The sequence below is a fragment of the Dactylosporangium sp. NPDC051541 genome, assembly GCF_044454505.1.
Classification (GTDB): domain Bacteria; phylum Actinomycetota; class Actinomycetes; order Mycobacteriales; family Micromonosporaceae; genus Dactylosporangium.
The window spans coordinates 56017-113172 of the sequence record NZ_JBITDU010000025.1 but is presented as its reverse complement, the minus strand read 5'-3'; the positions used below and the strand labels follow the sequence as shown (position 1 = coordinate 113172).

The window sequence follows — 57156 nt, the reverse complement described above, 5'->3', positions numbered from 1 at the left end:
GACGTCAAGCGGGCCGGCGGCACGATGACGATCAAGAACGAGTCCCCGGCCGAGTCGCGGACCTTCGCGAAGGGCACCGTGCTGGTCGCCGCCGACGGCCACAAGTACACCCTCGGCGACGACGTCACCGTCCCCGCCGCGACGAAGATCGTCTACCCGCCGCACAAGGTCGGCGACCAGCCCAAGACCGTGATCACCGCGGGTGAGGTCAAGGCCTGGGTCGACGCCGCCGCGGAGGGCCCGGACTACGTGGTCGACCACAAGGCGCAGTACGAGTTCGAGGGTCTGGACGGCACCGACCACCACAACTTCTACGCGCTGGCCGACAAGATCACGATGGACAAGCAGGACTACCAGGGCCGCAAGGAGACCTACGAGTTCAACCCGGCGACCGAGCAGTACGAGCGGGTCGCCGACATGCACGAGAAGCGCTGGTACCCGACCCTGACCGGGCTCTCCGACGGCTCGGTGCTCGCGGTCTCCGGCCTCGACGGCAGCGGCCTGGTCGTCGACGGGTCGAAGAACGAGGTCTACGACCCGAAGACCAAGCAGTGGACGGTCCGCAGCGACCTCAACCACTACTTCCCGACCTACCCGGCCCTGTTCCAGACCGCCCGCGACAACGTCCTGTTCTTCTCCGGCTCCAACTCCGGCTACGGCCCGGCCGACAAGGGCCGCGCCCCCGGCTTCTGGGACCTGACGAACAACAACTTCACGACGGTCCAGGGCCTGCGCGACCCGGACATGCTGGAGACGAGCATGTCGGCGTGGGTCGGCCCGGTGCAGAACCAGACCGTCATGGTCGTCGGCGGTGGCGGGGTCGGCGAGTCGACCAAGGCGACGAGCCGGATCGACATCATCAAGCTGGACGGCGACAACCCGCACTTCGTGCCCGGCCCGAGCCTGCCCGACAAGACGCGGTACCCCAGTCTGGTCCAGCTCCCGGACGACACCGTCCTGATCACGAACGGCGCCGCGGACTACCGGGGCCGCTTCGCCTCCGACAACCACACGGCCCGCATCTACCACCCCGACACCAACACGCTGACCTACGCCGCCGACCCGCACGTGGGCCGCAACTACCACAGCGCGGCGGTCCTCCTGCCCGACGGTCGCGTGCTGACCGTGGGCTCGGACCCGCTGTACCGCGACAAGAAGAACTCCATCACCGGCCAGTTCGAGCAGCGCATGGAGATCTACACCCCGCCGTACCTGTACCACGACGGCGGCCGCCCCTCGGTCGGCAACGGCCCGACCGACCTCAAGCCGGGCCAGTCGGCGACCTACACCACCGCGTCCCGCGACATCACCTCCGCCCGCCTGATCCGCCCGAGCGCCGCCACGCACATGCTCAACACGGAGCAGCGCTCGCTGGCCCTGGACATCACCCAGGCCCAGGGCGCGATCACGGTCACCCTGCCGACGTCGGCCAGCCTGATGCCGCCGGGCCCCTACATGCTCTTCTTCATCAACAAGGACGGCGTCCCGTCCGAGGCGAAGTGGGTCTCGGTAGCGGCGCCCTGACCCAGTCGGACCAGGCCGATCGCGGTGGCTCGCAGCAGCAGGCGCAGGTGGGGTTCGAAGTCGAGGGCGGCGTGGGCCCAGGTCGGCTCCTGCGCGTAGAGCGCGGCCAGGAGTGCGGCCACCACATCGGCCGCGGCGGTGGGGCGGTGACCGCTCAGCCCGAGCGTTTGGCGAGGTCCAGGGCGTAGTCGGGCCACCACTGGCCGGCCTCCGGCTCGCCGGGGCGGCAGGCGCCGTCCGACTCGCCGGGGCGTTTGATCCACAGCAGCGCGTCCGCGCGGGGGTCGCCGGTGTTCTTCGTCGGGGGCGCGCCCAGGAGCCGGCCCGGCGGGTTGCACCAGCGCGGGCCGCCGTTGACGTCGCCGGCGCCGTCCAGCGGGCCGGCGCCGTTGCGGCTGGTGTCGATGACGAAGTGCGGTTTGTTCGGCACGGCGTCGGAGACCTGGCGGCCGTACGCAATGTTGTCCGCGGTCGTCACGAAGTTGGCGACGTTGAGGGAGAATCCGTCGGCCTTCGCGATGCCCGAGCGCTGCAGGGCGTCGGCCAGCTTCCGCACGTCGGTGATCCAGCGGGGGTTGCCGGCGTCCACGTAGACCTTGGCCGTGCCGGTGGCCTTCAGGACGGTCACCGCATCGGCCAGCAGCGTGTAGCGCTCCTCGCTCTCGCAGCCCTCGACCGCGTGGGCCACCGCGTCCGGCTCCAGGATGACGGTGACGGGGCGTTTGCGGATGCCCGCGGCGAAGTTGCGGATCCACGTCTTGTACTCGTCCGGCGACGCGGCACCGCCCGAGGAGAAGTTGCCGCAGTCGCGGTGCGGGATGTTGTACGCCACCAGGACCGGCTCCTGGCCCTGCGTCGCCGCGCAGCCCAGGACCCCGTCCACATAGGCACCCACCGTGTTCGGTCCGTCACTCGTCCAGGTCGCCACGGGGCGGTCGGCGATCTTCCGGAGAGCGGTGGCATCGTCGGCGCGCTGCTGGCCCTCCCAGCGCTGGACCTGCAGGACGGCGGCGCTGTTGGGGTCGACGAAGAAGCCGGGGGATGCCGGCTTGCAGTTCTGGTAGGCCGCGGCCGCCGAGGTCGCCGGGGCGGGCGGCACCTCCGTGGACGAGCAGCCGGCGAGCACGGCAAGGGCCAGGGCCAAGGTCACCGCGCGAGCCGCCACCACGGGAGGGTAACGCAGTGCATCACCCGGCATGGGTTACCGACATCACGGCGGATGTCGGCAACCGGGAGGTGACCTATGCTCTGGGGCGGTCGGGTAGCCCCCAAATCGAGAAGCAGCACACCCGAGACGCAGCGAGAGGGTCCAGTGGCGGACGAGTTCGAGATTCCGGTCTTCGGGCGGTCCTGGGCGCGGCTGGAGACCTTCAGCCGGCTCGCCGGACCCCTGACGCCGCCGCCCGTCGGCGAGCCGTACCGGGTCAAGTACCGGCCGCAGCAGCGCACGATCAGCCGCTCGGTGCTCATCGCGCTGCTCAACATCTGCTTCGAGGTGATCTTCTGCGTCTGGCTGCTGCAGCCGGCGCACTTCGCGCAGACCAACCCGGGGCCCACGGCCCAGGCGGCCGGGATCGCGAACGTGTTCGTCATCGTGACGATCGCGCTCGTCGAGCTGCTGCGGCTGATCAACGTGCTGTCGCTGTCGCTGGCCTCGATCATCGCGCGGGACCCGATCCCGGTGACCCCCGATCCGCGGCTGCGGCTGGCGTTCCTGACCACGATCGTGCCGAGCAAGGAGCCGATCGCGGTCGTGCGCGAGACGATGCGGGCGGCCAAGCGGATCCGGCACCGGGGCGTGTTCGACATCTGGCTGCTCGACGAGGGCGACGACGACGCCGTCAAGGCGATGTGCGACGAGCTCGGCATCCGGCACTTCACCCGGAAGAACAGCCGGCGGTACAACCGGCCCAAAGGGCCCTTCAAGGCCAAGACCAAGCACGGCAACTACAACGCCTGGGTCGACTCGCACGGCGACGACTACGACATCCTGCTAGCCGTGGACCCCGACCACGTGCCGCTGGCCAACTTCGCCGAGCGGATCGTCGGATACTTCCGCGACCCCGACGTGGCCTACGCGATCGGGCCGCAGTGCTACAAGAACGGCGAGGCGTTCGTCACCCGGGCCGCGGAGTCGCAGCAGTTCCCGTTCCACAGCGTGATCCAGCGGGCGGCCAACCGATACGGCACCTCGATGCTGGTCGGGACGAACAACGCGATCCGCATCTCGGCACTGCGGAGCATCGGCGGGCTGTCCGACTCGATCACCGAGGACATGGCGACCGGGCTGATGATGCACACGACCCGCAACCCGGAGACGGGCAAGCGCTGGAAGTCGGTGTACACCCCGGACGTCCTCTCGGCCGGCGAGGGCCCGTCGAGCTGGAGCGACTACTTCAGCCAGCAGCGCCGGTGGTCCCGCGGGACGTTCGAGATCCTGCTCAAGACCTACTGGCGGCGGTTCTGGCGGCTCTCCCCCGGGGGGATGCTGCATTACACGCTCATCACCACGTTCTACCCGTCGATGGCGCTCGGCTGGCTGCTCGGCATCCTCAACGCGGCCCTGTTCCTGGGGCTCGGCGTGAGCGGCATGACCATCTCGCCGCAGCTGTGGTTCGCGCTCTACGTCGATGCCACCGCGTTCTCCTTCTGGCTGTACATCAACAACCGGCAGTACAACGTCAGCCCCTACGAACCGGCCGACTCGCGCGGGATCAAAGGCATGCTGATGTCGATCATCGCGGCGCCGATCTACGCCGTACAGCTGCTGAGCACGATGTTCCGGCGGCCGGCCCGGTTCGTGGTGACGCCGAAGGGCGAGAGCAGCTCCCGTGACGGGCTGCGCACGTTCCGCAACCATCTCGGCTGGCTGGTGCTGATCATCGCGCTGGTCGTGGTGTCGTTCGTGCGGGACTACGCGGCCCCGGCCTCGCTGCTGTGGCCGGTCGTGGCGTTGATCGTCTGCCTGCTGCCGCTGGTGCTGTGGCGGCTGGACGCGCGGCTGGAGCGCAGCCAGGCCAAGGCGATGAGCCTCGAGCAGGAGGCGGTGGCGAAGCGCAAGCAGCCGCTGCCCCAGGCGGTCACGCCGCACTACTCCGGCGACATCACCATGGAGATTCCGCGGGCGCTGCTCAAGGAGCACCTCGCGGCCCGCGGCTCCGGCCAGCACGAGGACGTGGGCGCGACGATCATCATGCCGAAGATCCCGAACGAGCCGGAGACCAGAGGGGACGCCAGCTCCACCGCGATCATCCCGCGGTTCACCGACATCCCCCGGCAGCGCAGAAAAACGGAATAAACCGAAAAAACAAAGGAAGTCTGGATTCCGGAGCCGCTTCGCTCCCGCCCCGGGCAAGGGGCTCCGCCCCCTGCACCCCCCGGGCCGCGGTCAACGGCACGGACAAGCCGAGCCGCGGACAAGCCGACACGGACAAGCCGGGCCGCGGACAGAGCCGAGCCGCGGACAAGCCGGGCTCAGGGCAGGGCCGGCAGCACGCGGGAGTTGTCGTACTCGAGAACCTGCGCGATGCGGCGGGCGTGGCGCGGGTTCTCGGAGAACTTCGTCGACAGGAACGTGGTCACCAGCGTGGTCGCCTCGTCCAGCGTGTGCTGGCGGGCGCCGATCGCCACGATGTTGGCGTCGTTGTGCTCGCGGGCGAGCTGGGCGGTCTCGACGTTCCAGGCCAGGGCGGCCCGCACGCCGGGGACCTTGTTGGCGGCGATCTGCTCGCCGTTGCCGGAGCCGCCGATCACCACGCCGAGCGTGCCGGGGTCGGCGACCACCCGGGCCCCCGTGTGGAAGCAGAAGACCGGGTAGTCGTCGTCGGGGTCATACTTCGCCGGTCCGACGTCCACGACCTCGTAGCCCTGCAGCCCCAGAGCGCTGACCAGGTGCACTTTCAGCTCATAGCCGGCGTGGTCCGAACCAAGGTAGACGCGCATACCCGGCAGTCTGTCAGAGCCTGATCAGTCCCAGGCACGAACCCGCCAGCAACCCACCGCCCAGCAGGACGAGGCCGAACACCCAGCCGGCCGTCACGCCCGTCTTGAGCCGCAGGATTCTCCGGCGGTCCCAGACGAGCGCGGCGGCGGCGAAGGCGCCGATGCCGAACGCGGCGATCATTGCCGCGATGAAGATCTGCATCTGCATGTACACACACCCCAGGCCCGTTGGTACAGCGGCCTAGTGTGTATCACGATCGGGTGACGAGAACGAATCGAGCTGAGCCGAGCCGACCTAAAGCTCGTCGAGCTGAGCCACCACGAGGCCGGCCCGGGCCTTCGGGGTGAACCAGGTGCTCTTGCGCGGCATCTTCTGCCGGGCCAGGTTGACCGCCACGAAGTCGTCGACGGTCACCGGGGCGATGAGCACGGCCAGCTCGGCCCGGCCGGCGTCGACCTCGCCACGCAGCCACTCGGCCGGGTAGTCGCCGCCGACGTACGTGATCCGCTTGTCGCCCGGCTCCAGGCCCAGCGTCTCCCCGAACAGGCGGCGCTCGACGAGGGCGTGGTCGAGGTTGTCGACGACACTGGCGCCGTCGGCCTTCGGCAGCGTCGCCGCCCACGAACCCTCGCGGGTGTAGAGGTGCACGCGCCCGCCGACGGCCGGCACATCGGCCGGGCCCGGGAGCGGCTCGATGGTGAGCCCCTCGAAGAACGGAAGTTCCGAGACGAGCCGGTTGTACGGCTGGATCGCCACCGATTCCGGGGTGGTGACGACGGCCAGGAATCGCTCGTAGCCGGCGGTCTGGGCGGCGAGGGAGCGGTGGTTGCCGTCGGCGACGACGAGCTCACCGCCGCCCGCGAGGGCCAGGAGCCGGTCGCGGGTCGTGCCGGCGGCGACGGCCCAGATCTCGTGGGCGCGCCCGGACGGGTCGACGTCGGTCACGGCGGGCCGGCCGGCGTCGGCCACGGCCTGGGCGAGAGCGGCGTGCAGCGCCTCACCGTGGGCCGTCTGCAGCAGCAGGACCGGCGACAGCAGGTGCTTGGTGGCCTCGGCCAGCGCCACCCGCTCGCGGACCTTCTCGATGAAGACGTCCTCGTTGCGGATCACGGCGCCGGGCTCGTCGGCGCTGGTCGAGATCTGGTCGGTGGCGATCATGCACCACAGGCCGTAGGCGCGGGCGCCGTCCGGGGCGGTGATCCGGTAGAGCACCACGACGTCGGTGGCGGGTGCGTAGTGGCCGTCGTCCTTCGCCGCCCGCAAGCGCTCGACGGCGTCGGGCAGGCAGTCGAGGAACGGGCGGCCGACGCTCTGCGGGGCCCGGTGCGGCATCTCCACCGCGAGGGCGCTGGCGGGGTTGGCGGCGATGATCGCGGTGATCTCCGCGTCGTCGGCGAACTCGTCGTAGTTCTGCGCGCCGGTCCCTCCGGTGGAGAGCCAGGCGTGGGCGATCGGGTACGCAACCGTCATACGCAAGACGCTATAGGTCAGGACATACGGGCCACGGCACGGGGGTTTGCCCGTCCCGCAGTGCGGCGGCGGCCGCCACGCACGATCGCGCCGGCGCACACGACGACGGGCGGCGCGAGGAGCGCGCTCACGTCCTCGGGGAGCTCGGGCAGCTCGTCCTTCCAGGTCGAGTCCTGGACGGTCCAGCGGGTGTCAGACATGATCTCGGCTCTCTCCAGAATGTGTCGTCACGAGATGCAACGGCACTCATTCCTGCGGGTGACGCACCAGTGGTGCGATTCCAGAGAACAACACGGATTCGACCGGGCGAGAGTTCAGTCGGCGACCCGGCACGAACTCGGTACTTTCCTACGAGAAGGCGGGGGTCGTCCGGGTGAGCAGCTTGACGATTCGCAGGGCCATGCCCCGCGGCTGGCGGCGGCGAAACTCCACGATGTCGGCCAGCGCGTGAATGATCTTGAGGCCGCGGCCGCTCTCCGCGTCCGGATCGACGTCTTGCTGTACCGCCAAAGCCTCGACGCCAACGCCGTCGTCGACCACATCGATGATGCAGCGGTCTTCCTGAATGGTGACCGTCACCTCGTAGTCGGCTCCGCGCTCGGCGTGCTGGACCGCGTTGGCGCACGCCTCGCCCACCGCCAGCCCGATGTCCTCCCGGCAGTCCTTGGTGACCGAGAAGACCGCGAGCGCGGCGTCGAGGACCCGGCGGGTCAGCGGTACCGTCGTGGAGTCCCGCGGCAGGGAAAGCGAAAGCCGGACTTCCATCCCCACGGTGGGCTCCCTTCGCGCGAATCGCTTGCACACAAGGAATGCCCCGCACGCGCCGACAGGAAACTTGCGGCGAATACTCAGACCGTGGTGCGCACCGGCTCCGCCGCGGCCGCCCGGACCCGGTGCGTGACAACGCGTTCGGCCACGAAAGACAGGAACGGCACCGTTCCCGCCAGCAGCACCAGGACCGTGAACCCGAGCTTCCAGCGGGCCCGGCGGGCGAGGTCGGCCGCGAGCACGAGATACACCATGTAGAGGAAGCCGTGCGCGGGCCCGACGAGCGCCACGATCGTCTCGTTGTCGGTCGTGTACTTCAGCACGGTGCCGACGGTGAGGACGATCAGCAGCACGCCGACGATCCAGGCCACGATCCGGTAGCGGGTGAGCGCGGGGCGCAGGTTCATGGATTCATCCCGGGAAGTCCTTGGGGCGGCGGTCGGGGTTGGCGGCGAGCCAGGCCAGCATCCGGTTGTACTGCGACAGCTCCGGATCTTCCACATCGTCCACCGGCGCCGGGCGCTGGATCGGCCGCAGCGGCGCCGGCCCCGGTTTGGGCGTCCGGACCCCGCGGGCATCGCGGACGGCGCGCACCCAGAGGAAGACCACGAAGACCGCGAACAGCGGCCACTGCACCGTATAGGCCCAGCTGAGCATGTTGCCCGCGGTGGCCCGCCGGTATTGCCACGCCATGGCGGCCAGACACACGGCGACCCCGGCGAGCGTCAGGGCATGCCCGAGCACCCACCGGGGGGTAAGAAACTGCCGCACAGGTAGGCAGGCTACTCCTGCCGCCGTCAGTCGAAGACCGGGCCCACGTCGCGGGTGCGCTTGATCTCGAAGAACCCGGGGGTGCCGGCGACCAGCAGCGTGCCGTCCCACAGCCGGCCGGCGGCCTCGCCCTTCGGGCGCGGGGTGACGACGGGGCCGAAGAACGCGATGATCTTGCCCTCGGGGCCGGGCACGTGGATGACCGGGGTGCCGACGTCCATGCCGACCGGGTTCATGCCGCCGAAGTGGCTCTCCCGCAGCTGCGCGTCGAACTCGGTCGAGTCGGCGTACTGCGCGAGGTCGACCGGCAGGCCGGCCTCCTGGAGCGCGGCGCGGTAGAGCTCGTCGCCGAGTTCCTGCTTGTCGTGGTGGATCCGGTTCCCGAGAGCGGTATAAAGGGGACGAAGCACATCATTACCGAACTTCTGCTCGGCGGCGATGGCGACGCGGACGGGGCCCCAACCCTTTGCCAGACCCTCCTTGTATTGCTCGGGAAGGTCGTCGCGGCCCTCGTTGAGGATCGAGAGGCTCATCACGTGGAAACGGATGTCGACGGGGCGGACCTGCTCGACCTCCAGCAGCCAGCGGGAGGTGATCCAGGCCCACGGGCAGCGCGGGTCGAACCACATGTCGGCGGTGACGCGGTCTTCGGCCACGACGGTGACCACCTCTCTAGTGAAAGAGCCGGGAATGCGGTTCGATCCTTACTCAACGACGCCGACACGGACCACTTCGGGCATTGGTGACCTGAGCCACTCCCCCAGTGTCCTCCTTGAGCATGGAACACTCGGGTTGACGCCGTCGACGGGGACGGCCACAGCGAACGACAGGAGACGACACGTGGCCGGTGTACGCAACCTACGCCAGGTCGAAGCGGTCGAGCGGGCCCGCCTGCTCGGCGTGACGGCGTATGACATCAGCCTCGACCTGACCGACGGCGCCGGAAATCCCGGGGAAGGCACGTTCCGGTCGACCAGTGAGGTTCGGTTCTCCTGCCAGGAGCCGGGCGCCGAGACCTTCATCGAGGTCGCCGCGGCGGCGGTGCACAGCGCGACGCTCAACGGCGAGCCGGTGGACGTCAGCGGCTGGGCCACCGACCGCGGCCTGCCCCTGCCCGGGCTCCAGGCCGACAACGTGCTGGTCGTGGAGGCGGAGTTCGCCTACTCGACGACCGGACAGGGCCTGCACCGCAGCGTCGACCCGGTGGACAAGGAGGTGTATCTCTACAGCCAGTTCGAGACGGCCGACGCCCAGCGCGCCTTCGCGTGCTTCGACCAGCCCGACCTCAAGGCGGAGTTCACCTTCCGGGTCACCGCGCCGAAGCACTGGAAGGTCATCTCCAACATGCCGCTGGAGCGGCAGGAGGGGCTGGTCCGGCACTTCCAGCCGACGCCGCGGATGAGCACCTACATCACCGCCGTCTGCGCCGGGCCCTACCACGAGGTCCGCGACACGCACGACGGCATCGACCTGGGCGTGTTCTGCCGGCAGTCGATGCGGCAGTATCTCGACGCCGATGAGATCAACCTGGTCACCAAGCAGGGCTTCGACTTCTTCCACGAAGAGTTCGGGATCCGCTATCCGCTGCCGAAGTACGACCAGGTGTACTCCCCGGAGTTCAACGCCGGCGCGATGGAGAACTTCGGCTGCGTGGTCCACGCCGAGCAGCACTACATCTTCCGCTCGCCGGTCACCGACTTCGAATACGAGCAGCGGGCCAACACGATCCTGCACGAGCTCGCACACATGTGGTTCGGCGACCTCGTCACCATGCGCTGGTGGGACGACCTCTGGCTCAACGAGTCGTTCGCGGAGTGGGCCAGCCACTGGTGCAACGCCAACGCGACCCGGTTCACCGACGCCTGGACGACGTTCCTGTCGGTCCGCAAGAACTGGGGCTATCGCCAGGACCAGCTGTCCTCGACCCACCCGGTCTACACCGAGATGCCCGACGTCGAGGCGGTCGAGGTCAACTTCGACGGCATCACCTACGCCAAGGGCGCCAGCGTCATCAAGCAGCTCGTCGCCTACGTGGGCATCGACCCGTTCCGCCGCGGCCTGCGCGCCTACTTCCAGCAGAACCAGTGGGGCAACGCCACCTTCGACGACCTCCTCACCGCCCTGGAGACGGCCAGCGGCAAGGAGCTGCGCAAGTTCGCCGCCCAGTGGCTGGAGACGGCCCAGGTCAACACGCTGCGGCCGGAGATCACCACGGCCGCCGACGGCACCTACGAGCGGGTCGTGGTGCACCAGGAGGCCCCGGCCGCCTACCCGACGCTGCGCACCCACCGGATCGGCATCGGCCTCTACGACCTGGTCGACGGCGCGCTCGTGCGCCGCTCCCCGATGGAGGCCGATATAGATGGAGAGCAGACCGAGATCGCCGCGCTGGCCGGCGTCCGGGCGGCCGACGTGCTGCTGCTCAACGACGACGACCTGACCTACGCCAAACTGCGCCTCGACCCGGCGTCCATGGCCGTCGTCGTCGACCACATCGACGGGCTGGACAACTCCCTGGCCCGGGCCCTGGTCTGGTCGGCCTCGTGGGACATGGTCCGCGACGCCGAGCTCGCCGCCCGCGACTACGTCAAGCTGGTCGCGACCGGCCTGCCCCGCGAGCGCGACATCAATCTGGTGACCGCGACCATCCGCCAGGCCCAGTCGGCGCTGGTCTTCTACGCCGACCCGGCCTGGACCCCGCAGGGCTGGACCCAGCTGGCCGAGACCGCCCGCTCGGCGCTGCGCACGGCCGAGTCGGGCAGCGGCTTCCAGCTGGCCTGGGCCCGCTCGTTCGCGGCCGCGGCCCGCAGCGAGGCCGACCTGGCGGTGCTCGCCGGCTGGCTGCGCGGCGAGGACGTGCCGGACGGCCTGACCATCCAGGCCGACCTGCGCTGGGGCATCCTGCACGCGCTGATCGCCAACGGCGCCGCCGACCCGGCCGACATCGAGGCCGAGCTCGACCGCGACCGCACGGCCTCCGGCGAGCGCCAGGCCGCGCTGGCCCGGGCCCTGGTCCCGACGGCCGAGTCGAAGGCCGAGACCTGGCGTCGGCTCACCGAGGACCACTCGCTGCCCAACTGGCTGCAGCGCTCGCTGCTGCAGGGCTTCCAGCACTCGGCCCAGACGAAGCTGACGGCGCCGTTCGTGCCGTCCTACTTCGACGCGCTGCTGCCGGTGTGGGAGTCGCGGGACAGCGAGCCGGCGGCCGAGTTCGTCGAGATCGCCTACCCGGCCTACCAGGTGAGCGAAGAGACGGTGGCCCGCACCGAGGCCTGGCTGGCCACCCCGGACAAGCCGGCCCCGCTGCGCCGGCTGGTGGGCGAGGGCCGCGACGGCATCGTCCGCGCCCTCAAGGCCCGCGCCAAGGACGCCGAGGCTTCCTGACGCACGCGAGTTACGAAGAAGCGCCGCACTCAGATCTCCGAGTGCGGCGCTTTCGTATGTCCGGTGCGGTGCTGGGGCTGCAGCCGCTTTCGTTTGGCTCGTGCGGTGCTTTGACTGCGGCCGCTTTCGTTGGCTGGTGCGGTGCTGGGGCTGCGGCCGCTTTCGTTTGGTCCGTTCGGTGCTTTGACTGCGGCCGCTTTCGTTGGCTGGTGCGGTGCTGGGGCTGCGGCCACTTTCGTTTGGTCCGTTCGGTGCTGTGGCTGCGGCCGCCTCGACCAAGGCGGCGCGGTGGCCGGACCGGCGCCGGCGCGGCCTAGTTGTGCTTGCCGGCGCGGACGCGGCCTGGTGCTTGCCGGCGCGGTCCGCGAGCTGAGCCACCGTCGGCACCACCGAGACCGTGGTCACGGCGCCCACCCAGACCGGCGCGGGCGCGACCCAGTGCTTGCCGGCGTGGTCCGCGAGCTGAGCCAGACCGGCGCGGGCGCGACCCAGTGCTTGCCGGCGTGGTCCGCGAGCTGAGCCACCGTCGGCACCACCGAGACCGTGGTCACGGCGCCCACCCAGACCGGCGCGGGCGCGACTCAATGCTTGCCGGCGTCGGCCGCGAGCTGAGCCAGATCGGCGCGGGCGCGGCCTAGTGCTTGCCGGCGTGGTCCGCGAGCTGGGCCAGGCCGGACACGAGGCCGCCCGCGAGGTCGCCGCCGCCGAAGGCCGCGGCCATCGACAGGGCGGCCAGCTTCGCGGCGCGGTCCGGGAGGCGGCGGCGGGCGTCGGTGCCGGTCACGATCTCCAGGAGGCGCTGGTTGGGCGACAGCGCGATGAGGACCGACAGCGCCGGGTCGGCGAGCTGGCCGTGCAGCTTCTCGGCGTAGGCCCGGGCCGGCTCCTCGAGGTCGCCGACGTAGATGCTGAACGTCAGCCCGGTCGACGCGTCGGCCAGGCGCAGCGCCTCGTCCAGGCGGAGCAGCTGGCGCGTCGTGAACGGGCCGTTGAGGACTTCGGGCCGGCCGGACAGGCCGGCCGAGTTACCACCGGTCACTTGCGCCTCCGATGACTTGCGGCTGGGACTTGTCGCCCGACCACTCGGTGGTGGCGTCGTCGCCGCCGGCGGTCAGCTCGGCCCGCCGGACACCGGTGAGCTCGCGGGCGTGCGCCACCGCGGCCTGCTGCTCGGGCGCGGCCAGGAACCAGACGGGCGTGAACTCGAACGCACGCCCGGGCCGGTAGCGCCGGCTGGGCCGGGCACCCCCCGCGAGGACGGCGCCCGAAATGAGCAGGATGATCGCGACCGGAATCCCGGCGAAGATCAGCGTCGTCTCGATGATGGACAAGCTCAACGCCCCCAGGCGTCGAAGGGACTAAAAGACCGGCTTCACGTTAGCGGGCGGCGATGACCAGCCGGTTGCCGGGGGCCTACCGTCGCAGACATGGACCACTCGCGCCAGTATGCCGAATCACTCGACACCGAGGACCCGATCGGACATTATCGGTCGAGATTCCATATAACGGACAGCGATCTGGTGTACTTCGACGGCAACTCCCTGGGTCGCCTACCCCTGGCCACTCGCGAGCGGCTCCGCGACGCCGTCGACCGCGAATGGGGTCACGACCTGATCCGCGGCTGGGACACGTGGATCGACCTGGCCCGCTCAGTCGGAGATCTTCTGGCTTCGGGGGTACTGCACGTGCGTCCGGGCGAGGTCGTGCTCTCGGACTCGACCAGCGTGAACGTGTACAAGCTGGCCGCCGCCGCCCTCGACGCCCGGCCCGGCCGCCGCGTGATCGTCACCGACGACGACAACTTCCCCACCGACCGCTACGTGCTGGAAGGTCTGGCCGCGGCCCGCGGGCTGGAGCTGCGGCTGGTCGAGACCGACATCGACGCGGGCGTGGACCCGGCCCGGGTGGCCGCGGCGCTGGACGACGACGTGGCCCTGGTCTGCCTGTCGCACGTCGCCTACCGCTCGGGCGCGATCGCCGACATGGTGGCGATCACCACGGCCGCGCACCGGGTGGGCGCCCTCACACTGTGGGATCTGTGCCACTCCGCGGGGGCGGTCCGGGTGCCCCTGCACGAGTCGGGGGCGGATCTGGCGGTGGGGTGCACGTACAAGTACCTCAACGCCGGCCCGGGCGCCCCGGCGTTCCTGTACGTCCGTCAGGAGCTGCAGGCCGCGCTGCGGCAGCCGATCTGGGGCTGGTTCGGCCGCCGGGACCAGTTCGCGATGGCGCCCGGCTACGATCCGGCAACTTCCATAGACCGATTCCTGGTGGGTACTCCACCCGTGCTCGGCGGCTACGCGGCGCTGGAGGGCGCGCGCATCACGGCCGAGGCCGGGATCGACGCCGTGGCGTTGAAGGGTGCCCAGCTCACCGACTACGCGATCGACCTGGCTTCAGCGTGGTTGGGTGATCGTCTGGCGCTCGCGAGTCCCCGGGATTCGGCGGTCCGCGGCAGCCATGTGACGTTCCACTCGCCCGAGGCCTGGCAGATGTGCCAGGCGCTCAAGGCCGCGAAGGTGATCCCGGACTTCCGCACGCCGGACCGGCTCCGGATCGGCCTGGCGCCCCTCTACACCCGGTTCGTCGACGTGCATGAGGGCATGACCCGGCTCCGGTCCATCGTCGAGTCGGGCACGCATCTGTCGTTCGACGCCACGCTGAGCCGCGTGACGTGAGGCGCTTCGGTCTTTGGTTTTCGGCCGCGTTTACCGCGGACGCCGAAGGGAGGCGCCCTGGCGCCGACCGGTGTCTGGCGGGAGCAACGGTCGCGCCCACCGCGGACCCGAGTCCGCGTTTTTCGCCCCTGCCTTTATGCCGCTTGCGGCACGCCGTGCACGCCGTCTATGCCGCTTGCGGCACGCCGTCTACGCCGCTTGCGGCACGCCGTGCACGCCGTCTATGCCGCTTGCGCACGCCGTCTATGCCGCTTGCGGCACGCCGTCCACCGGTAAGTCGAGCCAGTCCGCCCAGCGCGGGTCCGGGGTGCGGTGGCCGAGGACCCGCCACGCGACGCCCTTGGGCGCTATGGGGCTGGCATGCAAACGCCAGCCGAGTTCGGCTGGCGTTTTGTCACCTTTTGTGTGGTTGCAGCGGGCGCAGGCCGCTACGACGTTTTCCCAAGCGTGGCGGCCGCCCCGGCTGCGTGGCATCACGTGGTCGATGGTCTCGGCCGGGCCGCGGCAGTAGGCGCAACGCCATCCGTCCCGCGCGAATATTCCGCGGCGGGAGAGGCCTATGTGCGTGCGGTAGGGCACCCGGACGTAGCGGGTGAGCCGGACCACGGACGGCACCGGCAGCTCGTTCATCGCACTGTGGAGGATCCCGTCACCGTCGGCGACGCACACGGCCTTCGACGTCAGGACCAAGATGGTGGCACGTCTGACAGACACGACACACAGCGGCTCGTAGGTGGCATTCAGCACCAGCGCACCCGATACTCGTGCGGGTCGTATGTCAGGCATCGCGCCGTCCCCCTAGTACGTGAAGGAAGTCTCCCTGGAAATGGCCGTGTGAGGCTAGGTTGCGGCCCCACCGGCGGTGGTCCGTGGGCTAATCGTCCCTGATAGATCCTCGGATTGCACGTACTATTTGCGGCCGGCAAGTGAACCTTCCCCGGTTCCCCCTGTTGTTTGCGCGGACTTACCCCGGTTCGCCCTGGTTTGCCACAAGGAGCCATGTGATCAGCCCCATCGCAATGCCCTTCGAGGAGACGCCCGGCTCCAAGCCGAGCTGTGCTGCCGAATCGGGCCTCTGCGACTTCGTCTACGACCAGACCAAGAACAAATGGCTGGCCGAGAGCAGCTACTGGGTGCTGGTCAAACCGCTGACGATCATCGCGATCATCATCGTGGCACTGATCATCCGGGCGCTCATCCACCGGGCCATCGACCGCCTGATCAAGCACACGGTGGCCGACAACGACAACGGCGGCTCGATCCTGCGGCCCCTGCGCCGGCGGCTGCCCACCCTCACCGCCCCCTCGGAGCGGCGCAACCAGCGCGCCCGGGCCCTCGGTTCGGTGCTGCGCAGCATCGCCTCGGCCGTCGTGTTCTCGATCGCCACGATGCTGGTCCTCGGCGAGATCGGCATCAACCTCGGCCCGCTGCTGGCCAGCGCCGGCATCGCGGGCCTGGCCATCGGCTTCGGCGCGCAGAACCTGGTGAAAGACTTCATCGCTGGGCTGTTCATGCTGCTGGAGGACCAGTACGGCGTCGGTGACGTGGTCGACGTCGGCGAGGTCACCGGCACCGTGGAGGCCGTCGGCCTGCGCATCACGACCGTCCGCGACGGCACCGGCATCGTCTGGTACGTCCGCAACGGCGAAATCGTCCGCGTCGGCAACAAGAGCCAGGGCTGGGCCGTCGTCAACATCGACGTACCGGTCGGCTTCGTCTCCGTCGACCAGGCCACCGCCGTCCTGCAGGAGACCGTCGACCAGTTCGCGGCCGACACCGACTTCGCCGACGACTTCATGGACCCGCCGAAGGTCCTGGGCGTCGAGCAACTGACCGCCGAGGGCGCCGTCCTGCGCGTGACGGTGAAGACGTCGAACGAGGCCCAGTGGCGCATCGGCCGCGAACTACGCCGCCGCACGACCGAATCCTTGGAGCGGGCCGGCATCACAGCCCAACTGACCGCCGCCCGCATGTACATCCGCCCCGCGAATGGCGACGGCGCCGAAACCGGCCAGGCCGGCCCCACCTGACCTGAACCCAGCGCCAACCCCAGCCTCGGCCGACCCGCTCGCTCGGCCGAGGCTGAGGCCGCCGGTCCGGCCGCTCACCGCCCCAGCCCTGTTGCTTGCCGCCCGCTGCCGCCTGCCGCTGTTGCTCACTGCCCGCCGCCGCTGTCCGACGCCCCTTCGCTTGCCGCTCGCCGCCGTTGCCCGACGCCGCCACGTGCCACTGCTGCTCGGACGCTCGACGCGGGCGCTCGACACAGGCGCTCGACACAGGCGCTCGACACAGGCGCTCGACACAGGCGCTCGACACAGGCGCTCGACACGGGCGCTCGAAAAGTCCGACACTCCGTGATTGGACTTTTCGGATTTATACCCCGACGCCCGACAAGTCAGATCCCAAGCGCATGTTGCAACACTGCAAACGTTTTCCATGTGGCCATACAGCGACCTCTGTACCGATCGGTGGTATTTGCCCGATCTCGCGGTCATCTGTGATCAACCCGGAGGGTAGGGTCGCGCGTCGGGTGGTCAGTCGGTTATCGTCCGTTCGTTCAGGTGCATCGCTGCACAGTGTCCCGGTCCGCCGCCGTTGACCCCTCTCGGGCGGCAATGTCCGGTTCGGCCGCGCCCGCGAACGTTCAGCTGTCGCGACCGAGGGAAGGGGGCTCTGCCGGTGTCGACTCCCGACGAGTCCGCTAAACGCCCGGCGACGGTCCGCGAGACGCTGGCCAACCGGGAGTTCGCCGCGTTGTTCGCGGCGCAGGCGCAGTCCAGCCTGGGCGACAACGTGGCCCGCGCGGCTGTGGTCGCGCTCGTCTACCGGCAGACCAACTCGCCGGTCTGGTCGGCGGCCGCGTTCGCGGTCAGCTACCTGCCGTGGCTCGGGGTCGGGGCGCTGCTGTCGGCCTGGGCCGAGCGCCACCCCTATCGGCGGACGATGATCGGCTGCGACCTGATCCGGGCCGTGCTCATGGTCATCCTGGCCGCGCTCCCCGGCCTGCACATCAGTCTGATCATCCTGCTGCTGTTCGCCAACGCGCTGCTGAGCCCGCCGTTCGACGCCTCCCGCTCGGCGCTCACACCGCAGCTGCTGCAGGGAGAGCAGTACGTCACCGCGGTCACCCTGAGCCGCACCACCGGCCAGATCTCACTCATCGCCGGCTACGCGGTCGGCGCCACCCTGGCCGCCTACAACGGCTCCCTCGCGCTGCTGCTCAACGGTGCGACCTTCGCCATCTCCGCCGGGCTGCTCGCCCTGGCCGTCAAGGAGCGCCAGCCGGCGCTGAAGGTTCACGAGCGCACCCACCTGCTGCGCGAGGCGGCCGACGGCTACCGGGTCGTCTTCCGGTCCCCGGTCATGCGCTCCATCGCGCTGGTGGTCTTCGCCGGCGTCTGCTTCGGCGTCGTCCCCGAGGGCCTGGCCGCGGCCTGGGCCGCCCACCTGGCGCACAAGCCCGACGCGTTCGGGTTCGGCGCCATCATGACCGCGGCCGCCGCCGGGTTCGTGATCGGCAGCGCCCTGGTGACCTGGTTCCTGCCACCGCAGCGCCGGGTCGCGCTGATCCGGCCGATGGCCCTGATCACCCCGCTCGCGCTGGTCCCGGCCCTGCTCAACCCCGGCCTGCCGACGATCGTCCTGATGACGCTCGTCGCCGGCGCCTCGCTCGCCATCACCTTCCCGGCCGGCAACGGACTGTTCGTCCAGGTGCTCCCGCCGTCGTATCGGGCCCGCGCCTTCGGGGTCATGCAGGGCGGCGTGCACCTGCTGCAGGGCGGCTCGATCATGCTCACCGGCTGGCTGGCGACCCACTACCCGCTGCCGGACGTCGTCGGCTACTTCGGGATCTTCGGGCTCGGCCTCACCGTCCTGATCATCGCCTCCTGGCCCGCGAAGGCGACCATCGCCGACGCGATCGCGGCCAACAAGGTGCGGGTCGCGGCCGAGCAATACGCCGCCGCCGATCACAAGAACATCGAGGACCTCGGCGAGGTCACGATCGACCTGGCCCGGGTACCGCTGCCGCCCCGCCGCCGCCCGTCCCCCGGTCCGTCGGCGCGCCGCGAGCCCCCGATGGCCGACCCGGCCGAGCGCACGGTCGACCTCAGCGAGCGGACCACGGACCTCGGCGGCCTCCCGCCCGCACCGCCCTCACAGGCGGCGCGGCATAGTTGATGGCGTGACGTCCCCCAACTTCTACGAGCTCGTCGGCGGCGAGCCGACCTTCCGCAAACTGGTCGACGAGTTCTACGCCGGCGTGGCTGAGGACCCCATCCTGCGGCCGTTGTACCCGGAAGAGGACCTCGGCCCGGCCAACGAGCGGTTTCGCCTGTTCCTGATCCAATACTGGGGCGGCCCGACGACGTATTCGGAGAACCGCGGCCACCCGCGGCTGCGGATGCGCCACGCGCCGTTCCGGATCGCCTCGGCCGAGCGGGACGCCTGGCTGCGGCAGATGCGCCGGGCCGTCGAGGCGATCCAGCTCCCGCCCGAGCAGGAGGCCGTCCTGTGGGACTACCTGGAGCGGGCCGCGCACTTCATGGTCAACGCCGAGGACCCGAACGAATCGGACAATCAGACCATTCAGGTGCTTTAGCGTAGTTTGCGTCTCCTTTCACCACGTCTTGCGTTGTCCTGACTATGTGCCGCCGTGTCCGGCGGCACGGTCTGGCATACGAAAACGACCGAGGAGACGCCTGCATGCGCCGACGCCTGATCGCCGCTGCCGCCACAGCACTGGCCGCTTTCGCGGTCGCCATTCCCGCCTCCGCCGCGCTGAACCAGCAAGCCCAGGTGTCGATCAACCCGGTCGACTACACCCCGAACGTGCTCGACGGCGAGGTCCGTTCGTTCGCGCTGGTCGGTGACACCGTGGTGGTCGGCGGGGATTTCAATACCGTCACCGATGCCGCGCGCAAGGTGAAGTACAACCGGAAAAATCTCTTCGCTTATCGCGCTTCGACCGGTGAAGTCCTGCCGTTCGCGCCGCAGCCCGACGCGCCGGTGTTCACGCTGGCCACCGGCCCCAACAACACCGTCTACGCGGGTGGGCAGTTCAAGCGCATCGCCGGCGTCGACCACCGCGGCCTGGCCCAGCTCAACCTGGCCGATGGCAGCCAGGTCCCGGCCTTCACCGCCACGATCAACTGGGGCGACAGCCGCAGCATCATCGCGCAGGGCCCGTGGCTGTACGTCGCCGGCTCGTTCAGCGCCATCGGTGCGACGACCCGGATCGGCCTGGCCCGGCTCAACGCCACGACCGGCGCCGTCGACCCGGCCTTCGACCTGAAGCTGGCCGCGCCGCATCTGAGCCGGGTCAAGCTCGAGGACCTGGCCCTCACCCCGGACGGCACCCGGCTGGCCGCGGTCGGCGCGGTGGAGCAGGCGGCCGGCCAGTGGCGGGCCCAGGTCGTGATGGTCGACATGCCCAGCGGGGGCGCGGTGCGCCTGGCCGACTGGTACACCGACGCGTACGCCCACGAGTGCCGAGCCGGCTTCGAGACCTACCTGCGCGGCATCGACTTCGACCCGACGGGGACGTTCGCGACGATCGTGTCGACCGGCCGCAAGTGGGGCGACCACCTGATGTGCGACACGGCGGCCCGCTTCGACCTGCGCGGCAACGGCCTGCACAAGCCGCTCTGGGTCAACTGGACGGGCGGGGATTCGCTGTACTCCGTCGCTGACACCGGTGCCGCGGTGTACGTCGGTGGCCACCAGCGCTGGATGGACAACCCGGAGGGCAAGGAGACGGCCGGCCCCGGTGCGGTCTCGCGGCCCGGTATCGCCGCCATCAACCCGCAGACGGGCAAGGCGACGGACTGGAACCCGAAGCGCAACCCGCGCGGCATCGGCGCCCGTGCCCTGCTGGCGACGCCGCAGGGGCTGCTGGTGGGTTCGGACACGGAGCGGATCGGCAACGAGTACCACGGCCGCCTGGCGCTGCTGCCGATCGGATAAACGGCTCCAGCGCTTCCGCACGGCCCGACCGGCCCTCGTCCACGGACGGGGGCCGGTTTCGTTGGCTCGTTCGCGCACCGGCCGCGGCACGCGATTTCCCAGCGACGCCGCAGACGAAGCACGGAACCCGATTTCCACCGACGCCGCAGACGAAGCGCGGAACACGGAACGCGACTTCCCTACGACGCCACGGACGAAGCACGGAGCACGGAACACGGCTTCCCTACGACGCCACGGACGAAGCACGGACCGCGGTTGCCCAGCGAAGCCCCGAAACGACAGCGGCCCCGGTCCGAAGACCGGGGCCGAACTGCGGAAACGTCGACCGCTTCCATGGGGTGACTGATGGGATTTGAACCCACGACACCCGGGACCACAACCCGGTGCTCTGCCAACTGAGCTACAGCCACCATGAACTCGCCCGCTAATAGTAGGGCATGGGGAGCGGGGTTCGTCGACAGGGTTATGACGCGTTCGTGTCGCTTTCCCGGCTCAACTCGGCCGCGATCCCCTTGGCGGTTTCGACGTCCGGGCCGGGGAGCGGCACGAAGAGCGTGCGGCGGTAGTACTCCAGCTCGCGGATGCTCTCGCGGATGTCGGCGAGGGCGCGGTGGGCGAGGCCTTTGGGCGGCTGGCCGAAGTAGACCCGCGGATACCAGCGGCGGCACAGCTCCTTGATCGAGGAGACGTCGATCATCCGGTAGTGCAGGTGGTGATCGAGGCGCGGCATGTCCCGGGCCAGGAAGCCACGGTCGGTGGCGATCGAGTTGCCGCACAGCGGTGCGGTGCGCGGATCGCGGACGTGCTCTGTGATGTAGGACATGATGAGGTCCTCGGCCTCGGCCACCGTGACGGCGGAGGCGCGCACGGCTTCGGTGAGGCCCGACTTGCCGTGCATGTCCCGCACGACCTCGAGCATCCCGTCCAGTGCCGCGTCGTCGGCGTGGATCACCACGTCGACGCCTTCGCCGAGCACGTTGAGATCCGGGTCGGTCACCAGCGCTGCGACTTCGATCAGCGCGTCCTTCCCCAGATCGAGCCCTGTCATCTCACAGTCGATCCAGACCAAAAGATCACCCACACCGGACAGCCTAGTGTTCATCTGACCGACTTCTCACTCCTCGGCCCTGCGGACCACCCAGACTGCGCCTTCTCGTTACCAAATCTCGGCTCCGATGTGGCGTGCGTCACTCAGCGCGCGGCGGATCCGGACTCAGCGGTGTCCTCGGCCGCGGCGAGCGGGGCCCAGGTGAAGTGCAGCTCGATGTTGGGCATCGCCGGCAGCGGCGGCAGGTCGATCGGGCCGTGGTCGTCGAAGTCGGCGTCCTGGAGAGCCGGCCGGTCCAGTTCGCACTCGGCGAACAGCGGGTCCTCGGCCTTCTTCTCGACCTTCTCCTCGGCCTTGGCCGCCGGCCCCGGCTCCTTCTCGGCGTCCGCCGCCGCCAGCACGTCGGCCAGTGTGGCCATGACCCGCTCGTTGGCCACGATCGGGGCCGCGGCTTCCGACTCCTCCGGCGTGGCCTCGTCCTCTTCGGAGGTGGGCTGGGCCGGGAGGACGGGCAGCGGGATCGCCTCGCGCCCGCCCGCGGTCGCCGGGGCCGGGCGGCCCTGCGGCCACGCGAGGGTGACCAGCGCCAGGAAGAACAGCGCGGAGCCGAGCATGAGCAAACCGCCGGTGGTGGGCCCGAGCCAAGCCGGCGCCAGGCGCGCGGTGATAAGAGCATCGATTCCGGGGGTACCGTCGGCACGCATCACGACGAGCGCCAAGTGCTTGCCCCGCAGGGCCGAGGGCGACCACGTGAGCCGGGCCACACCGGCCTTCAGCTCGCTGCGCGCGATCCAGAACTTCGCGGCCGCCGGGCTCTTGGCCTCGGCCCCGGCCGGGGTCGCGGTCGCAGCGGCAGCGGCGGGGTCGACGGGCGGGGCCGGGTTCGCAGCGGCGGCCGGGTCGACGGGCGGGGCCGGGTCGGCCGGCGGGGCCGGGTTCGCGGCCGCCGGGTCGATCGGGGCGTCCGGGGTTACCGGGGCCGGGGCGCCGTCGCCGGTGACGGCGGTCTGGCTGGCGGTGCGGGCGGCAGCCTCGGGGGCCAGCTCGACCGGGAGCGGGCCGCGGGCGAGGCGGACCCGGCTGATGCGGGAGTAGGGCTGCCCGTCGAGGTACTCGCGGACGGCCGTCTCGGGGCCGAGCCCGATGAAGAGCGGGCCGCCGGACCCGACGGCCGACAGGCTGAGCGTTGTCTGCCCACCCCGCGCGAACGGCGCGTCGGTCCGCAACAGCGCGTCGACGTCGGGCACCACCACGGCGGCGCCGTCGGCGCGAACCCGCTCGAGGTGCGCCGTGAACGTGTCATCGTCCGCGCGGTGCTCCATGGCCATCAGGAGTCCGCCACCGGCAAGAGCCAGCGGCACCGCGATGAGCAGCAGCAGCGCGCCGACACCCGCCCGAACCAGACGCACGACCATGGCAGCGGCCCCTCTTCCCCCCGGCGTTACCAGTCCGACATTACTGGCAATTCGGGCGGATACTGCGCGTATCCGTCGGAAACACAGAACGTGGCGGCATTTGTACTACTTCACGGGCACCTGCACTGTGACGGTGGTCTGGTTCAGGTCGTCGACCCGCGCCGTGAACTTGAACTCCCAGGTGCCCGCGGACACCAGCGACACCTGGCCGATCGCGTGGTCATCGCTGATCCCGAGCATCGGCACGGTCAGCGGCTCGATCCCCTTCGCGGGCAGGGCGGCGGTCGCCTTCCACTCGACCACCGCCTGCGGCCCGGAACCGTCGGACTTGACCGCGTACACGTGGATGGAGTTCTGACCGACAGTGGCCGGCGAGATGTCGACCTGCAGCTTCAGCAGGCTGGTGGAGACCACGGTGTCGAACGGTCCGGGTGGCCCGTCGCCCTGACCCGCCCGCGCCGGGCTGGTCTGGACCAGGACCGAGGTCATGAGCAGCACGACGACCGCGATCCCGACCTCGATGATCACCGCGGTCCGCAGGCGGCGGCGGTCGCGGTCCTCGATCTTCGGCGGCTCGACCGCCTGCTCGCGCGCCTCCGCGTAATCGTCCTCGCCGTCCGCGTAATCGTCCTCGCCGTCCGCGTCCGCGTCCCCATCCTCACTCTGGTCGTCGTCGTCGGCGGCGGTGGCCACCGGCTGCGGGACGAAGCGACGGTTGGTGATGCTGCGGGAATACGCCGCGACGGCCACCACGAGTGCCAGGAGCACGACCTTGATCATGACGATCTGGCCGTACAACGTGCCGGTCAGCGCGTCCAGGGTGCCGATCTCCACGAGCGCCTGTGCGGTGCCGGCCAGCACCAGGACGGTGATCGCGAACAGCGCCCAGCCCGACCACACCGGCACGATCGCGGCCAGCTCCCGGGTGTTGGCCCGGCGCAGCAGGAAGCCGAACAGCATCACCAGGCCGCCGAGCCAGATCGACATCGAGGCGAGGTGGGCCGCGTCGGCGACCACGGTGAGGGTCGGCACCGGCGAGGCGCTGGGGTGCCCGGAGATCGGCCAGGTGGCCAGGCCCACGACCCCGAGGATGATCAGCAGCGTCTGGTCGATCTTGCTCGCCCGGCCCGAGATGACCGGCCGGAGCAGGATGACGGCGGCGAGCACGACCCCCAGGCGGACCAGGTGCGCGGCCCCGAACGGCGTGCCGAGAACCTCCTCGGCCGCGGCGCCGCTCACGTCGAACAAGGACGTCCCGGCGGTGTAGGGGATCTGGATGTACAGCTCCAGGATCGTGCTCGCGGCGAGCACCCCGGCCCCGATCAGCGCCAGGCGGCCGGGGTCGCGGGTGGACAGCCGCCGCGGCCAGAGGGCGAACAGGATCAGGGTGGGCCCGATCAGCAGGACGAGGCCGGCGAACCCGAGGAAGCGGGCGGCCGACATCGCGTTCTTGACCAGCTGGTCGGTGACGGCGTCGGAGTTGGCGCCGCTGTTCGCGTTGGGAGTGGCCGAGGGCTGGCCGAACGAGAAGCTGTAGCCGCCCGCGACCGGGTGGCTGTCGGCCGAGATGACGCGGTAGCTGACCAGGTAGGTGCCCTTGGGGCCGCCGGACTTCAGCGGGATCACGAGCTCCTGGTCGCGCACGACGGGCTTGCCGGTGTCGGCCCGGCTGCCGTCCGGGGCGGTGACCTTGATCTTGTCGGCGACCAGGCGGACCTGCTCGCTGAAGCTGAGGGTCACCTCGCCCGGCAGTTGGTCGAGGACGGTCCCGGCGACCGGCGCGGTCTTTTCGAGCTCCGCGTGCGCGCTGGCGGGCGCGGCGGGCAGCACGAGGATGGCCAGGGCGCCGAGGAGCATCGCCAGGGGTACGGACCATCTGCGGTGGTTCATGAGGTCATGATTTCGCGCCGGTCATCTTGAGGTGGTCGCGGGTCACCCCTGGAAAGTTCCCGGCATCTTGGTTTGTCGCTTTGCGTAGCCGGAGATGGACGGTCCGCGATTTGTCATACCCTCGCGGTAGAGTCTGGGCCATGACGACGACGCGCTTAGAACCGGGCGACGTGGCCCCTGAGTTCACGCTGCAGACGGACCAGGACGAGCCCCTGTCGCTCGCTGACCTGCGCGGGCGGAAGGTCGTCCTCTATGCATACCCGGCCGCGATGACTCCCGGCTGCACCAAGCAGGCGTGCGACTTCCGCGACAGCCTGGCGTCACTGCAGGCGGCCGGCTACGAGGTTGTCGGGATCTCGCCGGACGCCCCCGCGAAGCTGGCCAAGTTCCGGGAGCGGGACGCGATCACGTTCCCGCTCGTTTCCGACCCGGATCGGGCGGTGCTGCGGGCCTACGGTGCTTATGGCGAGAAGCAGAACTACGGGCGGACGATCCTGGGTGTCATTCGCTCGACGTTCGTGATCGACGAGAAGGGCAACATCGAGCGGGCCCTGTACAACGTCCGGGCCACGGGTCACGTTGCCAAGTTGCGCAAGGACCTCGGACTGGACAGCTGACGTCGCAGGGGGTGTGGGGGGCGCGGAGCCCCCTGCCCGGGGCGGGAGCGAAGCGGCCCCGGAATCCGGATCCGGCTTTTCGTTTGAAGCTTTTGGTTTGTGAAGCTTGTCCGCTTCTTGGTTGGTGAAGCTTTGCCGCTTGTGAGTTGGTGAAGCCCGGTGGAGTATCCATCCACCGGGCCTCGGCTTGCCGCCCAATTGCTCACGCCGGCGACGTTTGAAGAACGTAGATCAGATTCTGACGTCGCGCTCTGCGATTGAGCTATCGGCCCATGGAGAGGACCGAGCGGGAGTTGAACCCGCAACCTCGACGACTGGCGTCCCGTTCGATTGATCCGGCGTTCGGCGGCGAATGCTCAGACTGGAGCGAGAAGTTGAGTTTGTGTTTCGGCTCCCGCGGCCGCCTCTGCCATTGGGCTACACCGCCACGTTGATGGCGGCGGAAGGAATCGAACCTCCACATTGACACCGCGCGCACCTGTCAAACTGAGCCTCAGGTTCAGTCTGCGCTCCTTGCGCACTGCCGATTCTAGATCCAATCCCGGCCGCCGCCAAGCGAGTTATCCAGCTTGCCGTCAGGCGCCGAAGAGGTAGCGGAACACCTTCTCGCCGGTCTCCTGCTCGACCACGGCGACCCCGTTGGCCTCCTCGCGCGCGAACTTCACGGCCGCCTGCAGCTTCTCGACGCGCTCCACGAGCTCGTTGACGCGCTTGGCCGGCATGGCGCCGGAGAACTTCACCGTCTTCCAGTAGCCGATCACCACGTCCTCGTAGTACACCTCGACCTGGGCCGGGTGCTTCTCGGTGGCCTCGGCCTTGACGTGGTTGCGGGGGATCTTCTTCGTGCGGGTCGTCTGGGTCGGCTCGGTGGCGTACGTGTCCGCCGAGGCGTCATAGACCCAGGTCTCGGCCGCGTCGAGGATCGGGAGCTTCCGCACGAAGGTGAGCATGTCGGCCAGCTGCTTCTCGAGGAAGAGCAAGTAGGACACCGGCACCTCGCGCAGGAGGACCTCGCCGTCGACCGTGACGTCCGCGCGGGCCACGCAGTTCGTCCAGTCCTTCGTGGCGGTCACGTCGAACAGGCGGGTGAGGATGGTCGCCGTCTGGCGGAGGACCTCCTCGGCCTTCACCTGGACGCGGGTCGACTCCGGCGGGAGCTGCTCGCCCTCTTCGTCCTTCGGGCGGTAGGTGCGGGAGATGCCGGCCAGCAGCGGCTGCTTCTGCAGTGCGTGGTGAGCCTCGGTGAGCTCCTGGAACGAGCGCGACTTCACGCCCTTCTCGACTGCGATGATCTGATTCAGCTTCGTCATAATGCGCCGAGTGTACGAGGTGGATCACAGCCCTATTTCACTTTTTTCCCCGCGCCGACGCTGGGACACTGCGCGCACTTGACCGCAGGGTTTCCGGGGGCTCGGCTCCGGAGCCGACATGCCACACGACCCGGTCCGCGCTCTCCGCGGACAGCATTCGCCTGAGTCAGAACTGGGACACTGCACGTGGGGTTTCCGGGGCTCGGCTCCGGAGCCGACATGCCACACGACCCGGTCCGCGCTCTCCGCGGACAGCATTCGCCTGAGTGTGGGGCCGGTGAGAGTCGAACTCACACTGGCATGGACCTAAACCATGTGCCTCTGCCATTGGGCTACGGCCCCGCTGCAACCGAGAGACACAATACTCAGGCGAGCCGCGTTATCTCCACCGTGACTCCCAGATGCTTGCTGGGCGCACCGTGATACACACCGCGTAGTGGCGGTACGTCATCGTAGTCACGACCCCGGGCCACCACGACGTGCCGCGGGCCGACCGCCACCCCGTTGGTCGGGTCGAAGCCGGTCCACTCCCCCGCCCACCACTCGACCCAGGCGTGGCTCTGGCCGGCGACCGTCTCCCCCACCTCGGCCTCGACCTTCGGATGCAGGTAGCCGGACACGTACCGCGCCGGAATCCCCCGGGCCCGCAGCAGGCCGACGGTCAGGTGCGCGATGTCCTGGCAGACGCCCTTGCGCAGGTCCCAGGCCTCTTGGGCGCTGGTCTGCACCCCGGTGGAGCCGGGCACGTACGCGACCTGCTCCCGCACCCAGTGCGAGACGGCCTCGGCCGACTCCGTCGGGTCGCTGGAGCCGGCCGCCGACCACACCTGCTCGACCAGCTCGGGCGCGACGGCGGTGAGACGCGACGAGGCCAGGAACTCGGCGTGCGCGTCCACGACGGCATCGGTGTCGAGGTTGGCCCAGCCGAGGAAGAACGCGGGGGCCGGGGGCGGCGTCACCTCGACCAGGCTGCTGGAGACCACGCGCAGCTGCTGGTGCGGGCGGTGCAGGTCGAACGCGGTGACCTGGGTGGCCCAGTAGTCGTGGTAGCGGTACGTCGTCGCGCCCGGCGTCACCTCGACCTGGCTGAAGAGCGTCGTCTGCCACGGCAGGGTCAGCGGCGTGAGCCGGGCCTCGTTGTAGGAGGCGGAGACCGGGCCCGCGTACTTGTAGCCGGTGACGTGGCGGATCTTCAGGCGCCAGTTCATGAACCACCCCATGCGACGGTGCCCCAGGTGACGGGCGTGGACTGCGGGAAGTATCGGGCGGTGATCGCGGCGCTGGCCGTGGCACAGGTCTGCTGGAGCGCGCGGAGGTGCTGCGGGAGCTCGGCCAGCAGCGTTGTGGTGTCGGCATACTCCAGCCGGGTGCGGATCTGGCCGATGGGCCTGCGGGCGGCATCGGTGACGCCCGCCCGTTCGGTCGTGGGTGCAAGATCGATAAGACATTGTTCGGCGGTACCGAGCGCATGCAGCGCGGATCGCGGAAACAGCCGGTCGAGCAGGAGGAATTCCGTCACCCGCTGCGGGTCGAAGGTGCCGCCGTGCGTGCGCAGGAACGCCTCGTCGGCTCCGCATGAACGCAGTACCGTCCGCCAGCCCGTCACCTCGTCCGAAGTGTTCGTCTGGATCGACAGCAGCCGCGCGGTCATGTCGACCCGCTCCAGGCTGCGCCCGAGCACCAGGAACCGCCAGCCGTCGTCGCGGCTCATCGTCGACTCGGCCAGGCCGTTGAGCACCGCGGCACGCTCGCGCACGTAACTCAGGAACACCGTCGGCCCCAGCCGCTCGGCCGCGAGCCGGCGCGCGGCGAGGGTGTGCCAGGTGACGTTGAGGCACTCCCACATCTCGCTGGAGATCGTCTCGCGCACCCCGCGGGCGTTGTCCCGGGCCGCGACGATCGCGCCGGAGATCGCGCTGGGGTCCTCGGCGTCGAAGGCCAGCAGCTCCAGTACGTCTCCGGTGGTCAGCCGCCGATCCTGCGGGACGGGCGCGCCGAGGATCGACATGAGGCTGCGGCAGGCCGCGTCCTCGTCGGCCCACGGGTCCTCGAGCAGCCGCCCCAGGAACGCGTCGAGAATTCGGGCGGTGTCGTCGGCCCGCTCGATGTAGCGGCCGATCCAGAACAGCGATTCGGCGATCCGGCTGAGCATCGACCCTCCCCTACTGCTGCTGTCCGGCCATCTGCGTGGCCGCCGGTCCGCTGTCGCGCGGGCTGCTGCCGCCGGCGTCGCGCGGCTCGCTCCCGATCCGGGGCTGCGGCGGCGGCGCGGGCTCGCCGGGGTGCGCGAGGACCCAGGTGTCCTTCGACCCGCCACCTTGGCTGGAGTTGACCACGAGCGCCCCCTCGGGCAGCGCGACCCGGGTCAGCCCGCCCGGCAGCAGCCAGATCTCGTTGCCGTCGTTGACCGCGAACGGCCGCAGGTCGATGTGGCGCGGCGCGACCCGGTCCCCGAGCAGCGTCGGCGACGTCGACAGCGCCACCGGCCGCTGCGCGATCCAGCCCCGCGGGTCCTTCTCGACCGCCCGCCGCAGCGTGGCCAGGGTCTCCTCGGAGGCCTGCGGCCCGATCACGATCCCCTTGCCGCCGGCCCCGTCGACGGGTTTGAGCACCAGCTGGTCGAGGCGGCCGAGGACGTCGTGGAGTACGTCGGGGTCGCGATCGTCCAGCCGGTAGGTCTCCACGTTGTCGATCAGCGGCTCCTCCGACAGGTAGTACCGGATCAGGTCCGGCACGTACGTGTACAGGAGCTTGTCGTCGGCCACCCCGTTGCCGACCGCGTTGGCCAGCGTCACCTGCCCGGCCCGGGCCGCGTTCACGATCCCCGGGCAGCCGATCACCGAGTCGGGCCGGAAGTGCAGCGGGTCGATGAAGTCGTCGTCGACCCGGCGGTACACGACGTGCACCGCCCGCTCCCCCTGCGTGGTCCGCATCCGCACCCGGTTGCCGCTGCACACGAGGTCGCGCCCTTCGACGAGCTCAACCCCCATCAGCCGGGCCAGCAGCGCATGCTCGAAGTACGCGGCGTTGTACACCCCGGGCGTCAGCACCACGACGGTCGGATCGTCAACCCCTTCGGGCGCCGCCGCCCGCAGCGCCGCGAGCAGCCGGGCCGGGTAGTCGTCGACGGGCCTCACCCGAGCATCGGCGAACAGCGCCGGCATCGTGTGGGTGAGCGCCCGCCGGTTCTCGATGACGTACGACACCCCGCTGGGAATCCGCAGGTTGTCCTCGAGCACCCGGAACCGCCCCGCCTCGTCCCGCACGAGGTCCACCCCGCTGATGTGCACTCGTACCCCGTTGGGCGGCTCGATCCCGTACGCCTGCCGATGAAAGTGCGCACTGGTCGTGACCAGCTTCCGCGGCACGACCCCGTCGGCGAGCACCCGCCCCGCCCCGTAAATGTCGGCGAGGAACGCTTCGAGCGCCTTGACCCGCTGCCGCACCGCCGCCGTGATGAGATCCCACTCGGCGGCGTCCAGAATCCGGGGTATCAGGTCCAGGGGAAACGGCCGCTCTTCACCGGCGTAGGCGAAGGTGACCCCACGATCGGTGAACACCCGGGCGAGCTGATCAGCGCGAAACCGCAGGTCAGCCGGCGCGAGCGGCTGCAGCGCGGCGAACAGCGACCGATACGGGGACCGTGGCTGCCCGGGCCGCTCAAACATCTCGTCCCAGGCGTCGAACATGGTCCCGGACATCGAGTATTCATCGAAGATGTCCGCCATGAAGTGAGCCTAGGCACCAACCGTTTCACCCACATTACCAGTGTGTTTTCGCCCGTGATCTTGCCAGCCCGCCACCCGCCAAGCAGCCGCAAACCAGTCCCAGCTACTCCGACCGCACCCGTGCCCACCCACTCCTAGCTCCACCTCTTCTCGCAATCTCTTCGCTCAACCCCCTAGCTCAACCCCCTAGCTCAACCGACGCGGCGACGGCGACGACCACGGCTGCGGCTGCGACGGCGGCTGCGGCTGCGACGGCGGCTGCGGCGGCTGCGACGACGACGGCGACGACGACGGCGACGACGACGACGGCGACGACGACGGCGACGACGACGACGACGGCGACGACGGCGACGACGACGACGGCGACGACGGCGACGGCGACGACGACGACGACGACGACGACGGCTGCGACGACGACGGCTGCGACGACGACGGCTGCGGCTGCGACGGCGGCGACGACGACGACGACGGCGACGACGACGACGACGACGACGACGGCGGCGGCTGCGACGACGACGACGACGGCGGCGGCGGCGGCTGCGACGACGACGACGACGACGACGGCTGCGACGACGGCGGCGGCTGCGACGGCTGCGACGACGACGACGGCGACGGCGACGACGACGACGGCTGCGACGACGGCGGCGGCTGCGACGGCTGCGACGACGACGACGACGACGGCGACGACGACGACGACGGCTGCGGCTGCGGCGGCGGCGGCGGCGGCTGCGGCGGCTGCGGCTGCGGCTGCGGCTGCCAGCCCCGCCCGACGAGCACCTAGTCGTCGGCGTGGGCGTCGAAGCTGCCGCTGAATGGATTAACGAAGCTCGTGACGGCGCCGAACGAGCCGCCCCACGTCCACCGGGAGATCTCAGAGCATCTCCGACGGCAATCCACACTCCCGCAGAGCCCCAGCCAACGCCGCCAACGACCGCACAACCGCATTACGCCCTTCCCCACCATGCAAAACCTTCCGCGGCTCCCGAACCCACTCCACACCGATCGCATGGGCCCCAGCCCACTGCGCCGCCGACATAGCCGAAAACGTCGCACACACCACCGCCGTCTCCTCAGCCCGAACCCCAAGCGCATCAAACACCGGCCCCAACGTCCGCCCCGCAACCCCTCGAGTCGGGCCCCCAACCCCCACCACCGACTCAGCCAGCTCCGGCACCACGACACCCCGCCCCGCCACCACCTCGGCCGATTCCCGCACCACGAACCGCCGCCCCGCCGTCAGCTCAACCGACTCCCACGCAGCAGCCCCTAGCCTCGCAGCCGCCCCGTGAACCGGCTCCCGCCCACCGAACCCAGGCTCCGCCGCCGCCTGAGCCGACTCCCACCCAGCGAACTCAGGCGCAGCCACCCCCGCCGCCGCCTGAGCCGAGTCCCGCCCACCAAACCCAGACCCCGCCGCCGCTTGGGTTAACTCCCGCCCACCGAGCTCAGGCGCAGCCGCCTCCACTTGGACCGAGTCCCGGGTAGGGAATCCGGGTCTCGCCGCAGCTTGAACCGACTCGCGAGCAGCGAATCCAGGTCTCGCTGCCGCTTGAACCGAGTCCCGGGTAGCGAATCCGGGCCTCGCCGCCGCACGGGCCACGTTCCGTGTCGCGAACCCCCGCCCCATCACCGGCCCAGCCAGATCCCGCAGCCCAAGCCGATGCAGGTGCCGCCCGACCGCTGACTCGCTGTGCGGCGCATACACGGCGACCGAACGCCCCGTCGCCCGGCATGCCTCGAGCAACTCGACGGTCCCGGTCGTCACGGGCACCCAGCCCGCCGCGTCGACCTCCGCGTCGTGGATCAACTGCTCCGCTCTGCGCCCCACCTCCTCCGATACCTGGTACGCCTCAGCCATCACGTCGAACGGGTTGTCGCTCGCACCCACGAGAATCGACATCTCATGGCCGAACTCCTGCAGCATTTCCCTGACCTGCTGCGCCACTGCGGCCGGGTCGGGCAGCAGGTCTCCGAGCACGCTGAACATCACGACGACGTGACGCGTGTTGTCGAGAATCTCGGCAAGATGGGGCCGCACCCGGACGGGCATCACGGGCTGATCATGTCCCGCTCGCCATCCCCGGCGGCGTGTTATGCCGCTTTCGCCCCAGTGCTCGGCGTGCTCTCGGCGCTAGTGTCCGAATTCCGTTCGCATCCCTACCCCGCGCGAGCCGTCAGAGCACCGTGATCTCGTCGCCGATCGCGATCTTTCCGCGCGCGTCCGGGATGAGGTTGACGGCGAACAGCAGTCCACTTGGGAATCGCCGGTGCTTGGCCAGCACGCGCAGCGGCTGGCGGCCCTTCTCGCCCGTCTCCGGGTCGATGGTGGTCAGCACACAGCGGTCGCAGTGCTTCGGCACCCGGAACGGCACGTCGCCGATGGCGATCCGCCGGCCGATCCACTCGTCCTCCGCCCAGGCCGGCGCGCCGGAGACGACGGCGTTGGGCCGGAACCGCGTCATCTCGACAGGCTCCTCGCCATCCTCGGCCAGCCAGTCGTTGACCGCCTGCAGCGAGGCCTCGTTGGCCAGGAGCACCGGAAATCCGTCGGCGAAGCTCACCCGGTCCTCGGCGGTGCCATACTCCGGGTGGACCGCCCGCCGGGTCGGGTCGTCGAGATGGAACAGGCGGACCGGCCGCCCGATCACCTGTGAGATCCAGTGGTCCGCGACCTCCCCCGCGGAGGTCGCGGCGATCCATTCGTGGAAGTGTTTGATATTGCCGAGCGCAGCGACCGGATACGGCACCTCCAGCGGCTCGGCGCCGGCCGCTTCGAGCACGAGACCCAGCTCGGTGTATCGCGGCCGAATCCGCCCCATCGACGGACACTGCCGCTGCGTGACCAGCTTGGCCGCCTCGTCCACCACGATCCACCGGCGGTCGCCGGCAAGACCCCAGGGCTCCACTTCTGCCGTGTCCACCTCGACGCGGTAGCAGCTCTTGATCGGGTAGGTCGCTAGGTAGCTCAGCCGCACGTTTTGAGAGTCGCATGTCGTCCTCCCTTCCCGCCAACATTCTGAATGACTCCATGCACTTGACGCAAGCCTGAAAGTCGACTTACATTCTGGTCCATGACCTCATCCCCGCGCCAGCGGATACTCGACCTCTTCGACGGGCAGCGTCTGACGCCCGTCCAGCGCCGCATCGCGCGCATCCTGGTCGAGCACGCCGGGCAGGCCGGCTATCTCTCCAGCGGAGACCTGGCCTCGCTCGCCGGCGTGAGCCAGCCATCCGTGACGCGGTTCGCCACGGCACTGGGGTTCGAGGGCTATCCCGCGCTCCGCGATCAGCTACGAGTGTCGATCGACGGCTACCGGCACGGGCCATCCACGGTAGACGAGCTCACCGAGATGGCCCCGATCAGCCAGTTCGAGCAGGCACTCGGCGATGAGATCGCCAACCTGCGGCAGCTCACCGACACGTTGAAAGACCCCACCCCGCTGGTCGAGGCGGGCCGCCTGCTGATGGAGAGCCGGCCGTTGCCGGTGCTCGGCATGCGAGCGGCCACGGCCCTCGCCGACGCGTTCGCCTACTTCGCGGCCAAGGTGCACCCGGATGTCCGAATCGTGCATGACCAGGGCAGCCTGCTCGCCGATCGCCTGGAACAGGCAAGCGCGGCCGGTGCAGTTGCGATGCTGGCGTTTGTGCTGCCCCGATATCCGCGCGAGGCGGTCGACGCGCTGCGCGAGGCGCGGGCCGCGGGGTTACGTGTCGTCACCGTGACGGATTCGCCGGTCAGTCCGGCGGCCATGGAGTCGGATGTGGTCCTGCCCGCTCCGGTCGGCTCCCGACTGGTGTTCGACATGCACACCGCGCCGATGGCCATGGTGACGATCTTGCTGCAGGCGATGTGCGACTCCGCGCCGGCCGACACCCAGGAGCGGCTCGAGGCGTTCGAGCGCTCTGCCGCCATCCGCCAGGTATTCCTGCCCTAGCCGAGGAGAATCATGGAAGCAATCCGTGCCCCTCGGGGCACCCAGTTGACGGCGCGAGGATGGCAACAGGAAGCCGCCCTGCGCATGCTCATGAACAACCTCGACCCTGACGTCGCGGAACGTCCGCAAGACCTGGTGGTCTACGGAGGCACCGGCAAGGCCGCGCGAGACTGGCCGTCGTTCCGAGCCCTGGTCCGCACCCTGACGACGCTCGCGCCTGACGAGACCATGCTCGTCCAGTCGGGCCGGCCGATCGGGGTGCTGCAGACCCACGAGTGGGCGCCCCGGGTGCTCATCGCCAACTCGAACCTCGTCGGCGACTGGGCCAACTGGCCGGAGTTCCGCCGGCTCGAAGCGCTGGGCCTGACGATGTACGGCCAGATGACCGCCGGATCGTGGATCTACATCGGCACGCAGGGCATTCTGCAGGGCACCTACGAGACGTTCGCCGCAGTGGCGGAGAAGCGGTTCGGCGGCACGCTGGCCGGGACACTCACGATCACCGCCGGCTGCGGGGGCATGGGCGGCGCTCAGCCCCTCGCGGTCACCATGAACGACGGCGTCTGCCTGATCATCGATGTCGACCGGGCCCGCCTGGAGCGCCGGGTCGCCACCCGCTATCTCGACGTCGTCGCCGACTCGCTCGAGGCCGGTGTCCGGCTCGCGGAGGAGGCGAAGACCGCCCGCCGGCCGCTGTCGGTGGGCGTCGTCGGCAACGCCGCGGAGCTGCTGCCCGAGCTGCTGCGGACCGGAGTCGCGGTCGACATCGTGACCGACCAGACCTCGGCGCACGACCCCCTGTCCTACATCCCGGTCGGGGTCGAGCCCGGCGAAGCGGCCGACTACGCGGCGAAGAAGCCCGAAGAGTTCACCGATCGGGCCCGGGAGTCGATGGCCCGGCACGTGGAGGCGATGGTCGGCTTCCTCGACCAGGGCGCCGAGGTGTTCGACTACGGCAACTCGATCCGCGGCGAGGCCCAGCTGGGCGGGTTCGACCGGGCGTTCGCGTTCCCAGGTTTCGTCCCGGCGTACATTCGGCCGCTCTTCTGCCAGGGCAAGGGTCCGTTCCGGTGGGCCGCACTGTCCGGCAACCCGGCCGACATCGCCGCCACCGATCAGGCGATCCTCGACCTCTTTCCGGAGAACGCCTCGCTGCACCGCTGGATCTCGATGGCGCGGGAGCGGGTCGCGTTCCAGGGGCTGCCGGCCCGGATCTGCTGGCTCGGGCAGGGTGAGCGCGACCGGGCGGGGTTGCGGTTCAACGAGATGGTCGCCGACGGCACGCTGGAGGCGCCGATCGTCATCGGACGTGATCACCTCGACACCGGTTCGGTTGCCTCGCCATACCGGGAGACCGAGGCGATGCGCGACGGGTCCGACGCGATCGCCGACTGGCCACTGCTCAACGCGCTGGTCAACACCGCGTCGGGCGCTTCCTGGGTGTCGATCCACCACGGCGGCGGCGTCGGGATGGGCCGGTCGATCCACGCGGGCCAGGTCTCGGTGGCCGACGGCACTCAGCTCGCCGCGCAGAAGCTGGCGCGGGTGCTCACCAACGACCCGGCGATGGGCGTCCTGCGGCACGTCGATGCCGGATACGAGGACGCGGCCGAGGTCGCCGACTCGGCCGGGCTCCGCGTGCCCATGGGCGAGGCGCCGGCCAATGACGCACGAGCGAACGGTGAAGGGACGGGTGAGCGGTCATGACGAGCCCTGAGCGGTTCGCCGCACTTTGGGGGTCGCTGAGCCCGATCGGCCGGGCCGGTGACGACGGCGGTTACGTCCGGCACTCGTGGACGGACACCGACCTGGTGTGCCGGGAGTGGTTCGTCGAGGAGGCCCTCGACCGCGATCTCGAAGTGGAGATCGACCGCAACGGCAACCTGTGGGCCTGGTGGGGCGAGCCGGAGCAGGAGGAGGCCGTCGTCACCGGGAGCCACCTCGACTCCGTCCCGCACGGGGGCGCCTTTGACGGGCCGCTCGGGGTCGTATCCGGGCTGCTCGCCGTGGACCGGCTCCGCGAGCGCGGTGTGAAGCCGTCGCGGCCGGTGGCGGTGGTCGTGTTCACCGAGGAGGAAGGGGCGCGCTTCGGGGTGCCGTGCCTGGGTTCACGGCTGATGACCGGCGCGTTCGACCCAGCCAAGGCGTTGCGGCTGCGGGACCGCGACGGCATCTGGCTGGCCGACGCCATCGGGCGGGCCGGGCTCGACCCCGACCGGCTCGGACCCGATCCGGAGCGACTGGCCCGCATCGGGGCGTTCATCGAGCTCCACGTCGAACAGGGGCGGGCGCTGGACCATCTGAACGCTCCGGTCGGCGTGGCCAGCGGCATCTGGCCCCACGGGCGATACCGCTTCGACTTCACCGGTGAAGGCAACCACGCCGGCACGACGCGCATGTCGGACCGCCACGACCCGATGCTCACGCTCGCACACACGGTGCTGGCGACGGACGAGGCCGCCCGGACCCACGGCGCCCACGCCACCGTCGGCCGGGTCGAGGCCGCGCCCAACGCCACCAACGCCATCGCCACCCGGGCCTCCGCCTGGCTGGACGCCCGGGCCGCGGACGGCGAAACGCTGCAGAAGCTCGTCGACGCGATCCTGCAGCGGGCGGAGCAGCGGGCGCGGGTCGACGGCACCCACGTCACGATGGCCACGGAGTCGCACAGCGGCGAGGTCGGGTTCACAGGAGACGTCAGCAAGCTCGCCGCCCTCGAGCTCCGGGCGCCCGTGCTGCCGACCGGCGCCGGCCACGACGCGGGTGTGCTGTCCGGCCACGTCGACACCGCGATGCTGTTCGTGCGCAACCCGACCGGCATCTCGCACGCCCCACAGGAGTCGGCGTCCGACGTCGACTGCTCTATCGGCGTCGAGAAGCTCACCGACCTTTTGGCCCGGCTATGTCGGTGACGCGGTACCACTGCGCGCACGCCTGGCTGCCGACCGGCGTTGCCGACAACGTGCTGGTCGAGATCACCGGCGGACGGTTCGTCGTGGTGCGCCCGGACACGCCGCTCGAAGCGCCCGAGGCGACCGGTGCGGTGCGGCTGGCCGGGCTCACCCTGCCGGGGCTGGCCAACGCCCACTCGCACGCGTTCCATCGGGCGCTGCGGGGGCGGACGCAGCGCGGGCGGGGGACGTTCTGGACGTGGCGTGAGCAGATGTACGCGGTGGCCGGGGCGCTCGATCCGGACTCGTATCACGCGCTGGCCGTCGCGGTGTACGCCGAGATGGCGCTGGCGGGCATCACCTGCGTCGGCGAGTTCCACTACCTGCACCATGCGCCCGGCGGAGCCAGATACACGGACCCCAACGCGATGGGTGAAGCGCTCATCGCCGCGGCCGCCGACGCGGGGATCAGGATCACCTTGCTCGACACGCTGTACCTGACCGCGGGAGTCGACGGGCGGGCGTTGGAGGGGGTCCAACTCCGGTTCGGTGACGGGTCGTTCGATGCCTGGTGGGACCGGGTCGACCGGCTCCGGGGCCGGCCCCATGCCCGGATCGGGGCGGCGGCGCACAGTGTGCGGGCCGTGCCCGGCGATGCGCTGGCGGCGTTCGCGGCGCAGACGGACGGTCTGCCGACCCACGTGCACCTCTCGGAGCAGCGCGCGGAGAACGAGGCCTGCCTGGCGGCTTACGGGTGTACGCCGACGGAGTTGCTCGCGGATCGGGGACTGCTCGGCGGGCGGGTCACGGCCGTACACGCGACGCACCTGTCGGACACAGACCGCACGGAGCTCGGCGACAGCGGCACCGGGGTGTGCTTCTGCCCGACGACCGAGCGGGACCTCGCCGACGGGATCGGGTCCGCGCGGGCGCTGGTCGACGCGGGCAGCCCACTGAGCCTGGGCAGCGACAGCCACGCGGTGATCGACCTGTTCGAGGAGGTGCGCGGGGTGGAGATGCACGAGCGGCTGCACACCGAGCGCCGCGGACACTTCACGGGCGCCGAGCTGCTCGGTGCGGCGACGGCCGCCGGGCACGCGGCGCTCGGGTGGCCGCACGCCGGCAACATCGCCGTCGGGGGCCGGGCGGATCTGGTCACCGTCGCGCTCGACTCGCCCCGCACGACCGGCTGCGACCCGGCGGCCATCGGGTTCGTGGTCACCGCGGCCGACGTCCGGCACGTGCTCGTCGACGGCCGGGTGGTCGTCCGCGACGGAGCACACACCGCCATTCCGGACGTCGGGGCGGCCCTGAGCGAAGCCCTCGCGACCATCTCGGCCACGGCTGACCACGAGGACGCCTCCCCCGCGGCACTCGGACCGGACGACCGCGAGCGGATCGGGGCCGCGCGATGAGGTCCCAGCCCGTCACCACCGCGACAGCCCTGCACGGGACACCGGAGAGCATGGCGGCCTCGGTGGATCGCGGAGTCAGCCGCCGCCGACGGATTGAAGGCGCGTCATGAGGTCGCTGCTGGTCGCCGACGCGACGGCCTCGAGCGGAACGCCGGCGGGCACTCTGGACGCGGCGGACCGCGGAGCCGGTCGCCGCCAGCGGATCGAGGTCGCGTCATGAAGTCGCTGCCGATCGCCGACGCAACGGCCTCGAGCGGGACGCCGGCGGGCACCCTGGCCTCGGCGGACCGCGGAGCCGGTCGCCGCACTGGGATCGGGGTCGCGTGATGAGGTCGCTGCTGGTCACCAACATCGGGGAGCTCGTCACCGGCGATCCGGCGTGGGGTGAGGGGCCGTTGGGCATCCGGCGGAACGCGGCGCTCGTCATCGACGATCGGCGGGTCGAGTGGATCGGGCGGGCCGCGGACACGCCGATGGCCGATGCGCGGCTCGACGTGGACGGGGCGGCGGTGTTGCCGGGGTTTGTCGACAGCCACTCGCATCTGGTGTTCGGGGGCGATCGCGCGGCGGAGTTCGCGGCGCGGATGGCGGGGCAGCCTTATACGGGTGGGGGGATTCGGACGACCGTCGGCGCGACTCGGGCCGCCGACGACGAGCAGCTGCGCGGCAATGTGGCGCGGCTGCGGCAGGAGGCGCTGCGGCAGGGCACGACCACGATGGAGATCAAGTCCGGGTATGGGCTGAGCGTCGCCGACGAGTCCCGGTCGCTGCGGATCGCGCGGGAGTTCACGAGCGAGACGACGTTCCTCGGGGCGCATGTGGTGCCGGCGGAATACGTGGACCGGACGGACGACTACGTGAGCCTGGTCTGCGGGCCGATGCTGTCGGCGGCGCGGGCGGCCGGGGCGCGGTGGATCGACGTGTTCTGTGAGCGGGGGGCATTCGATGCGGATCATTCTCGGGCCATCCTGACCGTCGGCGCCGACGCGGGGATGGGTGTGCGCGTGCACGCCAACCAGCTGTCGGAGGGGGCTGGAGTACAACTGGCGGTGGAACTGCAGGCGGCCTCGGCCGATCACTGCACGCATCTGTCGGCGGCCGACATCGCGGCGCTGGCCCGGTCCAGCACCGTCGCGACGCTGCTGCCAGGGGCGGAGTTCTCGACGCGGTCGCCGTATCCGCCGGCTCGGGCGCTGATCGATGCGGGGGCGACGGTCGCGCTGGCCACCGACTGCAATCCGGGGTCGTCCTACACCACGTCCATGCCGTTCTGCATCGCGCTCGCGGTGCGTGAGATGGCGATGACGCCGGCCGAGGCCGTGGCCGCGGCGACGCGGGGCGGGGCGGCGGCGCTGCGCCGGGACGACATCGGGCGGCTGACCTACGGGGCGCGGGGCGACCTCGTCGTGCTGGACGCCCCCACGCACGTGCACCTGGCCTACCGGCCTGGGGTGCCGCTGATTACCAACGTCGTGCTCAATGGGGAGCTGGTTTGATCACCATCACCGCCTCTGGCATCAGTCCCGACGACCTGATCGCGGTCGCCCGGGCCAACGCGCGGGTGACCCTCGCGCCGGACGCGCTCGACGCCATGCGCGCGAGCCGGTCCATCGTCGACGCGATCGAGCGGGACGGACGCCCGGTCTACGGGGTGTCCACCGGGTTCGGGGCGCTGGCCAACACGTTCATCGCACCGGAGCGGCGGGCGGAGCTGCAGCACGCCCTGATCCGCTCGCACGCGGCGGGAGTCGGTGCGCCGATGCCACGCGAGGTCGTGCGGGCCATGATGCTGCTGCGGATCCGGTCGCTGGCGATGGGGCGTTCGGGGGTACGCCCTGAGGTCGCGCAGGCACTCGTCGAGCTGCTCAACGCCGACATCACGCCGTGGGTGCCCGAGCACGGATCGCTCGGCGCGTCCGGCGACCTGGCCCCGCTGGCGCACTGTGCGCTGGTGCTGATCGGCGAGGGCTGGGTGCTGGCGAAGGACGGCACCCGGGTGAGCGCGCTCGATGCCGGAGTGTCGCCGATCCAGCTGTCCTCCAAGGAGGGGCTGGCGCTCATCAACGGTACCGACGGCATGCTGGGCATGCTGCTCATGGCCATCGAGGACGCGCGGCACCTGTTCACGATGGCCGACGTGACGGCGGCGCTGTCGATCGAGGCGATGCTCGGGTCCGACCGGCCCTTCATGCCCGAGCTGCACACGATCCGGCCGCACCCGGGGCAGGCGGCCTCGGCGGCGAACATCCACCGGCTGCTGCAGGGCTCGCCGATCATGGACTCGCACCGGGACGACCTGGCGCATGCGGTGCAGGACGCATATTCGATGCGGTGCGCGCCGCAGGTAGCCGGGGCGGCGCGGGACACGCTCGAGTTCGCGGCGACGGTGGCGGCGCGGGAGCTGCGGTCGATTGTGGACAACCCGGTGGTGCTCACCGACGGACGTGTCGAGTCGACAGGGAACTTCCACGGGGCGCCGCTCGGGTTCGCCGCGGACTACCTCGCGATCGCGGCGGCCGAGGTCGGGGCGATCGCCGAGCGGCGGGTCGACCGGCTGCTGGACGTCACGCGGTCGCGGGACCTGCCGCCATTCCTGACGCCGGACGCGGGGGTCAACTCGGGGCTGATGATCGCGCAGTACACCGCGGCGGGGATCGTCGCGGAGAACCGCCGGCTGGCCGCCCCCGCGAGCGTGGACTCGCTGCCCACGTCGGGCATGCAGGAGGACCACGTGTCGATGGGCTGGGCCGCGACCAAGAAGCTGCGGACGGTGCTGGACAACCTGTGCAGCATCCTCGCCGTCGAAATGCTGTCCGGAGTGCGCGGCATCCAGCTCCGAGCACCGCTGATGCCGTCGCCGGCCGCGAAGCTGGTCGTGGCGGCCGTTGAGCAGTTCGCGGGCGGGCCAGGGCCGGACGTGTTCCTGGCCCCCGTGATGGAGGCGGCGCGCGGGCTGGTCGGGTCGCGCGAGCTACGAAGGGAGATCGAACGGGCCGCGGGCACACTGGCTTGACGCGAACGGGCCCGACGGAAAGGGCACCGCGGACCAGCTCGGGCAGCGGCCGCCGCGGACCAGCTCGGGGAAGAGCCGAGTCCGAGGCGGCCGCAGCGGAGCAATGACGCCGTGCGGCCGAGCGCGGAGGGAGCCAGCGAGCCAGCAAGGCAGCCAGCGGACCAGCGAGCGGACACGCAAGCCAGCGAGCACGTGAGCAAGAGAGCAAGCGGACAGGCAAACCAGCGGGCGGACAAGCGAGCACGTGAGCGAGAGAGCAAGCGGACAAGCAAAACAGCGGGCGGGCGAGCGAGCACGTGGGCGAGAGAGCAAGCACGCCCCAGCGCCCCACAGGCAGAGGACAAGACGAGCAAGCTAGCCAGGGCGGTGGGGGCTGGAGAGCGGGTGGGGTGGGGCGGTTACAGGGCGGCGGCTAGGGCTCTGAAGGCCTTGCCTCGGTGGCTGATTGCGTCTTTTTCTTCGGGGGTTAGTTCGGCGGTGGAGATGGTGTGGCCGTCGGCTACGAAGATTGGGTCGTAGCCGAAGCCGCCCTCGCCGCGGGGGGTGCGGATCAGGTGGCCTGGCATTTCGCCTCGGAAGACCTGTTCGCGGCCGTCTGGGTGGACCAGGGCGGCCACGCAGACGAAGGCGGCGCCCAAGTGTTCGTCGGGGACGTCGGCTACCTGGGCCAGGACCAGGCGGTTGTTGGCGTTGTCGCGGTCCGGGTCGCCGCTCGGGAGGCCGGACCAGCGGGCTGAGAAGACGCCGGGCATGCCGTTCAGGGCGTTCACGGCGATGCCCGAGTCGTCGGCGATGCTGGGCAGGCCGGTGTTCTGGACCGCCTCGCGGGCCTTCAGCAGAGCGTTCTCCTCGAACGTCAGGCCGGTCTCCGGGGACTCCGGGTAGGCCTCGACGTCGTCCAAGCCGAGCAGGTTGACGTGCGGGGCCGACGTCTCCAGGATGCGGCGGAGTTCGATCAGCTTCTTCTTGTTGCGGGTGGCCAGCAGGAGGTTCATCCGGCCAGCGCCTTCTGCTGCAGCGTGGTCAGCTCGGCGCAGCCGCGGGCGCCCAGGTCGACCAGGGTGTCCAGCTCGGCGCGGGTGAAGACGGCCTGCTCGCCGGTGCCCTGGACCTCGACGAAGTCGCCGGTGCCGGTGCAGACGACGTTCATGTCGACGTCGGCTACGACGTCCTCCTCGTAGCAGAGGTCCAGTCTTGGCTCGCCGCCGATGATGCCGACGCTGACCGCGGCGACCGAGCGGTGCAGGACGTCGGCGGGCTTGCCGGCCAGTTTGCGCTGGGTGGCCAGCCAGGCCACGGCGTCGTGGAGGGCGACGTAGGCGCCGGTGATGGCGGCCGTGCGGGTGCCGCCGTCGGCCTGGAGGACGTCGCAGTCCAGGACGATCGAGTTTTCACCAAGGGCCTTGAGGTCGATCGTGGCGCGGAGGCTGCGGCCGATCAGGCGGGAGATCTCGTGGGTCCGGCCGCCGATCTTGCCCTTGACGCTCTCCCGGTCGCTGCGGGTCGTCGTGGCGCGCGGCAGCATCGAGTATTCGGCGGTCAGCCAGCCCAGGCCGGAGCCCTTCCGCCAGCGCGGCACGCCCTCGGTGACGCTGGCGGTGCACAGCACGCGGGTGTTGCCGAACTCGATGAGCACGGAACCTTCCGGGTGCATGCTCCACTGGCGAGTGATCGATATGGGTCGAAGTTGGTCGGAGACGCGTCCATCGGGTCGGGCCATACCGAACACCCTAGTCAAGCCGCAGACGGCAAGCTCAGGCGACCTTCCCGGGAACCGGATCGAGCAGATCGAGGTCGGCCGCGGGTGAGCCGTGCCGCCACTCGGACCAGGCGAGGCGGGTCAGGCCGGGCAGCAGGTCGGTGGAGCGGCGGATCATCCACTGGGTGCCGGCCGTCGAGAGCCACAGGGCCTGTGCGAGCTTGGACGGCGGGCGGTTGGTCGGCTCGGGTGTCGGGCGGGCCGGGTCCAGCCCGTCGGCCAGCAGCGCCTTGACGACGCCGCGCTCCTCGAGCAGGTCGTAGTAGGAGCCGGCCAGGAAGCGGTGGCCGCGCTCGCTGGGATGGAGGCGGTCGACGCTCCACATCTCCGGCCGGTATGAGTCCGGGTGCCCGGCCGCGTTGAAGTGCAGGGTGTCGTAGCGGGCCGCGACCCGGTCGGCCGCGCCGTTGAGCTCGACCATGCGCCGGGCCAGCGGGCGGGCCAGGGGGCCGGGCAGGCCGAAGATGGCGCCGGGGGCGGGCAGCCGGATCGTCATCACCTCGGCTCCGGACTCGCGCAGCGCGGCCACGCTCCGGTCGAGGTGGCCTTCGAACCGGGCGGCGTCGAACGGGTCGCGCAGCGTGTCGTTGGTGCCGATGAGCACGGCGGCGATGGCCGGCCGCACCGCGAGGGCCCTGGGCAGCTGGTCCCGCTCGATGTCGTGGGCGCGGGCGCCGCTGGTGGAGCAGTTGTACAGGCGGACGCCGAGGGACCGGGCCAGGATCGGCGCCCAGCCCCGCCAGCCGCCTTTGACGCGGTCGCCGTAGCCCGCGGTGGTCGAGTCACCAAGAGCAGCGAACACGGTCATGGATCCACCCCCGGGAAGCGGGTCCGAGCGGGCACCGGGTCACGAGACCGCTCCGGACAGGACGAGCGAGTGGTGCACGGCGAGGAAGCCGGCCACCGCGGCCGGCCAGGAGAACTGCTCCGCCCGCGCCCGCGCCTCGGCCCGTCGGGCGGGTGCGGGTCGCTCGAGCACTTGCAGTACCCCCGCAGCAAAATCGTTTGTGACGGCGACGCCCGCGGGGCCGACCACTTCGGGCAGTGCGGACGCGGCGTCGACGACGACGGGTGTGCCGCAGGCGAGCGCCTCCAGCGCGGCCAGTCCGAAGGTCTCGATGGGGCCGGGCGCGATGACGACGTCGGCGGTGGCGAGCAGGGACGCGACCGCGGTGCGCTCGGCGACGAACTCCATGAAGTGCGCGGCGTGCCCGCGAGCTTGCTCCTGGAGCCGGGCGCGCAGCGGGCCGTCGCCGACGACGACGAGGGCCGCGTCGACGCCGCGCTTGCGCAGGGCCACGAGGGCCTCCACGGAGCGCTCGGGCCGCTTCTCCTGGGAGAGCCGGCCGCAGTGGACGAGCAGGACCTGGTGCGGCTCGGCGTAGCGGGCGCGCAGGTCGGCGGCGTAGCGGGACGGGTTGAACAGCTCCAGGTCGACGCCGAGCGGCACTTGGGCGACGTTCTCGGCGCCGATGCGGCGGAACTCGCCGGCGGCCCAGCTCGTCGTGCACACGATCTTGTCGTAGGAGCGGAAGCTGCGGGTGTTGAGCATGTTGGCCCACGGGTTGCCCAGCGGGCCGGCGAACGTCAGCAGGCCGGCCAGGCTCTCGTGGGAGACCATGACGGCGGGGATGCCGCGCTCGCGGGCCCAGCGGCCGGTCCAGCGCAGGGTGAACCGGTCCGAGACCTCGAGCCGGTCGGGCTCGAGGTCCTCCAGCAGCTTCTGCAGCCGCCGCCGGGCCAGGATCACGCGGTAGCCGCCGGTGCCGGGGACGACCGGGCCGGGCAGCGTGATCACCCGGCCCTGGGAGGTCATCTGGTCCGCGTACTCGGCGCCGGGCACGATCAGGATCGGCTCATGCCCGGCCGCGAGGTAGCCGGCGCCGAGGGAGTGCAGAGCCGTCCGCAGCCCGCCAGAGCGCGGCATGACGAAGTTCGCGAGCCGCACGATCCGAGATGTCATGCGGGGATGGGAACAGATCGAGCGGCGATGCCACCACTGTGCACATCCACGTAGTGCTTGATCAATTCGTCGCCGACGGCCGACCAGGTCCGGGAGGCGACCGCCACGCGGGCGGCCACACCCATCGCCAGGCGCCGCTCGGTGTTCTCGACCAGGGACGTGACCGCGGCGACCAACGACGGGGCGTCGCCGGGCGGCACGAGCAGGCCGGTGCGGCCGTCGTCGACCAGGTCCAGCGGGCCGCCCTGGGCCGGAGCCACTACCGGTACCCCCGACGCCAATGCTTCTTGAATGGTCTGACCGAAGGTCTCGAACGGGCCGGTGTGGACGAACAGGTCGAGGCTGGCGAAGATCCGGGCCAGCTGGTCGCCGCGGCGCTCGCCGAGGAAGACCGCGTCCGGCATGGCCCGCTCCAGGTTGGCCCGGGCCGGCCCGTCGCCGACGACGACCACGCGGACGCCGGGGATGCGGCTGACCGGCGCGAGCAGGTCGACGCGCTTCTCGACGGCGAGGCGGCCGACGTAGCCGATGATGACCTGACCCTCGGCGGCCACGGCGCGGCGCAGGGCGGATGAGCGGTGCCCGGGGTCGAAGCGGGCCGCGTCGACGCCGCGGCGCCAGAGCCAGACCCGCTCGATGCCGTGGGTGTGCAGGGCGGTGGCGGAGGCGGTCGAGGGGGCCAGGGTCCGGTCGGCGGCGTTGTGGATGTGCCGCAGCCAGCGCCAGGCGGTCTGCTCACCGAGGTTCGACTTGTAGTACAGGCGGGCGTAGGCGGGCACGTCGGTCTGGTAGACGGCCACGGTGGGCAGGCCCAGCGACGCGGCCACCGTCATGCCGCGGGCGCCGAGCACGAAGGGGCTGGCCAGGTGCACGAGGTCGGTCTTGTGGGCCTTCAACGCGGCGGCCAGGCGGCGGCTGGGCAGGCCCAGCCGGAAGGTCCCATAGCCGGGCGTGGCCACCGAGGGCACGCGGATGATCTGGTACGGGAACGAGCCGGTGACCGAGCGCGCCCCGGAGGACGGCTGTGGTGCGATCACGAGCGGCTCGTGGCCACGCGCGACGAGGTGTTCGGCGACCCGGACGACGGAGTGGGCCACACCGTTCACATCGGGCGGGAACGATTCGGTGACGATCGCGATCCGCATGCCATGACCATGAGGGCGGCGTCCATGCATGCGGCCACAGTAGGTTGGACAGACGGCAAACGGGTCCCTAAATGTCGTCCCTTGGGCGAGGTAAGACCCCTAGAAAACCCTTAGATGTCGTACCGCGCGCCGGGCCGGACGATATCGATGGGTCCAGAGAAGGCACTCGATGCCGCCTCCAGCGTGAGTGCCTCGCTGCCCCACGCGGGCACCAGGTGCGTCAGCAGCAGCCGCCCGACCCCGGCCTTGGTGGCGTGCTCGGCCGCTTCCCGGCCGGTCAGGTGCAGGTCCGGAGGGTTGTCGACCCCGTCGAGGTAACTCGCCTCACACAGGAACGCGTCGGCACCCTGGGCCAGCCGGATGAGCGGCTCGCACGGCGCGGTGTCGGCCGAGTAGGTGAGCACGCGGCCACCGTGCTCGAGCCGGACACCGTAGGTCTCGATGGGGTGGTTGACCCGGTCCACGGTCACCCCGAACGGGCCGATCGGGAAGCTGCCCGGCTGCAGCGCGTAGAAGGTGTAGACGTCGCTGATCGACATCGGCTCGTTCTCGCCGCCGTAGGCCGCCGTGATCCGCTCGGGCGCGTTGACCGGCGCGTAGACCGGCAGCGGCGGGAACGGCCCGGGCGGGGCGTAGCGGCGGGCCACGATGTATGAGCAGGCGTCGAGCATGTGGTCGCAGTGCAGGTGCGACAGCAGGATCGCGTCGACGCCGTAGAGGTCGCCGTAGCGCTGCAGCGCCGACATCGAGCCGGGGCCGAAGTCGAGCAGGAGGCGGAAACCTTCCGCCTCGATGAGGTAGGCGGAGCAGGGCGCCTCCGGCCCCGGGAAGCTGCCGGCGCAGCCGAGAACCGTGAGCCTCATGATGCTGCCCTCAACCCGCCGTCTCCCGTCTTCGAACGAACCGTGGATCGAACCGGTCAGGTGAGGATAGATCCAATCCACGGACCGGCCGCGCTGGGCACGGCTTTGGCCCGTTCACGCTGCGCGAAGCCTACGCCGGACAGGCGTTCCAGGCCGAAAGATCGGGGGGCGGATGTCGCCAACGTGACAGGGTCGCGTCACGCTCAACTACCTCGCTCGTTGCACGCAGTGAGGCGGTAACAGAGGAGGCGACCGTGTCGGTTGACGTGTCCCGGGCCAAGCGACTGCGCCGGCAGCTGCCGGACGCGTTCCGGCTGCCCACGGAGGCCGATCCGCGCCCGGACAACCGTCAGATCGCCGCCGTGTGCGCCTGGGCGGCCGCGCTGGGCCTCGGGGGCATGGCGGTGGCCCTGCGGGCGTTCGTGGGGCTCATCTCGGAGTATCGGGTCTGGTACGGCCCCGTCGTCATCACCATCGGCCTGTTCGGCCTGGCCTGCACGATCGCCGCGTTCGCCAGCGTGCACCGGCGCCGGCTCCCATACGCGCTGCTGGGCACGGCGTCGGTGACGCTGCTGATCGGCTGGATCGTGACGGGGCTGTAGTCAAGCCCAGAGCTGGCCTTCGAGGGCGTTCTCCGCCTCGGACAACGTGCCGCCGTAGGCGCCGGTGGAGAGGTACTTCCACCCGCCATCCGCCACCAGGAAGACCACGTCGGCCCGCTTGCCGGCCTTGAGCGCCTGGTGGGCCACGGCGAGCGCGGCGTGCAGGACGGCCCCGGTGGAGAAGCCGACGAACATGCCCTCGACCTCGACCAGCTGCCGCGTGCGCAGCACCGAGTCCTGCGTGCCGACGGAGAAGCGCCGGGTGAGCACTTGGGCGTCGTACAGCTCCGGCACGTAGCCCTCGTCGAGGTTGCGCAGCCCGTAGACCAGCTCGCCGTAGCGGGGCTCGGCCGCGATGACCTCGATGTCCTCCACCTTTTCGCGGAGGTATCGCCCCACGCCCATCAGCGAGCCGGTGGTGCCCAGGCCGGCCACGAAGTGCGTGATCGTGGGCAGGTCGCGCAGGATCTCCGGCCCGGTCGACTCGTAGTGGGCGCGTGCGTTGGCCTCGTTGCCGTACTGGTAGAGCATCACCCAGTCCGGATGCTCGGCCGCGATCTCCTTGGCGACGGCGACGGCCCGGTTGGAGCCGCCGGCCGCCGGCGAGGTGATGATCTCCGCGCCGTACATGCGCAGTATGGCCGTGCGCTCGGCGGAAACGTTCTCCGGCATCACGCAGACCAGCCGGTAGCCCCGCAGCTTCGCCACCATCGCCAGCGCGATGCCGGTGTTGCCGCTGGTCGGCTCGATGATCGTGTCACCGGGACGAAGGCGGCCGGCTTCCTCGGCCGCCTTCACCATCCACAGCGCCACGCGGTCCTTGACGCTCCCCGTCGGGTTGCGATCCTCGAGCTTGGCCCACAGCCGCACGTCGGCGCTCGGTGAGAGCCGCGGGAGGCCGACCAGCGGCGTGTTGCCGCACGCGTCGAGCAGGGACTCGTAGCGCGTCACGCGATCAGCCCCGCAGGGCGTGAGCGGCGGCGAACGCGAAAGCGCCACCCGCGACCGCGGGCAGGATCGTCACGGAGTCACCGTCGTTGAGCTTCGCGTCGAGCGCGCCGAGGAAGCGGACGTCCTCGTCGTTGATGTAGACGTTGACGAACCGGTGCAGGCCGCCCTCGCCCGTGATCAGCCGGTCCCGGAGGCCGGCGTGCCGGGAGTCGAGGTCGGTGAGCAGGTCGGCGATGGTGTCGCCGGAGCCCTCGACGGTCTTGGCGCCGCCGGTGTAGCTGCGCAGGATGGTGGGGATGCGAACCTCGATAGCCATTCTTCGTCTCTCCTGTTAACGACGGACAAAAGGGTCAAATCCGGACACGTATTAACTGCCGGTCTGACACTCGTAGTCGACGGTCGCCGGGCTCTGCCCGAAGAGGTACCGCTGGACGGCATTCGGATCCACGACTGCATTAACTACCTGAACCGGCTCCTCGGTGACGGCCCCGTCCACGATGCGGAACGATCGGACCTCGGTCACGTCCGGCTCCCGGGTGGAGACGAGCAGGTAGTGCGCGTTTGGCTCACCGGCGAACGAGACGTCCGTGCGCGACGGATAGGCCTCGGTCGCGGTGTGCGAGTGGTAGACCACGACCGGCTCCTCGTCGGCGTCGTCCATCTCCCGCCACAGCCGCAGTTGCTCCTTCGAGTCGAACTCGTAGAAGGTCATGGAGCGGGCCGCGTTTTCCATCGGCACGTGCCGCACCGGCTGGTCGGAGCCGGCCGGACCCGCGACGATCCCGCACGCCTCGTCCGGGTGGTCCCGGCGGGCGTGCGCGACGATCGCATCGAGGATCGCGGCGTCGATGGTCAGCACGCCCAACAGCCTACCGAAACCCGAACGCCCCTCGCCCGTGACCGGCGTCTCAACCCATGAGCGCGCCGACCAGGGACTCCTGCAGATAGGTCAGGTACTGGTAGACGGAAAGCTGGGCCACCCGCGCTGACGTGGGGTCCTTCAGGATGGCCTCGTCCAGTTCGGCCTCGATGTCCACGTCGTCGTCGGCGATGCCGAGCCGGAGCCCGAGCGTCAGCCGGACGTCGGTCAGGGACCGCAGCCAGGCCTCGGCCTGCTCCTCGTCCAGCGCCACCTCGCCCCCCTCGACCGGCAGGGCGTCGAGCAGCAGTGCGGCCTGCTCCAGCTTCGACGAGCGAAGATCATCTTCTGTGTACCGCCGCAGCTCCGCCGAAAGCGCGGGGTCATCGCGGTACACATCGGGGAAAAGCCGCTCGATGACCGGATCGGTGCGGTCGAAGCCCTCGGAGAGCAGGGTGATCACCTCGAGCATGACCTCGTTGAGCACCGCGGCCTCGCCCGGGCCGAACCGGGCCACGCACACCGTGCCGGCGCGCACGAACATCGTCACGACTGCTCCACTGTCGCCCAGAGCCCGTGGGCCTGCAGGCGGGAAGCGTCGTACTCCATTTTCTCGCGTGCCCCGCTGGTCACGATCGCCTTGCCCTTCTGATGCACGTCGAGCATGAGGCGTTCGGCCTTCTCTTTGCTGTATCCGAACAGCTTCTGCAGGACCCAGGTCACGTAGCTCATGAGGTTGACCGGGTCGTTCCAGACCACCGTCACCCACGGACGGTCGGTCTGGGGCACCTCATCAACCTCGACGTGAGTCTCTTCGATCGGTAGGACCTGCGGCGCCGCCATACCAACATGGTGCCATCAAGCGAGCAGCACGCCATGGTCGACCGCGTCTCCAGCGATGATCGACAGGGCCTGCCGCAGCTCCGCGTAGCGCTCGCTCAGCTCGTGGCCCAGCTCGACCTCGATCTCGCGCAGCGCGTGCTGGAGCCAGCGGCGGCAGTCCTTCTTGTCCGGCAGCTTCGGGGGGCCGCCCGGGGCGTGGCGCGCCTGCCACATCGCATACGAGCCGGCGTTGAGCCCGATGCCCAGCGGCGAGACCACCCGCCCGGCGCCCTCCGGCTCGGCCGCCCCGGTCGCGGAGAGGCTGTCCAGGGCACCGGCCCCGGTGAGCGCGGCGACACCCGAAGTGGTGGTCACCAGCAGGGCCCGGTCGCGCTCCCGGCCCTCGTCGCGGGCCGAGTCGACGGCCCGGCGGGCGGCCGCGGCCACGCGGGCCAGCACCGGCTCATCCGCCGGGGCGTCCAGCAGCGCGCCGAAGACGGTGCCGATCACCTCGCGGGTGTCGGCGTGCAGCTGACGGGTGCTGCGCACGGACAGCGCGTGCAGCTGCCGGTCGAGCACGCGGGGCAGCTCGGGGCAGCCCTTGCCGGAGCCGAGCTCCTGCACGCAGCGCACGTGGATGGTGGCCAGGTCGATCGAGACCCGCTCGATCGCGGCCAGCCGGCGGGCCCGGATCTCCCGGTCCAGGTGCTCCGGCCAGCCGTCGTCGGCCGAGACGGTGACCGCGGCGACCCCTCCGGTGCGGGCGGCGGTCGCCTCGGCGGCCGCGCTCTGCTCGTCGGCCCAGGCCTCGAGCTGGTGGCGCAGCTCGGCCACGCCGAAGACGGACGCCGGGTCGAGCGAGACCGGGAACCACGGCGCGGTGGCCAGCTTCGAGCCGCGCGAGGCCAGCAGCGCCCGGTTGGCGGCCAGCATCTCCGGCCACTCGTCGTGCTGGTCGATGCGGGTGAGCACGAACGCGATGCGCTCCAGCCGATCGGCCGCGGCCCCGAGCAGGTCGAGGTCGGCCCGGGCCAGCGGGGCGGCCGCGTCGACCACGAAGAGCAGGCCGAGGCCGTCGAAGGCGGCGTCGAGCGAGATCTCGGCGGCCGCCGGGTCCAGCTCCCCGCGGCCGGGAGTGTCGATCAAGGCGACCCGCTTGAGCAGCGGCGACGGGTGCGCGACCTCGATCCGGCGGGCCGGGCGGACGGGGCCCTTGGCCGAGCTGCGCTCCGGGAACGGGCGCGGCTCGCGGTGCCCGGGCACGTAGGCCCACGCCTCCGACCGGTCGCCGTGGCGGAACACCAGCCACGCGTCACCGGCCTCGATCGGCTCCGCGGATCGCCGGATGAGGGCGTTGACCAGAGCCGTCTTGCCGGACCTGGCGGTGCCGGCGACGATCGCGCAGGACCGTTGGGGCGGTTGCCACGCGGCGCTGGTCGGCCGGTAATTCCGGCTGCCATACACACCACCGGCCGGCATGGCGGCCACCGATCCCCCGTTCGTCGGGACGCCGAAGCCCGGCGCTGACGTCAGGGTCAGATCGATCAGCGGCGCCTGCATAACCCCGAAGCCCATGTGCGACCTCCTTGTGCACGCCCGGGAAGGAGCCCTCCACGCGCGGCGCGGCAGCGCTGGCGGGCGGGCATCGGAACGCTACGTGAACGGACACTTACAACAGCAGGGTTCGTGGTACTCACTGGGGCCGAACGCACTACTCAAGTTCGTGCGTCCGCAGGTACGCGCAGTAATCAACGTATCGATATGCTGCGACGGTGCCTCCCTGGAGCTTTGTCGGCAGAAACGCAGAACTGATCCGAGTCGCCGAGGCGGCGTCCGGTTCGACCGGTCGCGGCCTGATTCTCGGCGGGCCCCCTGGCATCGGCAAGAGTCGATTGCTGCGCGAGGGCGTCAACACCCTTGACCAGGACAGACTCGCGGTGTGGACGGCAACCGCGAACGCGGCCACGGCCGGTCTGCCGCTCGGCGGGCTGGCCCAGGTGCTCCCGCCCGACCAGCCCGCCGGCGGCTCCCCCGCCGGTCTGCTGCGCTGGGCGGTCGACGCGCTGCACCGCCAGGCCGCGGGTCGCCCGATCGTGGTGGCGATCGACGACGCCCACCTGCTCGATCCACTGTCGGCGGCGCTCGTGTATTACGTCGCCCGTTCGGAGAACGCCACGGTGATCGGCACCGTGCGCACCGGCGAGCCGGTGCACGACCCGATCAGCGCGCTCTGGAAGGACGACCTGGTCGAGCGGATCGAGCTCGGGCCGCTCACCCTCCAGGAGACCTCGGACCTGCTGCAGCAGGTCCTCGGCGGCCCGGTCGACTCGGCCTCGGTGGACCGGCTCTGGCAGCTGTCGCAGGGCAACGCGCTGCTGCTGCGCGAGCTGGTGATCGCCGCGCACGCGGCCGGCGAGATCGTCGAGAGCTACGGCATGCAGCGCTGGACCGGCCGGGTCGACCTGGCCCCGACGCTGACCGAGGTCGTCGACGCCCGCATCGGCAAGCTCACCCCGCCCGAGCGGGCCGTGCTGGAGCTGGTCGCCTTCGGCGAGCCGATCGGCCTGCCGCTGCTGGTCAAGGCCACCGACATGGCCACCGTCGAGATCGCCGAGGAGCGGCAGCTGGTCCGGGTCGTGGTCGAGGACCGGCGCACGACGGTCCGGCTGGCCCACCCGCTCTACGGCGAGGTCGTGCGCCGCCGCTGCCCCGTCACCCGGTTCCGCCGCCTGCTGGCCGACCTGGCCTCACTGGTCGAGGAGTGCGGCGCCCGCCGCCGCGACGACCTGCTGCGCGTGGCCGTCTGGCGGCTCGACAGCGACACCGCCCGCGACCCGGTGCTGCTGCTCAACGCGTGCCGGCTGGCGTTCGCGACGTACGACATGGCCCTGGCCATGCGGCTGGGCCGGGCCGCGGTCGCGGCCGGCGGCGGGTTCAATGCGGCCGAGACCCTGGCCACGATCCTGATGTTCGCCAACTGCCCGGACGAGGGCGCGCTGCTGCTCGACCGGAACGAGGGCCAGATCTCCGACGAGAGCCAGCGCAGCCGCTGGCTGGCGATCCGGCACATCACCTCGCACTGGGGCGTCGGCGACTCCTCCACCGTCGACGAGATGGACCGCCAGGCCCACAAGATCGTCGACCTGCGGGAGCGCTCCCTGGTGCTGGCCGTCGAGTCGACAATGCGCCTGCACCGCGGCGACTACGGCCTGGCCCTGACCCTGGCCCGGACCGTGCTGGACAGCCCCGCCTCCGCGCCCGGGCCGCGGGCCCTGGCCCGCAGCAACATGGGGCACCTCCAGGCGATGCGGGGCACCCCGGTGCAGACGGTCAAGGCCATGGGCCTGCTCGACGCCGACGCGGCCCAGTGGCGGGCCGAGGTGCCGTGGATCCAGCTCGGCATCGAACTGGCCCGCGGCACCGCCATGATCCTCGCCGCCGACCTGGAGGCCGTCGACGCCATCGTGGCCACCGAGTTCGCCGGCATGGCCGACGCCGGCAACTTCCTGCTCGGCTCCGGCTACCTGCAGATCGTCCGGGCCCAGGCCGCGCGGCTGCGCGGGCACCTGCAGGAGGGCGGCCGGGCCGCCAGCCAGGCCAGCGCCATGCTCGCCACCGGCCGGATCTTCGTCGCCCTGGCCCACGCCGAGCGCGCGCACACCGCCGCCCTGCAGGGCGACGCGGCCGGGGCCGCGGCCGCGTTCGCGCTGGCCGAGGAGGCTCACTACCGCTCCATGGAGGTCCTGTACCCCTGGCTGGAGGAGGCCCGGGCCTGGGTCGCCGTCGCCGCCGGGGACGTGACCACCGCGGCCGAGGTGCTGCGCCTGCTGGCCGCCCGCAACCGCAGCGACGGGTTCGCCGCCCACGAGATGTTCGCCCTCTACGACCTGGGCCGCCTCGGCTTCGCGGCCGAGGTCAACGAGCGGATCAACGCCCTCGCGCAGACCGTCGAGGGCCGGCTCGCCCCGGCCATGGCCTGGCACGTGCGGGCGATGGCCGAGGAGGACGGCGGCGCGCTGCTCGCGGTGGCCGAGGAGCTGGCCGAGATGCAGCTGCACCTCTTCGCGGCCGAGGCCGCCGCGGGCGCGGTGACGCTGCTGCGCGGCATCCGCTCGCCGCAGACCCCGCGGGCCGCCCAGCGCCTGGCCGAGCTGCGCGTCGAGTGCCCGCAGGCGGTCACGCCGGCCCTGGTCGTGCCGCAGCCGATGCTGACCGGGCGGGAGCGCCAGATCGCCCGCCTGGCCGCGGCCGGGGTGCCATCGAAGGAGATCGCCGATCAGCTGTACCTGTCCTCGCGCACGGTCGACAACCACCTCATGCGGGTCTACGCGAAGCTGGGCGTGACCGGCCGGGCCGAGCTCGCCGCCGCCTTGCGCTCCCTGCCGCCCGAGGAGTGATCGCGGTCCTATAACTCGTGCAATATGTTGGTCGGGTGACGAGTAGCGCACTGCTGACCGACCACTACGAGCTGACGATGCTGTCCGCCGCGCTGCGCGACGGCACCGCCGACCGCCGGTGCGTGTTCGAGGTGTTCGCGCGCCGCCTGCCGATCGGCCGGCGATACGGCGTCGTCGCGGGCACCGGGCGGCTGCTCGACCTCATCGCCGACTTCCGGTTCGGCGCGGACGAGGTCGACTTCCTGCGCGGGCGCGGCATCGTGGACGACCTGACCGCCGACTGGCTCTCCAACTACCGCTTCAGCGGCGACGTCGACGGCTACGCGGAGGGTGAGCTGTTCTTCCCGGCCTCGCCGATCCTGACGGTGAGCGGGACGTTCGCCGAGTGCGTGGTTCTGGAAACGCTGATTTTGTCGGTACTGAACCACGACAGCGCGATCGCGGCGGCTGCGGCCCGCATGGTCACCGCGGCGCGCGGCCGGGCCGTGATCGAGATGGGCTCGCGACGCACGCAGGAAGAGGCGGCGGTCGCGGCGGCCCGGGCGGCCTACCTCGCCGGCTTCGCGTTCACCTCCAACCTCGAGGCCGGACGGCGCTACGACATCCCCACCACCGGCACCGCGGCGCACGCGTTCACGCTGCTGCACGACTCGGAGCCGGCCGCGTTCGCCTCCCAGGTGGCGACGCTGGGCAAGCAGACCACGCTGCTGGTCGACACCTACGACATCGCGCAGGGCATCCGCAACGCGATCGCGGTGGCCGGACCCGACCTGCGGGCGGTGCGGATCGACTCCGGCGATCTGTCGGTGCTCGCGTCCGAGTCCCGGGCCCTGCTCGACTCGCTGGGCGCCACGGACACGCAGATCGTCGTGTCGGGTGACCTGGACGAGTACGCCATCGCCGCCCTGGCCGCGGAGCCGGTCGACGCCTACGGTGCCGGCACGGCCGTCGTCGTCGGCTCGGGCGCGCCGACCGCCGGGCTGGTCTACAAGCTGGTCGAGGTCGACGGCCGGCCGGTCGTCAAGCGCTCGGAGAACAAGGGCACGGTCGGCGGCCGTAAGACCGCGGTGCGCCGGCACAAGCCGACCGGCACCGCGGTCGAGGAGGTCATCGTCTCGCTCGGCACACCGGAGCCGCAGCCGCACGACCGTGTGCTGCAGCGCCCGCTGGTGCGCGCCGGCGCGAAGGTGGACGGCCTGCCGTCCCTGGCCGACTCGCGCGAGCACCTGCGCCAGTGCCTCATCTCCATCCCCTGGGAGGGGCTCAAGCTCTCGGCCGGCGACCCCGCCGTTCCGGTCATCATGTCTGGAGGCACCGCATGACGCGGGCGTTGATCGTGGTGGACGTGCAGAACGACTTCTGCGAGGGCGGCTCCCTCGCGGTGACCGGCGGGGCCGGAGTCGCCGCGCAGATCTCGGCCGCGCTGGCCGGCGGGGCCGACGGCCGCTGGGACCACGTCGTGGCCACCCAGGACCACCACATCGACCCGGGCGCGCACTTCGCGGAGCACCCGGACTACGTGAGCACCTGGCCGGTGCACTGCGTGGTCGGCACGGACGGCATCGGCCTGCACCCCAACCTGGACACCGCGCGGATCGAGGCGATCTTCGAGAAGGGGTCGTACGCCGCCGCCTACTCCGGGTTCGAAGGCGCGGCCGACGGCCGGGGTCTGGGCGACTGGCTGCGTGAGCGCGCGGTCACGGAGGTCGACGTGGTCGGGATCGCCACGGACCACTGCGTCCGGGCCACGGCCCTCGACGCGGTGCGTGAGGGCTTTGTTACGACGGTGCTGCTCGACCTCACCGCCGGGGTCGCCCCCGCCACGACCGCATCCGCCCTGGTAGAGCTGCGGGAAGCGGGAGTGACCTTGGTCGGTGAACCGGTCGTGGCCGGGAGTTGACCGAGCGGCGGATGGCACGTGGCTGGACTTGCCGTGTAACAACCGACGTGTACCGTCATCCGGGCAAGCGGTTCCGCAGCAACTGATGTGAGGGTTCCTCACGTCTCTATGTAAGGAGCACCTACACGGAG

53 protein-coding genes and 2 tRNA genes (1 of these 55 only partly in view) are annotated in these 57156 nt (G+C 70.7%); 19 read left to right on the top strand and 36 right to left on the bottom strand.

Annotated elements, in window-relative coordinates; all coding sequences use genetic code 11:
- Positions 1-1524: the 3' portion of a galactose oxidase-like domain-containing protein gene (locus ACIA8L_RS52550; RefSeq protein ID WP_395917235.1), read on the top strand. Its footprint begins 426 nt before the window's first position; the window shows 1524 of its 1950 coding nt (coding positions 427-1950); the start codon falls outside the window, past its left edge; it ends in the stop codon at positions 1522-1524.
- Positions 1525-1678: 154 nt separating this feature from the next.
- On the opposite strand, the gene ACIA8L_RS52545 is transcribed toward ACIA8L_RS52550, so the two are convergent.
- The gene (locus ACIA8L_RS52545; RefSeq protein WP_395917233.1) at positions 1679-2689 is read right to left on the bottom strand and encodes a glycoside hydrolase family 6 protein; all 1011 of its coding nucleotides are present in this window, start codon (positions 2687-2689) and stop codon (positions 1679-1681) included.
- Positions 2690-2836: 147 nt separating this feature from the next.
- On the opposite strand from ACIA8L_RS52545, the gene ACIA8L_RS52540 reads away from it, so the two are divergent.
- On the top strand, positions 2837-4822 hold the full coding sequence (locus tag ACIA8L_RS52540) for a glycosyltransferase family 2 protein (protein ID WP_395917231.1): 1986 nt from the start codon (positions 2837-2839) through the stop codon (positions 4820-4822).
- A 176-nt stretch (positions 4823-4998) separates the two neighbouring features.
- On the opposite strand, the gene ACIA8L_RS52535 is transcribed toward ACIA8L_RS52540, so the two are convergent.
- From ACIA8L_RS52535 to ACIA8L_RS52500, 8 genes are all read right to left on the bottom strand, one after another.
- Positions 4999-5466 (bottom strand): ribose-5-phosphate isomerase, encoded by a 468-nt coding sequence (locus ACIA8L_RS52535; protein ID WP_395917229.1) that lies wholly within the window; start codon positions 5464-5466, stop codon positions 4999-5001.
- A gap of 13 nt (positions 5467-5479) precedes the next feature.
- Positions 5480-5668 carry a hypothetical protein gene (locus tag ACIA8L_RS52530; protein WP_395917227.1) on the bottom strand — a complete coding sequence of 63 codons (189 nt, stop codon included), beginning with the start codon at positions 5666-5668 and terminating at the stop codon, positions 5480-5482.
- Positions 5669-5761: 93 nt separating this feature from the next.
- A complete protein-coding gene (locus tag ACIA8L_RS52525; protein WP_395917225.1) occupies positions 5762-6937 on the bottom strand; it encodes a DUF1015 family protein in 1176 nt (391 codons plus the stop codon).
- A gap of 17 nt (positions 6938-6954) precedes the next feature.
- Positions 6955-7137, bottom strand: coding sequence for a hypothetical protein (locus tag ACIA8L_RS52520; protein ID WP_395917223.1), 183 nt, complete (start codon positions 7135-7137; stop codon positions 6955-6957).
- Positions 7138-7285: 148 nt separating this feature from the next.
- Positions 7286-7702, bottom strand: coding sequence for an ATP-binding protein (locus tag ACIA8L_RS52515; RefSeq protein WP_395917280.1), 417 nt, complete (start codon positions 7700-7702; stop codon positions 7286-7288).
- Between the two features lie 83 nt (positions 7703-7785).
- On the bottom strand, positions 7786-8106 hold the full coding sequence (locus tag ACIA8L_RS52510; protein WP_395917278.1) for a DUF3817 domain-containing protein: 321 nt from the start codon (positions 8104-8106) through the stop codon (positions 7786-7788).
- Positions 8107-8116: 10 nt separating this feature from the next.
- On the bottom strand, positions 8117-8476 hold the full coding sequence (locus ACIA8L_RS52505; protein WP_395917222.1) for a hypothetical protein: 360 nt from the start codon (positions 8474-8476) through the stop codon (positions 8117-8119).
- Positions 8477-8502: 26 nt separating this feature from the next.
- Positions 8503-9105, bottom strand: coding sequence for a disulfide bond formation protein DsbA (locus ACIA8L_RS52500; protein WP_395917276.1), 603 nt, complete (start codon positions 9103-9105; stop codon positions 8503-8505).
- A 211-nt stretch (positions 9106-9316) separates the two neighbouring features.
- Between ACIA8L_RS52500 and pepN the strand changes: the two genes are divergently transcribed.
- A complete protein-coding gene (gene pepN, locus ACIA8L_RS52495; RefSeq protein ID WP_395917220.1) occupies positions 9317-11860 on the top strand; it encodes an aminopeptidase N in 2544 nt (847 codons plus the stop codon).
- Positions 11861-12494: 634 nt separating this feature from the next.
- On the opposite strand, the gene ACIA8L_RS52490 is transcribed toward pepN, so the two are convergent.
- A complete protein-coding gene (locus tag ACIA8L_RS52490; protein WP_395917218.1) occupies positions 12495-12899 on the bottom strand; it encodes a DUF5130 family protein in 405 nt (134 codons plus the stop codon).
- Positions 12886-13191, bottom strand: a complete 306-nt coding sequence (locus ACIA8L_RS52485) for a hypothetical protein (protein WP_395917216.1) — start codon at positions 13189-13191, stop codon at positions 12886-12888. The genes ACIA8L_RS52490 and ACIA8L_RS52485 overlap by 14 nt, the downstream gene beginning before the upstream one ends.
- 96 nt (positions 13192-13287) lie before the next feature.
- Between ACIA8L_RS52485 and kynU the strand changes: the two genes are divergently transcribed.
- Complete coding sequence (kynU, locus tag ACIA8L_RS52480; RefSeq protein ID WP_395917214.1) at positions 13288-14538, top strand: kynureninase; 1251 nt, start codon at positions 13288-13290, stop codon at positions 14536-14538.
- 243 nt (positions 14539-14781) lie between these two features.
- Here kynU and ACIA8L_RS52475 read toward each other — a convergent pair whose 3' ends face one another.
- Positions 14782-15324 carry an HNH endonuclease gene (locus ACIA8L_RS52475; RefSeq protein ID WP_360378097.1) on the bottom strand — a complete coding sequence of 181 codons (543 nt, stop codon included), beginning with the start codon at positions 15322-15324 and terminating at the stop codon, positions 14782-14784.
- 215 nt (positions 15325-15539) lie between these two features.
- Here ACIA8L_RS52475 and ACIA8L_RS52470 point away from each other — a divergent pair, with 215 nt between their 5' ends.
- The 4 genes from ACIA8L_RS52470 to ACIA8L_RS52455 all read left to right on the top strand — a co-directional run bounded on the left by ACIA8L_RS52470 (position 15540) and on the right by ACIA8L_RS52455 (position 20502).
- Positions 15540-16568, top strand: a complete 1029-nt coding sequence (locus ACIA8L_RS52470) for a mechanosensitive ion channel family protein (protein ID WP_395917212.1) — start codon at positions 15540-15542, stop codon at positions 16566-16568.
- Between the two features lie 649 nt (positions 16569-17217).
- Positions 17218-18717 carry an MFS transporter gene (locus ACIA8L_RS52465; protein WP_395917210.1) on the top strand — a complete coding sequence of 500 codons (1500 nt, stop codon included), beginning with the start codon at positions 17218-17220 and terminating at the stop codon, positions 18715-18717.
- 4 nt (positions 18718-18721) lie between these two features.
- Positions 18722-19138, top strand: coding sequence for a globin (locus tag ACIA8L_RS52460; RefSeq protein ID WP_395917208.1), 417 nt, complete (start codon positions 18722-18724; stop codon positions 19136-19138).
- 104 nt (positions 19139-19242) lie between these two features.
- Entirely contained in the window at positions 19243-20502 is a 1260-nt protein-coding gene (locus tag ACIA8L_RS52455) for a delta-60 repeat domain-containing protein (protein ID WP_395917207.1), read from the top strand.
- A 334-nt stretch (positions 20503-20836) separates the two neighbouring features.
- Here ACIA8L_RS52455 and ACIA8L_RS52450 read toward each other — a convergent pair.
- The 4 genes from ACIA8L_RS52450 to ACIA8L_RS52435 all read right to left on the bottom strand — a co-directional run bounded on the left by ACIA8L_RS52450 (position 20837) and on the right by ACIA8L_RS52435 (position 24855).
- Positions 20837-20912 (bottom strand) — tRNA-His (locus ACIA8L_RS52450).
- 53 nt (positions 20913-20965) lie between these two features.
- Positions 20966-21604, bottom strand: a complete 639-nt coding sequence (gene orn / locus ACIA8L_RS52445) for an oligoribonuclease (RefSeq protein ID WP_395917205.1) — start codon at positions 21602-21604, stop codon at positions 20966-20968.
- A gap of 89 nt (positions 21605-21693) precedes the next feature.
- Positions 21694-22965, bottom strand: a complete 1272-nt coding sequence (locus ACIA8L_RS52440) for a hypothetical protein (RefSeq protein WP_395917203.1) — start codon at positions 22963-22965, stop codon at positions 21694-21696.
- A gap of 105 nt (positions 22966-23070) precedes the next feature.
- Positions 23071-24855 carry a copper resistance CopC/CopD family protein gene (locus ACIA8L_RS52435; RefSeq protein WP_395917201.1) on the bottom strand — a complete coding sequence of 595 codons (1785 nt, stop codon included), beginning with the start codon at positions 24853-24855 and terminating at the stop codon, positions 23071-23073.
- Positions 24856-24995: 140 nt separating this feature from the next.
- On the opposite strand from ACIA8L_RS52435, the gene bcp reads away from it, so the two are divergent.
- Positions 24996-25472, top strand: coding sequence for a thioredoxin-dependent thiol peroxidase (gene bcp / locus ACIA8L_RS52430; protein ID WP_395917200.1), 477 nt, complete (start codon positions 24996-24998; stop codon positions 25470-25472).
- 575 nt (positions 25473-26047) lie between these two features.
- Here the strand turns inward: bcp and ACIA8L_RS52425 are convergent.
- The 8 genes from ACIA8L_RS52425 to ACIA8L_RS52390 all read right to left on the bottom strand — a co-directional run bounded on the left by ACIA8L_RS52425 (position 26048) and on the right by ACIA8L_RS52390 (position 33485).
- On the bottom strand, positions 26048-26782 hold the full coding sequence (locus ACIA8L_RS52425) for a hypothetical protein (RefSeq protein WP_395917198.1): 735 nt from the start codon (positions 26780-26782) through the stop codon (positions 26048-26050).
- 269 nt (positions 26783-27051) lie between these two features.
- A tRNA-Leu gene (locus tag ACIA8L_RS52420) sits at positions 27052-27124 on the bottom strand.
- A gap of 23 nt (positions 27125-27147) precedes the next feature.
- Positions 27148-27990, bottom strand: coding sequence for a transglutaminase domain-containing protein (locus tag ACIA8L_RS52415; protein ID WP_395917197.1), 843 nt, complete (start codon positions 27988-27990; stop codon positions 27148-27150).
- Positions 27987-28934 (bottom strand): alpha-E domain-containing protein, encoded by a 948-nt coding sequence (locus ACIA8L_RS52410; RefSeq protein WP_395917195.1) that lies wholly within the window; start codon positions 28932-28934, stop codon positions 27987-27989. Before ACIA8L_RS52410 ends, ACIA8L_RS52415 begins: the two co-directional genes overlap by 4 nt.
- A gap of 10 nt (positions 28935-28944) precedes the next feature.
- A complete protein-coding gene (locus ACIA8L_RS52405; RefSeq protein ID WP_395917194.1) occupies positions 28945-30510 on the bottom strand; it encodes a circularly permuted type 2 ATP-grasp protein in 1566 nt (521 codons plus the stop codon).
- 186 nt (positions 30511-30696) lie between these two features.
- On the bottom strand, positions 30697-31287 hold the full coding sequence (locus ACIA8L_RS52400; protein WP_395917192.1) for a hypothetical protein: 591 nt from the start codon (positions 31285-31287) through the stop codon (positions 30697-30699).
- Between the two features lie 94 nt (positions 31288-31381).
- Complete coding sequence (locus ACIA8L_RS52395) at positions 31382-32563, bottom strand: hypothetical protein (RefSeq protein ID WP_395917191.1); 1182 nt, start codon at positions 32561-32563, stop codon at positions 31382-31384.
- Between the two features lie 121 nt (positions 32564-32684).
- Positions 32685-33485, bottom strand: a complete 801-nt coding sequence (locus ACIA8L_RS52390; protein WP_395917189.1) for an MOSC domain-containing protein — start codon at positions 33483-33485, stop codon at positions 32685-32687.
- 96 nt (positions 33486-33581) lie between these two features.
- Here ACIA8L_RS52390 and ACIA8L_RS52385 point away from each other — a divergent pair, with 96 nt between their 5' ends.
- The 6 genes from ACIA8L_RS52385 (at position 33582) to hutH (ending at position 41764) form a co-directional block, all read left to right on the top strand.
- The gene (locus tag ACIA8L_RS52385) at positions 33582-34445 is read left to right on the top strand and encodes a MurR/RpiR family transcriptional regulator (protein ID WP_395917187.1); all 864 of its coding nucleotides are present in this window, start codon (positions 33582-33584) and stop codon (positions 34443-34445) included.
- Between the two features lie 9 nt (positions 34446-34454).
- Positions 34455-36152 carry a urocanate hydratase gene (hutU, locus tag ACIA8L_RS52380; protein ID WP_395917275.1) on the top strand — a complete coding sequence of 566 codons (1698 nt, stop codon included), beginning with the start codon at positions 34455-34457 and terminating at the stop codon, positions 36150-36152.
- The gene (locus ACIA8L_RS52375; RefSeq protein WP_395917185.1) at positions 36149-37357 is read left to right on the top strand and encodes an allantoate amidohydrolase; all 1209 of its coding nucleotides are present in this window, start codon (positions 36149-36151) and stop codon (positions 37355-37357) included. Before hutU ends, ACIA8L_RS52375 begins: the two co-directional genes overlap by 4 nt.
- Positions 37354-38751: a formimidoylglutamate deiminase gene (locus tag ACIA8L_RS52370; protein ID WP_395917273.1), complete on the top strand. Its 1398-nt coding sequence runs from the start codon at positions 37354-37356 to the stop codon at positions 38749-38751. Before ACIA8L_RS52375 ends, ACIA8L_RS52370 begins: the two co-directional genes overlap by 4 nt.
- A gap of 326 nt (positions 38752-39077) precedes the next feature.
- On the top strand, positions 39078-40247 hold the full coding sequence (hutI, locus tag ACIA8L_RS52365; protein WP_395917183.1) for an imidazolonepropionase: 1170 nt from the start codon (positions 39078-39080) through the stop codon (positions 40245-40247).
- Entirely contained in the window at positions 40244-41764 is a 1521-nt protein-coding gene (gene hutH, locus ACIA8L_RS52360; RefSeq protein WP_395917181.1) for a histidine ammonia-lyase, read from the top strand. Before hutI ends, hutH begins: the two co-directional genes overlap by 4 nt.
- Before the next feature lie 398 nt (positions 41765-42162).
- Here hutH and rdgB read toward each other — a convergent pair whose 3' ends face one another.
- The 6 genes from rdgB to ACIA8L_RS52330 all read right to left on the bottom strand — a co-directional run bounded on the left by rdgB (position 42163) and on the right by ACIA8L_RS52330 (position 47494).
- Positions 42163-42759, bottom strand: coding sequence for an RdgB/HAM1 family non-canonical purine NTP pyrophosphatase (rdgB, locus tag ACIA8L_RS52355; protein ID WP_395917179.1), 597 nt, complete (start codon positions 42757-42759; stop codon positions 42163-42165).
- Complete coding sequence (gene rph, locus ACIA8L_RS52350; RefSeq protein WP_395917177.1) at positions 42756-43484, bottom strand: ribonuclease PH; 729 nt, start codon at positions 43482-43484, stop codon at positions 42756-42758. The genes rdgB and rph overlap by 4 nt, the downstream gene beginning before the upstream one ends.
- Before the next feature lie 34 nt (positions 43485-43518).
- The gene (locus tag ACIA8L_RS52345; protein ID WP_395917176.1) at positions 43519-44331 is read right to left on the bottom strand and encodes an SGNH/GDSL hydrolase family protein; all 813 of its coding nucleotides are present in this window, start codon (positions 44329-44331) and stop codon (positions 43519-43521) included.
- 39 nt (positions 44332-44370) lie between these two features.
- Positions 44371-45486, bottom strand: a complete 1116-nt coding sequence (locus tag ACIA8L_RS52340; protein ID WP_395917174.1) for a glycosyltransferase — start codon at positions 45484-45486, stop codon at positions 44371-44373.
- Positions 45483-46631 (bottom strand): glycosyltransferase family 4 protein, encoded by a 1149-nt coding sequence (locus ACIA8L_RS52335; protein WP_395917172.1) that lies wholly within the window; start codon positions 46629-46631, stop codon positions 45483-45485. The genes ACIA8L_RS52340 and ACIA8L_RS52335 overlap by 4 nt, the downstream gene beginning before the upstream one ends.
- A gap of 110 nt (positions 46632-46741) precedes the next feature.
- Positions 46742-47494 (bottom strand): MBL fold metallo-hydrolase, encoded by a 753-nt coding sequence (locus ACIA8L_RS52330; protein ID WP_395917170.1) that lies wholly within the window; start codon positions 47492-47494, stop codon positions 46742-46744.
- A gap of 254 nt (positions 47495-47748) precedes the next feature.
- On the opposite strand from ACIA8L_RS52330, the gene ACIA8L_RS52325 reads away from it, so the two are divergent.
- Positions 47749-48096 (top strand): hypothetical protein, encoded by a 348-nt coding sequence (locus ACIA8L_RS52325; protein WP_395917168.1) that lies wholly within the window; start codon positions 47749-47751, stop codon positions 48094-48096.
- Here the strand turns inward: ACIA8L_RS52325 and ACIA8L_RS52320 are convergent, their stop codons facing one another.
- The 6 genes from ACIA8L_RS52320 to ACIA8L_RS52295 are packed head-to-tail and all read right to left on the bottom strand — an operon-like array spanning position 48097 to position 52303.
- Positions 48097-49047 (bottom strand): PLP-dependent cysteine synthase family protein, encoded by a 951-nt coding sequence (locus ACIA8L_RS52320; RefSeq protein ID WP_395917167.1) that lies wholly within the window; start codon positions 49045-49047, stop codon positions 48097-48099.
- A 4-nt stretch (positions 49048-49051) separates the two neighbouring features.
- Positions 49052-49363 carry a MoaD family protein gene (locus tag ACIA8L_RS52315; protein WP_223098538.1) on the bottom strand — a complete coding sequence of 104 codons (312 nt, stop codon included), beginning with the start codon at positions 49361-49363 and terminating at the stop codon, positions 49052-49054.
- 51 nt (positions 49364-49414) lie between these two features.
- Positions 49415-49906 (bottom strand): Mov34/MPN/PAD-1 family protein, encoded by a 492-nt coding sequence (locus ACIA8L_RS52310; RefSeq protein WP_395917165.1) that lies wholly within the window; start codon positions 49904-49906, stop codon positions 49415-49417.
- A 49-nt stretch (positions 49907-49955) separates the two neighbouring features.
- Entirely contained in the window at positions 49956-50477 is a 522-nt protein-coding gene (locus tag ACIA8L_RS52305) for a DUF2017 domain-containing protein (protein WP_395917272.1), read from the bottom strand.
- Positions 50453-50749, bottom strand: coding sequence for an ATP-dependent Clp protease adapter ClpS (gene clpS / locus ACIA8L_RS52300; RefSeq protein ID WP_223098540.1), 297 nt, complete (start codon positions 50747-50749; stop codon positions 50453-50455). Before clpS ends, ACIA8L_RS52305 begins: the two co-directional genes overlap by 25 nt.
- A gap of 15 nt (positions 50750-50764) precedes the next feature.
- Positions 50765-52303 carry a hypothetical protein gene (locus tag ACIA8L_RS52295; protein WP_395917163.1) on the bottom strand — a complete coding sequence of 513 codons (1539 nt, stop codon included), beginning with the start codon at positions 52301-52303 and terminating at the stop codon, positions 50765-50767.
- A gap of 197 nt (positions 52304-52500) precedes the next feature.
- Here ACIA8L_RS52295 and ACIA8L_RS52290 point away from each other — a divergent pair, with 197 nt between their 5' ends.
- Genes ACIA8L_RS52290 through ACIA8L_RS52280 form a run of 3 tightly spaced genes read left to right on the top strand, consistent with a single transcriptional unit; the run spans position 52501 to position 57025 of the window.
- On the top strand, positions 52501-55125 hold the full coding sequence (locus tag ACIA8L_RS52290; RefSeq protein ID WP_395917161.1) for a LuxR C-terminal-related transcriptional regulator: 2625 nt from the start codon (positions 52501-52503) through the stop codon (positions 55123-55125).
- 35 nt (positions 55126-55160) lie between these two features.
- Positions 55161-56447 (top strand): nicotinate phosphoribosyltransferase, encoded by a 1287-nt coding sequence (locus ACIA8L_RS52285; RefSeq protein ID WP_395917159.1) that lies wholly within the window; start codon positions 55161-55163, stop codon positions 56445-56447.
- Complete coding sequence (locus ACIA8L_RS52280) at positions 56444-57025, top strand: nicotinamidase (RefSeq protein WP_395917157.1); 582 nt, start codon at positions 56444-56446, stop codon at positions 57023-57025. The genes ACIA8L_RS52285 and ACIA8L_RS52280 overlap by 4 nt, the downstream gene beginning before the upstream one ends.
- Positions 57026-57156: the final 131 nt, after the last annotated feature.

Excerpts from the sequence above, each read along its gene's own strand:
- ACIA8L_RS52425 (WP_395917198.1), bottom strand. The coding sequence starts at position 26,782 with ATGACGAAGCTGAATCAGATCATCGCAGTCGAGAAGGGCGTGAAGTCG.
- ACIA8L_RS52280 (WP_395917157.1), top strand. The coding sequence starts at position 56,444 with ATGACGCGGGCGTTGATCGTGGTGGACGTGCAGAACGACTTCTGCGAG.
- ACIA8L_RS52385 (WP_395917187.1), top strand. The coding sequence starts at position 33,582 with ATGACCTCATCCCCGCGCCAGCGGATACTCGACCTCTTCGACGGGCAG.
- ACIA8L_RS52315 (WP_223098538.1), bottom strand. The coding sequence starts at position 49,363 with ATGGCTATCGAGGTTCGCATCCCCACCATCCTGCGCAGCTACACCGGC.
- ACIA8L_RS52515 (WP_395917280.1), bottom strand. The coding sequence starts at position 7,702 with ATGGAAGTCCGGCTTTCGCTTTCCCTGCCGCGGGACTCCACGACGGTA.
- rdgB (WP_395917179.1), bottom strand. The coding sequence starts at position 42,759 with ATGAACCTCCTGCTGGCCACCCGCAACAAGAAGAAGCTGATCGAACTC.
- ACIA8L_RS52410 (WP_395917195.1), bottom strand. The coding sequence starts at position 28,934 with ATGCTCAGCCGGATCGCCGAATCGCTGTTCTGGATCGGCCGCTACATC.
- ACIA8L_RS52435 (WP_395917201.1), bottom strand. The coding sequence starts at position 24,855 with ATGAACCACCGCAGATGGTCCGTACCCCTGGCGATGCTCCTCGGCGCC.
- kynU (WP_395917214.1), top strand. The coding sequence starts at position 13,288 with ATGGACCACTCGCGCCAGTATGCCGAATCACTCGACACCGAGGACCCG.
- ACIA8L_RS52530 (WP_395917227.1), bottom strand. The coding sequence starts at position 5,668 with ATGCAGATCTTCATCGCGGCAATGATCGCCGCGTTCGGCATCGGCGCC.
- ACIA8L_RS52535 (WP_395917229.1), bottom strand. The coding sequence starts at position 5,466 with ATGCGCGTCTACCTTGGTTCGGACCACGCCGGCTATGAGCTGAAAGTG.
- clpS (WP_223098540.1), bottom strand. The coding sequence starts at position 50,749 with ATGGCGGCGCCGCAGGTCCTACCGATCGAAGAGACTCACGTCGAGGTT.
- rph (WP_395917177.1), bottom strand. The coding sequence starts at position 43,484 with ATGGCCCGACCCGATGGACGCGTCTCCGACCAACTTCGACCCATATCG.
- ACIA8L_RS52375 (WP_395917185.1), top strand. The coding sequence starts at position 36,149 with ATGACGAGCCCTGAGCGGTTCGCCGCACTTTGGGGGTCGCTGAGCCCG.
- ACIA8L_RS52475 (WP_360378097.1), bottom strand. The coding sequence starts at position 15,324 with ATGCCTGACATACGACCCGCACGAGTATCGGGTGCGCTGGTGCTGAAT.
- ACIA8L_RS52500 (WP_395917276.1), bottom strand. The coding sequence starts at position 9,105 with ATGTGGTTCGACCCGCGCTGCCCGTGGGCCTGGATCACCTCCCGCTGG.
- ACIA8L_RS52520 (WP_395917223.1), bottom strand. The coding sequence starts at position 7,137 with ATGTCTGACACCCGCTGGACCGTCCAGGACTCGACCTGGAAGGACGAG.
- ACIA8L_RS52295 (WP_395917163.1), bottom strand. The coding sequence starts at position 52,303 with ATGGGCTTCGGGGTTATGCAGGCGCCGCTGATCGATCTGACCCTGACG.
- ACIA8L_RS52440 (WP_395917203.1), bottom strand. The coding sequence starts at position 22,965 with ATGGTCGTGCGTCTGGTTCGGGCGGGTGTCGGCGCGCTGCTGCTGCTC.
- ACIA8L_RS52330 (WP_395917170.1), bottom strand. The coding sequence starts at position 47,494 with ATGAGGCTCACGGTTCTCGGCTGCGCCGGCAGCTTCCCGGGGCCGGAG.
- hutI (WP_395917183.1), top strand. The coding sequence starts at position 39,078 with ATGAGGTCGCTGCTGGTCACCAACATCGGGGAGCTCGTCACCGGCGAT.
- ACIA8L_RS52405 (WP_395917194.1), bottom strand. The coding sequence starts at position 30,510 with ATGGCGGACATCTTCGATGAATACTCGATGTCCGGGACCATGTTCGAC.
- ACIA8L_RS52455 (WP_395917207.1), top strand. The coding sequence starts at position 19,243 with ATGCGCCGACGCCTGATCGCCGCTGCCGCCACAGCACTGGCCGCTTTC.
- orn (WP_395917205.1), bottom strand. The coding sequence starts at position 21,604 with ATGAACACTAGGCTGTCCGGTGTGGGTGATCTTTTGGTCTGGATCGAC.
- ACIA8L_RS52335 (WP_395917172.1), bottom strand. The coding sequence starts at position 46,631 with ATGCGGATCGCGATCGTCACCGAATCGTTCCCGCCCGATGTGAACGGT.
- bcp (WP_395917200.1), top strand. The coding sequence starts at position 24,996 with ATGACGACGACGCGCTTAGAACCGGGCGACGTGGCCCCTGAGTTCACG.
- ACIA8L_RS52345 (WP_395917176.1), bottom strand. The coding sequence starts at position 44,331 with ATGACCGTGTTCGCTGCTCTTGGTGACTCGACCACCGCGGGCTACGGC.
- ACIA8L_RS52415 (WP_395917197.1), bottom strand. The coding sequence starts at position 27,990 with ATGAACTGGCGCCTGAAGATCCGCCACGTCACCGGCTACAAGTACGCG.
- ACIA8L_RS52340 (WP_395917174.1), bottom strand. The coding sequence starts at position 45,486 with ATGACATCTCGGATCGTGCGGCTCGCGAACTTCGTCATGCCGCGCTCT.
- ACIA8L_RS52525 (WP_395917225.1), bottom strand. The coding sequence starts at position 6,937 with ATGACGGTTGCGTACCCGATCGCCCACGCCTGGCTCTCCACCGGAGGG.